Annotated in this window: 54 protein-coding genes (1 of these 54 only partly in view); 26 read left to right on the forward strand and 28 right to left on the reverse strand. The window is 71.0% G+C overall.

Annotated elements, in window-relative coordinates; all coding sequences use genetic code 11:
• Positions 1-127 precede the first annotated feature (127 nt).
• Both KF708C_RS07795 and KF708C_RS07800 read right to left on the reverse strand, forming a co-directional pair.
• Positions 128-790, reverse strand: coding sequence for a response regulator (locus KF708C_RS07795; protein WP_059411393.1), 663 nt, complete (start codon positions 788-790; stop codon positions 128-130).
• A 5-nt stretch (positions 791-795) separates the two neighbouring features.
• Positions 796-2,811: a type IV pili methyl-accepting chemotaxis transducer N-terminal domain-containing protein gene (locus KF708C_RS07800; protein WP_370552797.1), complete on the reverse strand. Its 2,016-nt coding sequence runs from the start codon at positions 2,809-2,811 to the stop codon at positions 796-798.
• A gap of 293 nt (positions 2,812-3,104) precedes the next feature.
• Between KF708C_RS07800 and KF708C_RS07805 the strand changes: the two genes are divergently transcribed.
• Positions 3,105-3,839: a Crp/Fnr family transcriptional regulator gene (locus KF708C_RS07805; protein WP_020206265.1), complete on the forward strand. Its 735-nt coding sequence runs from the start codon at positions 3,105-3,107 to the stop codon at positions 3,837-3,839.
• 42 nt (positions 3,840-3,881) lie between these two features.
• Here KF708C_RS07805 and fabI read toward each other — a convergent pair whose 3' ends face one another.
• Together fabI and KF708C_RS07815 are read right to left on the reverse strand one after the other, a co-directional pair.
• Complete coding sequence (fabI, locus tag KF708C_RS07810; RefSeq protein WP_059411394.1) at positions 3,882-4,664, reverse strand: enoyl-ACP reductase FabI; 783 nt, start codon at positions 4,662-4,664, stop codon at positions 3,882-3,884.
• A gap of 67 nt (positions 4,665-4,731) precedes the next feature.
• Entirely contained in the window at positions 4,732-5,931 is a 1,200-nt protein-coding gene (locus tag KF708C_RS07815; protein ID WP_020206263.1) for an NAD(P)H-dependent flavin oxidoreductase, read from the reverse strand.
• A gap of 332 nt (positions 5,932-6,263) precedes the next feature.
• On the opposite strand from KF708C_RS07815, the gene ubiU reads away from it, so the two are divergent.
• The 3 genes from ubiU to ubiT all read left to right on the forward strand — a co-directional run bounded on the left by ubiU (position 6,264) and on the right by ubiT (position 8,748).
• Positions 6,264-7,301, forward strand: a complete 1,038-nt coding sequence (ubiU, locus tag KF708C_RS07820) for a ubiquinone anaerobic biosynthesis protein UbiU (protein WP_020206262.1) — start codon at positions 6,264-6,266, stop codon at positions 7,299-7,301.
• 74 nt (positions 7,302-7,375) lie between these two features.
• Positions 7,376-8,296 carry a U32 family peptidase gene (locus KF708C_RS07825; protein ID WP_155888359.1) on the forward strand — a complete coding sequence of 307 codons (921 nt, stop codon included), beginning with the start codon at positions 7,376-7,378 and terminating at the stop codon, positions 8,294-8,296.
• On the forward strand, positions 8,293-8,748 hold the full coding sequence (gene ubiT, locus KF708C_RS07830) for a ubiquinone anaerobic biosynthesis accessory factor UbiT (protein WP_059411395.1): 456 nt from the start codon (positions 8,293-8,295) through the stop codon (positions 8,746-8,748). Before KF708C_RS07825 ends, ubiT begins: the two co-directional genes overlap by 4 nt.
• A 52-nt stretch (positions 8,749-8,800) precedes the next feature.
• Here ubiT and KF708C_RS07835 read toward each other — a convergent pair whose 3' ends face one another.
• From KF708C_RS07835 to norR, 10 genes are all read right to left on the reverse strand, one after another.
• Entirely contained in the window at positions 8,801-9,232 is a 432-nt protein-coding gene (locus tag KF708C_RS07835; RefSeq protein ID WP_059411396.1) for a putative zinc-binding protein, read from the reverse strand.
• Positions 9,233-9,273: 41 nt separating this feature from the next.
• Entirely contained in the window at positions 9,274-9,840 is a 567-nt protein-coding gene (mobB, locus tag KF708C_RS07840) for a molybdopterin-guanine dinucleotide biosynthesis protein B (protein WP_059411397.1), read from the reverse strand.
• A gap of 181 nt (positions 9,841-10,021) precedes the next feature.
• Complete coding sequence (locus KF708C_RS07845) at positions 10,022-10,765, reverse strand: peptidylprolyl isomerase (RefSeq protein WP_059411398.1); 744 nt, start codon at positions 10,763-10,765, stop codon at positions 10,022-10,024.
• A gap of 48 nt (positions 10,766-10,813) precedes the next feature.
• A complete protein-coding gene (narI, locus tag KF708C_RS07850) occupies positions 10,814-11,497 on the reverse strand; it encodes a respiratory nitrate reductase subunit gamma (protein ID WP_020206256.1) in 684 nt (227 codons plus the stop codon).
• 10 nt (positions 11,498-11,507) lie between these two features.
• Positions 11,508-12,176: a nitrate reductase molybdenum cofactor assembly chaperone gene (narJ, locus tag KF708C_RS07855; protein WP_020206255.1), complete on the reverse strand. Its 669-nt coding sequence runs from the start codon at positions 12,174-12,176 to the stop codon at positions 11,508-11,510.
• Positions 12,177-12,245: 69 nt separating this feature from the next.
• Positions 12,246-13,796, reverse strand: coding sequence for a nitrate reductase subunit beta (gene narH, locus KF708C_RS07860; RefSeq protein ID WP_059411399.1), 1,551 nt, complete (start codon positions 13,794-13,796; stop codon positions 12,246-12,248).
• Positions 13,793-17,533 (reverse strand): nitrate reductase subunit alpha, encoded by a 3,741-nt coding sequence (locus KF708C_RS07865; protein ID WP_059411400.1) that lies wholly within the window; start codon positions 17,531-17,533, stop codon positions 13,793-13,795. The genes narH and KF708C_RS07865 overlap by 4 nt, the downstream gene beginning before the upstream one ends.
• Before the next feature lie 182 nt (positions 17,534-17,715).
• The gene (locus tag KF708C_RS07870; RefSeq protein ID WP_020206252.1) at positions 17,716-19,110 is read right to left on the reverse strand and encodes a NarK family nitrate/nitrite MFS transporter; all 1,395 of its coding nucleotides are present in this window, start codon (positions 19,108-19,110) and stop codon (positions 17,716-17,718) included.
• Between the two features lie 67 nt (positions 19,111-19,177).
• The gene (locus KF708C_RS07875) at positions 19,178-20,488 is read right to left on the reverse strand and encodes an MFS transporter (protein ID WP_156173764.1); all 1,311 of its coding nucleotides are present in this window, start codon (positions 20,486-20,488) and stop codon (positions 19,178-19,180) included.
• A gap of 185 nt (positions 20,489-20,673) precedes the next feature.
• Positions 20,674-22,233, reverse strand: a complete 1,560-nt coding sequence (gene norR / locus KF708C_RS07880) for a nitric oxide reductase transcriptional regulator NorR (RefSeq protein WP_059411402.1) — start codon at positions 22,231-22,233, stop codon at positions 20,674-20,676.
• 149 nt (positions 22,234-22,382) lie between these two features.
• Between norR and ytfE the strand changes: the two genes are divergently transcribed.
• The 17 genes from ytfE to KF708C_RS07965 all read left to right on the forward strand — a co-directional run bounded on the left by ytfE (position 22,383) and on the right by KF708C_RS07965 (position 39,523).
• Entirely contained in the window at positions 22,383-23,063 is a 681-nt protein-coding gene (gene ytfE, locus KF708C_RS07885) for an iron-sulfur cluster repair protein YtfE (RefSeq protein ID WP_059411403.1), read from the forward strand.
• Positions 23,064-23,196: 133 nt separating this feature from the next.
• Positions 23,197-25,482 carry a nitric-oxide reductase large subunit gene (locus KF708C_RS07890; protein WP_020203207.1) on the forward strand — a complete coding sequence of 762 codons (2,286 nt, stop codon included), beginning with the start codon at positions 23,197-23,199 and terminating at the stop codon, positions 25,480-25,482.
• Between the two features lie 263 nt (positions 25,483-25,745).
• Positions 25,746-27,398, forward strand: coding sequence for a nitrite reductase (locus tag KF708C_RS07895; RefSeq protein WP_020203208.1), 1,653 nt, complete (start codon positions 25,746-25,748; stop codon positions 27,396-27,398).
• 24 nt (positions 27,399-27,422) lie between these two features.
• A complete protein-coding gene (locus KF708C_RS07900) occupies positions 27,423-27,728 on the forward strand; it encodes a c-type cytochrome (RefSeq protein WP_020203209.1) in 306 nt (101 codons plus the stop codon).
• A 41-nt stretch (positions 27,729-27,769) separates the two neighbouring features.
• Positions 27,770-28,093 (forward strand): c-type cytochrome, encoded by a 324-nt coding sequence (locus KF708C_RS07905; RefSeq protein WP_156173785.1) that lies wholly within the window; start codon positions 27,770-27,772, stop codon positions 28,091-28,093.
• Positions 28,033-29,274 (forward strand): cytochrome D1 domain-containing protein, encoded by a 1,242-nt coding sequence (locus tag KF708C_RS07910; protein WP_059411405.1) that lies wholly within the window; start codon positions 28,033-28,035, stop codon positions 29,272-29,274. Before KF708C_RS07905 ends, KF708C_RS07910 begins: the two co-directional genes overlap by 61 nt.
• Positions 29,275-29,287: 13 nt before the next feature.
• Positions 29,288-30,271, forward strand: a complete 984-nt coding sequence (ahbB, locus tag KF708C_RS07915; RefSeq protein WP_020203212.1) for a siroheme decarboxylase subunit beta — start codon at positions 29,288-29,290, stop codon at positions 30,269-30,271.
• Positions 30,268-30,765: an Lrp/AsnC family transcriptional regulator gene (locus KF708C_RS07920; protein WP_059411406.1), complete on the forward strand. Its 498-nt coding sequence runs from the start codon at positions 30,268-30,270 to the stop codon at positions 30,763-30,765. The genes ahbB (KF708C_RS07915) and KF708C_RS07920 overlap by 4 nt, the downstream gene beginning before the upstream one ends.
• A 99-nt stretch (positions 30,766-30,864) precedes the next feature.
• On the forward strand, positions 30,865-31,320 hold the full coding sequence (gene ahbB, locus KF708C_RS07925; protein ID WP_043366638.1) for a siroheme decarboxylase subunit beta: 456 nt from the start codon (positions 30,865-30,867) through the stop codon (positions 31,318-31,320).
• A gap of 2 nt (positions 31,321-31,322) precedes the next feature.
• Entirely contained in the window at positions 31,323-32,486 is a 1,164-nt protein-coding gene (gene nirJ, locus KF708C_RS07930) for a heme d1 biosynthesis radical SAM protein NirJ (protein WP_059411407.1), read from the forward strand.
• A gap of 77 nt (positions 32,487-32,563) precedes the next feature.
• On the forward strand, positions 32,564-34,036 hold the full coding sequence (locus KF708C_RS07935) for a nitrite reductase (protein WP_082079508.1): 1,473 nt from the start codon (positions 32,564-32,566) through the stop codon (positions 34,034-34,036).
• Between the two features lie 10 nt (positions 34,037-34,046).
• Entirely contained in the window at positions 34,047-34,814 is a 768-nt protein-coding gene (cobA, locus tag KF708C_RS07940) for a uroporphyrinogen-III C-methyltransferase (protein ID WP_020203217.1), read from the forward strand.
• Between the two features lie 55 nt (positions 34,815-34,869).
• Positions 34,870-36,909, forward strand: a complete 2,040-nt coding sequence (locus KF708C_RS07945) for a ribonucleoside triphosphate reductase (RefSeq protein ID WP_059411408.1) — start codon at positions 34,870-34,872, stop codon at positions 36,907-36,909.
• Between the two features lie 123 nt (positions 36,910-37,032).
• Positions 37,033-37,236, forward strand: a complete 204-nt coding sequence (nrdD, locus tag KF708C_RS07950) for an anaerobic ribonucleoside-triphosphate reductase (protein WP_059411409.1) — start codon at positions 37,033-37,035, stop codon at positions 37,234-37,236.
• Positions 37,220-37,921 (forward strand): anaerobic ribonucleoside-triphosphate reductase activating protein, encoded by a 702-nt coding sequence (locus KF708C_RS07955; protein ID WP_059411410.1) that lies wholly within the window; start codon positions 37,220-37,222, stop codon positions 37,919-37,921. Before nrdD ends, KF708C_RS07955 begins: the two co-directional genes overlap by 17 nt.
• 112 nt (positions 37,922-38,033) lie before the next feature.
• The gene (locus KF708C_RS07960) at positions 38,034-38,387 is read left to right on the forward strand and encodes a metal-sulfur cluster assembly factor (RefSeq protein WP_020203221.1); all 354 of its coding nucleotides are present in this window, start codon (positions 38,034-38,036) and stop codon (positions 38,385-38,387) included.
• Positions 38,381-39,523: a hypothetical protein gene (locus KF708C_RS07965; RefSeq protein WP_059411411.1), complete on the forward strand. Its 1,143-nt coding sequence runs from the start codon at positions 38,381-38,383 to the stop codon at positions 39,521-39,523. The genes KF708C_RS07960 and KF708C_RS07965 overlap by 7 nt, the downstream gene beginning before the upstream one ends.
• A gap of 210 nt (positions 39,524-39,733) precedes the next feature.
• On the opposite strand, the gene KF708C_RS07970 is transcribed toward KF708C_RS07965, so the two are convergent.
• Together KF708C_RS07970 and KF708C_RS07975 are read right to left on the reverse strand one after the other, a co-directional pair.
• The gene (locus KF708C_RS07970) at positions 39,734-40,414 is read right to left on the reverse strand and encodes a Crp/Fnr family transcriptional regulator (protein ID WP_020203223.1); all 681 of its coding nucleotides are present in this window, start codon (positions 40,412-40,414) and stop codon (positions 39,734-39,736) included.
• A gap of 236 nt (positions 40,415-40,650) precedes the next feature.
• Positions 40,651-41,202, reverse strand: a complete 552-nt coding sequence (locus tag KF708C_RS07975; protein ID WP_059411412.1) for a hemerythrin domain-containing protein — start codon at positions 41,200-41,202, stop codon at positions 40,651-40,653.
• 381 nt (positions 41,203-41,583) lie between these two features.
• Between KF708C_RS07975 and KF708C_RS07980 the strand changes: the two genes are divergently transcribed.
• From KF708C_RS07980 to KF708C_RS35545, 3 genes are all read left to right on the forward strand, one after another.
• Positions 41,584-42,918, forward strand: a complete 1,335-nt coding sequence (locus KF708C_RS07980; protein ID WP_059411413.1) for a hypothetical protein — start codon at positions 41,584-41,586, stop codon at positions 42,916-42,918.
• Positions 42,919-43,029: 111 nt separating this feature from the next.
• On the forward strand, positions 43,030-43,572 hold the full coding sequence (locus tag KF708C_RS07985; protein ID WP_029043665.1) for a flavin reductase family protein: 543 nt from the start codon (positions 43,030-43,032) through the stop codon (positions 43,570-43,572).
• A gap of 159 nt (positions 43,573-43,731) precedes the next feature.
• Complete coding sequence (locus KF708C_RS35545) at positions 43,732-44,655, forward strand: hypothetical protein (RefSeq protein ID WP_063922981.1); 924 nt, start codon at positions 43,732-43,734, stop codon at positions 44,653-44,655.
• Positions 44,656-44,675: 20 nt separating this feature from the next.
• Here the strand turns inward: KF708C_RS35545 and KF708C_RS07995 are convergent, their stop codons facing one another.
• From KF708C_RS07995 to KF708C_RS35550, 3 genes are all read right to left on the reverse strand, one after another.
• Positions 44,676-45,059, reverse strand: a complete 384-nt coding sequence (locus tag KF708C_RS07995; protein WP_029043667.1) for a type II toxin-antitoxin system PemK/MazF family toxin — start codon at positions 45,057-45,059, stop codon at positions 44,676-44,678.
• Positions 45,052-45,306, reverse strand: a complete 255-nt coding sequence (locus KF708C_RS08000) for a hypothetical protein (RefSeq protein ID WP_052165880.1) — start codon at positions 45,304-45,306, stop codon at positions 45,052-45,054. Before KF708C_RS08000 ends, KF708C_RS07995 begins: the two co-directional genes overlap by 8 nt.
• 96 nt (positions 45,307-45,402) lie before the next feature.
• A complete protein-coding gene (locus tag KF708C_RS35550; protein ID WP_156173765.1) occupies positions 45,403-45,681 on the reverse strand; it encodes a hypothetical protein in 279 nt (92 codons plus the stop codon).
• Between KF708C_RS35550 and KF708C_RS08005 the strand changes: the two genes are divergently transcribed.
• Positions 45,680-46,198, forward strand: a complete 519-nt coding sequence (locus KF708C_RS08005) for a hypothetical protein (RefSeq protein ID WP_059411837.1) — start codon at positions 45,680-45,682, stop codon at positions 46,196-46,198. The two genes, KF708C_RS35550 and KF708C_RS08005, sit on opposite strands and share 2 nt — an antisense overlap.
• Positions 46,199-46,362: 164 nt before the next feature.
• Here the strand turns inward: KF708C_RS08005 and KF708C_RS08010 are convergent, their stop codons facing one another.
• Positions 46,363-47,106 carry an SDR family oxidoreductase gene (locus KF708C_RS08010; RefSeq protein WP_020203231.1) on the reverse strand — a complete coding sequence of 248 codons (744 nt, stop codon included), beginning with the start codon at positions 47,104-47,106 and terminating at the stop codon, positions 46,363-46,365.
• A gap of 109 nt (positions 47,107-47,215) precedes the next feature.
• Between KF708C_RS08010 and KF708C_RS08015 the strand changes: the two genes are divergently transcribed.
• On the forward strand, positions 47,216-48,139 hold the full coding sequence (locus tag KF708C_RS08015) for a LysR family transcriptional regulator (protein ID WP_059411415.1): 924 nt from the start codon (positions 47,216-47,218) through the stop codon (positions 48,137-48,139).
• Between the two features lie 33 nt (positions 48,140-48,172).
• Here KF708C_RS08015 and KF708C_RS08020 read toward each other — a convergent pair whose 3' ends face one another.
• From KF708C_RS08020 to KF708C_RS08055, 8 genes are all read right to left on the reverse strand, one after another.
• A complete protein-coding gene (locus tag KF708C_RS08020; RefSeq protein WP_059411838.1) occupies positions 48,173-49,465 on the reverse strand; it encodes an NRAMP family divalent metal transporter in 1,293 nt (430 codons plus the stop codon).
• Positions 49,466-49,514: 49 nt separating this feature from the next.
• Positions 49,515-49,766 (reverse strand): DUF1488 domain-containing protein, encoded by a 252-nt coding sequence (locus KF708C_RS08025; protein WP_020203234.1) that lies wholly within the window; start codon positions 49,764-49,766, stop codon positions 49,515-49,517.
• Positions 49,767-49,934: 168 nt separating this feature from the next.
• Positions 49,935-50,663, reverse strand: coding sequence for an amino acid ABC transporter ATP-binding protein (locus tag KF708C_RS08030; RefSeq protein WP_020203235.1), 729 nt, complete (start codon positions 50,661-50,663; stop codon positions 49,935-49,937).
• Entirely contained in the window at positions 50,644-51,300 is a 657-nt protein-coding gene (locus KF708C_RS08035) for an amino acid ABC transporter permease (protein WP_020203236.1), read from the reverse strand. Before KF708C_RS08035 ends, KF708C_RS08030 begins: the two co-directional genes overlap by 20 nt.
• Positions 51,297-51,962: an amino acid ABC transporter permease gene (locus KF708C_RS08040; RefSeq protein ID WP_020203237.1), complete on the reverse strand. Its 666-nt coding sequence runs from the start codon at positions 51,960-51,962 to the stop codon at positions 51,297-51,299. The genes KF708C_RS08035 and KF708C_RS08040 overlap by 4 nt, the downstream gene beginning before the upstream one ends.
• A 113-nt stretch (positions 51,963-52,075) precedes the next feature.
• Positions 52,076-52,858 (reverse strand): transporter substrate-binding domain-containing protein, encoded by a 783-nt coding sequence (locus KF708C_RS08045; RefSeq protein WP_156173766.1) that lies wholly within the window; start codon positions 52,856-52,858, stop codon positions 52,076-52,078.
• Positions 52,859-52,918: 60 nt separating this feature from the next.
• Positions 52,919-53,674 carry a GntR family transcriptional regulator gene (locus KF708C_RS08050; protein ID WP_020203239.1) on the reverse strand — a complete coding sequence of 252 codons (756 nt, stop codon included), beginning with the start codon at positions 53,672-53,674 and terminating at the stop codon, positions 52,919-52,921.
• 182 nt (positions 53,675-53,856) lie between these two features.
• Positions 53,857-54,657, reverse strand: partial view of an efflux transporter outer membrane subunit gene (locus KF708C_RS08055; RefSeq protein WP_231586400.1) — the 3' portion only. It continues 699 nt past the right edge of the window; 801 of the gene's 1,500 nt are visible here — the last part of the coding sequence; its start codon lies off the right edge, out of view — the gene reads right to left on this strand; the stop codon is at positions 53,857-53,859.

Here is a 54,657-nt window from a genome sequence, read left to right on the forward strand (position 1 = left end):
CCTGCCGCGGGTGTCGGCAACCAGTCCCGAGGGCGCGGCGAGCACGTCCGGGATGACGGGCATCATCGAGCGGTAGCGATGGTCGCGCAGGTCGAAGATGGGGATGACGGTTTCGGTCATGGCCGGGTCAGCCGGGCGTGGTCAGCCCGCGCTCGACCGCGTAGACCGCGATCTGGACGCGGCTGGTCAGGTTGAGCTTCTTGAGGATGTTCTGCACGTGGATCTTGACCGTGCTTTCCGCCACGCCCAGCTCGCGCGCGATCTCCTTGTTGCTTTCGCCGCGCGCCAGGCCGCGCACGATCTCGTGCTCGCGCGAGGTCAGGCGGGCCTTGTCGCCGGCGCTGGCCGCCGCCGCGGGCTGCGGGGCGGGCGCGCGGAACTGCGCGACCAGCTTTTCCGTCATGCCGGGCGAGATCACCGCCTCGCCGGCCGCGGCGCGGCGGATGGCGCTGGTCAGGGTCTCCGCCTCGATGTTCTTGAGCAGGTAGCCCTGCGCGCCGCTGCGCAGCGCCGCGGCCAGCTCCTCGGCTTCCTCGGACACGGTGAGCATGACCACGGCGCAGCCGGGCAGGTCCTCCACCAGGAATTTCAGGGTTTCGAGCCCGGACAGGCCCGGCATGTTCAGGTCCAGCAGGATCACGTCGGGCCGGTGCTGCTTGGCCCGCTTGACGCCTTCCACGCCGTCGGCCGCTTCGTCGACGATCTCGAAATCGGTCTGGCGCGCGAGCAGCGCGCGCACGCCCGAGCGGAACAGGGTGTGGTCGTCTATCAGGAGGATGCGGATGGTCATGGTATTCACTCAAGAGGTTGGGCCGGGCCCTGGCGCGGCAGCACGAGCTCCACGCGCGTGCCGGTGCCCGGCGCGGCCACGATGCGCAGGCTGGCGGCCAGCCGCGCGGCGCGCTCGCGCATGATGTGCAGGCCCACGTGGGCCTGGTCGTCGCCGGCCGGCGTCATGGGGTCGAAGCCCTCGCCGTCGTCTTCCACCACCATGCTGAACGCGCGGCCGTTGCGCACGATCACGCTGGCGTGGGCGGCGCGCGCGTGCTTGCGGATATTGGAAAGGGCCTCCTGCAGGATGAACAGCACCTGCAACTGCTGCTCCGGCTGCAGGGGCGGCCCGCCCTGGGCGTCGTTGAACACCAGCGCCAGCTCGGTGCTGCTCTGGCGCCGGAAGCGCGCCACCGTGTCTTCCACCGCCTGCCGCAGCTCGCCGTGCCCGAGCTTGCTGCGGAAATTGAGCAGGAGCTCGCGCACGTCCTGGTAGCTTTCCTCGACGCCGCAGCGCAGCAGCGGCACCAGCGCGCGGGTCTCGTCCACGTCGCCGCGCGCGACCGCGTCCTGCAGCAGCTGCACCTGCAGGTTCAGGTAGTTCAGGCCCTGGGCGATGCTGTCGTGCAGGCCCTGCGCGACGAGGTTGCGCTCCTCCACCACGGCGAGCTGGCGCGCGGTCTCCGACAGGTGCAGGTGGTCGAGCGCCACGCCGATGTGCTGCCCGAACGTCTCCAGCAGGCGCACGTCGGAGGCGGGCAGCTGCAGCGGATGGCGGAAGTGGAGGGAGAACGTGCCGAGCACCGCGCGCTGGGTCTCGATGCGGAACACGGCCAGCCCCGGCAGGCCCTCGCCGGCGCAGCGAAAGCGCGTGCCGGGCGTGAACTGGCGGGCGGACAGCGCCGCGCCCTTGCCGAGGTCCTCGATCAGCACCACCGACTCGCTCGCGGCCTCGCCGCAGAAGCACGCATCCGCCTGCATGCAGTGCTCGGCCTCCTCGAGCTCCGCGGAGAGGCCGGCCGACACCAGTAGGTGGAGCTGGTTGTGCTCGGCGTCGATCATGCGCACGCTGCCGCCGTCGGCGTCGAACTGCTTCATCACGCGCTGCAGGAAACCGCGGCAGAGCGCCTCGGCGCCGTTCGGCATGTTGAGGAAGGCGGCCATGTCGTAGAGCGCGGTGAGGTCGCGGTTGTGCCGCGCCAGCTCCGCGGTCTTCTGCGACACGCGCGCCTCCAGGTCCTGGTACAGCCCCTGCAGTTCGGCGGCCATCCGGTTGAAGCCGCCGGCCAGCATGCCGAACTCGTCGCGCGTCTCCACCGGCAGGCGCAGCGAGAACTCGCGCGCGGCCATGCGCTGCAGGCCGTCCTGCAGGCGCAGCACCGGCAGGATGATCCAGATGTAGAGCAGGTAGATGACGGCCACCGTGCCCATGCACGCCATCGCCGCCAGCCCGGCCTGCGACAGCCGCAGCAGGGTGGTCTTGGTGGTGTTTTCCTGCTCGATCATGTTGACCAGCAGGTTGATCTGGTCGACGAAGGAGGACAGCGCGGGCAGGTAGGCGCTGGCCTGTCCCGGCGCGGCGCCGAGGTCGGCGAGGGCGTCGGGCTTGATGCGGCGGTTCCAGTCGAGCGTGACCCGCTCGAGCTGCGCGTGGATGGCCGGCGCGCTGGGCAGGAACAGCGGGCGCGCCGGGTCGCCGTGGTGCAGGCGCGCCAGGGTGTCGTCCATGCCGCCGATCTCGGCGTCGAGGCGATGGTTTTCGCCGGCGCGCGCCCTGGCCAGCTCGATGGCGACGCGGTTGGCGCGCATGCGCAGGCTGCCGGCGTCGTTGATGGCGGCACCCGCGCCTTCGAGCTGCCAGGACAGCCACAGCGTGCCGGAAATCATGGTCAGCACGATCAGCAGCGCGCCCAGCGAGAGCGAGACGATGCGCGTCGACAGGCGGTGGCGCAGGCCCGGCATGGCGGGCTCGCCGGACGGCGCGGGGATGGGCGGCTCCACGGCGGGAGCGAAGGAATCGGGGGGCGTGCGGTCTACCATGTGGCGGCCCCGGGCGGGTGGTTTGCGATATGGAATAGGGATGGGCGCAGTCGGGGCTAGTCGCATTTTGACGGCTGGAACGGGTGGCGATTTGCGCCAGATCAAGAACGCATGCGTGCGCGGTGATGGCTGTCCGACTTTGTGAAAATATCACACAGTGACATAAATTTTTCGTGCCCGGAGTGTGCCAGAATTCGGCCAGGAAGGCACGGGAGTGCGGTCCGCGTCCCATGCGAAGAGCGGCCGCCCGGCCGGCATCTGGCATCGCGCAAAGGCAATCCGGAGAGGAAACCATGCTGAATCAGTTCACCAGCCCGCTGCACTGGCACGGGCTCGGCGCTGCCGCCGGCGCAGACCACGCGCCCGAGGCCGCCCGCCTCGCGCGGCTGCCGCTGTTCCGCGGCCTCGAGCCGGCCCTGCTGGACGAGCTCGCGCTGGCCGCGCGCTCGTGCCGCCTGCCCAAGGGCGGCGTGCTGTTCGGGCGCGGCGAGCCGTGCAAGGGCCTGCATATCGTGGCGGAGGGCATGGTCAAGCTCGCCTTGCCGGTGATGCCCGGGCGCGAGAAGGCCATCGAGGTGTTCGGCCCCGGCGCGGTGTTCGGCGAGGCGGTGATGTTCCTCGACGCGCCCTATCTGGTGGAATGCCGGGCGCTGGCGCGCAGCGCCGTGATCCGCATCGACACCGCCGCCATGCAGCGCGCGATCGCGCGCGCGCCGGAGCTGTCGGCGCGCCTGCTCAGGAACCTGTCGGCGCGGCTGGTCACGCTGATGCGGGACATCGAGGGAGTGAGCCTGCGCTGCGCGCTGCAGCGGGTCGCGGAGTTCCTGCTGCAGCAGGCGGGCGAGAGCGGGCGGACCTGGCTGGCGTGCACGCAGCGCGTGATCGCGTCCAAGCTGGGGCTGTCGCCGGAGACGCTGTCGCGCGCGATGCGCACGCTGGCCGGCGAGCGGCTGCTGCGGCTCGAGCGCGGCAAGATCCACCTGCTGGACGTGGACGGGCTGCGCCTGCGTTCCCGCGCGGCGGGGTGACGCCTGCCGGTGGGGCGGCGCCGTTGGGCGCTCTGTGCGGCGCTATTCGCCCGGCGGGCAGGCCATTGCCTTGAAGCCCGCGTCGACGTAGGTCACCTGCCCGGTCATGCCGCTGGCGAGGTCCGACAGCAGGAAGGCCGCCACGTTGCCGACTTCGCCGATGTCCACGTTGCGGCGCAGGGCGGCGGTCCGCTCCACATATTCCAGGATCAGCCCGAAGTCCTTGATGCCGGCCGCGGCCAGCGTGCGGATCGGCCCCGCGGAGATGGCGTTGACGCGCGTGCCGCGCGCGCCGAGCGCGGCGGCGAGATAGCGCACGCTGGCTTCCAGCGACGCCTTTGCCGGCCCCATCACGTTGTAGTGCGGCATCGCGCGCTGCGCGCCGATGTACGACAGGGTCAGCAGCGAGGCCCGCGGCGACAGCAGCGGCAGCGCGGCCTTGGCCAGCGCGGGAAAGCTGTACGCGGAGATGTCGTGCGCGATGCGGAAGCTCTCGCGCGAGAGGCCGTCGAGGAAGCCGCCCGAGATCGCCTCGCGCGGGGCGAAGCCGATGGCGTGCACCAGGCCGTCCAGCGTGCCCCAGCGCGCGGCCAGCGCCGCCAGCATGCCGTCGATCGCGGCGTCGCTGGCGACGTCGCATTCGAACACCAGCTCGCTGCCGAACTCGCCGGCGATGTCCTGGATGCGCTGCCGGAATCGGTCGCCGGCGTAGGAAAAGGCCAGCTCGGCGCCTTCGCGCCGGCAGGCCGCGGCAATGCCGTAGGCGATCGAGCGGGGCGACAGCACGCCGGTGACGAGGATGCGCTTGTTGTCGAGGAATCCCATGATGCTCCTGGTGCGCGGGGCCGGCATGCGGTGCGCCGGCACCCGGATGGATGAACTGGCCGGGCCGCTACAGGGCCTGGCCGGCCGGCGCCGCCGGCATGGCGGGCGCGGCGGGCGCGGTAAAGCCGGCGGGCATTTCGCCGGTGAGCAGGTAGCGCATCAGCTCGCGCACCGGGCGGATGGCGTCGCCGAACGGCAGCGCGCCCCTGCCGCGGAAGAACAGGCCGCGCTCCACGTCGCCGCGCATGGCCTGGGCCAGCTTGAGGTCGATGCAGAACTGGCCGATGCGGCCGATGCCGTCGCGCAGGCCGCACGCCTGCAGGCAATCGAAGCCCTCCAGGCAGTCGCGCACCTTGGCGCGGGTGCGCAGCGCGGTTTCGCGCGACAGGTAGCGCTTGAGCCACGGCGTCAGCACGGCGCGCGCCGGCAGGCCCGCCACGCTGGTGAATTCGCACAACTGATCGGGGCGGGCGCCGGCCAGCACCGCCTTGAAGTCCGGGTGCGCGTCGCCTTCCTCGGTGACGGCGAAGGCTGTGCCCAGCTGCACCGCGGCGGCGCCCTCGCCGAGCCAGTGGCGTACCTTGGCGTGGCTGTTGATCCCGCCCGCGAGGATCAGCGGCACGCTGCCCCAGGCCAGGCCCAGCGTGGCGAACAGCTCGCGGCAGTCGGCCAGCACGCGCGCGAAGGAAAAGCGCGGCTCGCCGAGATCCTCGATGCGCGCGGCGCCCAGGTGGCCGCCGGCGTGGGCCGGATGCTCGACGACGATGGCGTCCGGCAGCCGGTTCTTCTTCATCCACTTACGCAGCACCAGGCCGATGCCGCGCGCGTCCGACAGGATGGGGATCAGCGCGATGTCCGGGCGGCTGGCCGCGAGTTCGGGCAGGTCGAGCGGCAGGCCCGCGCCCATCACGATGGCGTCGGCGCCGCTCTCGCAGGCCTGCCGGACCAGCGCGGCATGCGAGCCGACCGCCTTCATGACGTTGACCGCGATCGCGCCGCGCCCGCCCGCGAGCCGCCGCGCGCCCTGGATCTCGCGGTCGAGCGCGACCAGGTTGGCGGCCTCGATGCGGGACTTGTCGCGCGACCGGGCGGTGTCGGCCAGCAGGTCGGGATGATGGTGGCGCAGGTCGATGCTGGCGATGGTGCCCATGCCGTTCTGGCTCGCCACGGCACCGGCCAGCCGGTGCGCGGAGACGCCGATGCCCATGCCGCCCTGTACCACCGGGACCAGCCTGCGGCCCGCCAGCTTCAGCCAATGCTCTTGCATATCGCCCTCGGTAAGACTTCCCGCCCGCCGGCGGCGGTGCCGCGCGGCGCGGGAAGACACCAAGGGTTGCATGGACGCGCCGCCGGGTTTTTGCGCTGGATCAATTGGCGGGCCGCGCGCTACCAATGGCCTATGCCGCCTGGCGGATGGCCGTCAAGCCCGCGCGCGCGCCGCGGCACAGGCTCTTGCTCCCGGACAATTGGCCGGGCGCCGCATTTGGCTAGGATCATGGCTCACAGGCGCGCGCGGGGCCCTGACGACCATCGCGGGCCATCGCGGGCCTTCGCGGACCATCGCGCCCGCGCGCGCCGCGAACCTCATCGAGCAGATCCATGACACCAGACACACCAGGTACCTCAGGCCCGGGCCGCCGCCCGCAACTGGTCGCGCCCGCCGGCTCGCTGGCGGCGCTGCGCGCGGCCCTGCAGCACGGCGCCGACGCCGTCTACCTCGGCCTGCGCGACGCCACCAACGCGCGCAACTTCGGCGGGCTGAACTTCACCGAGGCCGACATCCGGGCCGGCGTGGCGGAGGCCCATGCGCGCGGCGCGGAAGTCCTGTTCGCCATCAACACCTTTGCCCAGATGGGCGCGGTGGCCAACTGGCACCGCGCCATCGACGCCGCCGCCGAACTCGGCGCGGACGCCGTCATCATGGCCGATCCCGGCCTCATGGGTTATGCCCGCGAGCGCCATCCGCAGCTGCGCCTGCACCTGTCGGTGCAGGGCTCGGCCACGCACGCCGACGCCATCGAGCTGATGCGCCGGCGCTTCGGCATCCACCGCGTGGTGCTGCCGCGCGTGCTGTCGCTGGCGCAGATCGGCAAGCTCGCGCGGCAGACCGACGCGGAGCTGGAGGTGTTCGGCTTCGGCAGCCTGTGCGTGATGGCCGAGGGCCGCTGCCTGCTGTCGTCCTACGCGACCGGCGACTCGCCCAACAACAAGGGGGTGTGCTCGCCCGCGCATGCGGTGCGCTGGGAGGAGCGCGAGGGCACCATGCACGCGCGGCTGTCGGGCATCCTGATCGACAGCTACGCGCCGGGCGAGCCCGCCGGCTACCCGACCCTGTGCAAGGGGCGCTTCGAGGTGGAGGGCGAGCGCGGCTACGTGCTGGAGGAGCCGACCAGCCTCAACGCGCTGTCGCTGCTGCCGGCGCTGATCGGCATGGGCATCGCCGCGATCAAGATCGAAGGCCGCCAGCGCAGCCCGCGCTACGTCGGCGACGTGGTCGGCGTGCTGCGCGCCGCCATCGACGCCGCCTGCGCCGATCCGGCGCGCTTCGCCGCGCGCCAGGAATGGCAGGGCGTGCTCGGCCGCCACGCCGAGGGCGACCAGGTGACGCAGGGCGCCTACGACCGGCCGTGGCGCTGATGCCGGCCGGGTTTCCCGCTCCGCGCCTCTTCTGTTTTTTTTCTGAACCTCTTTCTTCCGGAACCGGACTACCCATGAATCCATCGATGATCGAGCCCGCGGCGCCCAGCTTCGGCATCGCGCTCGGCCCGCTGCTGTACTACTGGCCGCGCTCCAAGGTCATGCAGTTCTATGCCGACGTCGCCGACACGGCGGTCGGGCGCGTCTACCTGGGCGAGACCGTCTGCACGCGCCGCCACGAGCTGCGCCACGCCCACTGGCTGGAGATCGCGCGGATGCTGCGCGACGCTGGCAAGGAGGTGGTGCTGTCGACGCCCGTGCTGGTCGAGTCCGACAGCGACATCGCCTGCATGCAGCGCGTCTGCGAGCAGGACGAATACCTGGTCGAGGCCAACGACCTGGGCGCGGTCAACCGCATGCAGGGGCGGCCCTTCGTCGGCGGCCCGCATCTGAACGCCTACCACGCGGACACGCTGGCGTGGCTGGGCGGGCTCGGCGCCGTGGCCTGCGTGCCGCCGCTGGAAATGGACCGCACCGCGCTGGCCGCGCTGGCGGCCGCGCGCCCGGCCGGCATGGGGCTGGAAGTGCTGGTGTGGGGGCGCATGCCGCTGGCGTTCTCGGCGCGCTGCTTCACCGCGCGCCATCACCGCCTGCGCAAGGACAACTGCGAGTTCCGCTGCCTGGACTACCCGGACGGGCTGGTGGCCTCGACCGGCGAGGGCCAGCCGTTCTTCACGCTCAACGGGGTGCAGATCCAGTCCGCCAGCTGCCTCGACCTGTGCGCCGAGGTGCCGGCGATGGCGGCGATGGGCATCGACTTCGTGCGCGTCAGCCCGCATGCCAGCGCCACGCTGGACGTGGTGGCGGCGCTGGCGGCGCTGCGCGCGGGCGAGGCTGCCGTGGCCGGCACCGGCCACTGGCCGGCGGGCGCCGCGCCCAGCAATGGCTACTGGGACGGCAAGGCCGGCATTACCTGGCAGGAGGCGCGCGCATGATCGCCCCGAAAGCCCTCCTGGCGCGCCTGCACCGCGCGCTGCCGGCGCCGGCGCAGTCCCTGCCCGCGGTGGCGGCGCTCGAACTCGCGCGGCGGCGCGGCTGGCTGCGGCCGCCGGCCGCGCTCGACGGCCACGGCTTCCTGCTGGCGGTGGATGATCTCGGCCTGCAGATACGGTTCCGCTGCGTGGACGGCCGCTTTGCCGCGGGCCCGTTCGACGGCAGCGCGCCGGCGCTGACCTTGCGCGCCAACGCCGCGGACTACCTGCGCCTGCTGGGCGGGGAGGCCGATACCGACACGCTGTTCTTCCAGCGGCGCCTGTCCATCGGCGGCGATACCGCGCTCGGGCTGGAGGTCAAGTATTGGCTCGACACGGTGGACCGGCCGGAATGGCTGGCCGGGCTGGCCCGACAGCTGGCGCCGGGCGCGGTGGCGTCGCAGCCGGGCCGCTGACGCGGGCCTTGCCGCGCGCCCCGCTGCGGGCGCGCGCGGCAGCCGGCGGTCGCTAGGCCGGGCGCTGCTCGCGCATCGCGCCGGCCTCGGCCGGCGGCGCGTCCGCGGGCGCCGCGAGCGACGACAACGCCGACGTCACCGCCTGCCACGCCGCGTCCGCTTCCGTTTCGGTGCATTCGCCGTGCTGGCGCTTGGTGGCGCCCAGGCGGTTGAGCACGAGGTGCCGGTCCGGCGCGACGCCGGCGCCGGCCAGGCAGGCTTTCACGCAGGCCAGCGGGCAGCCGTCCAGGGCCAGGATCGGGCGGCCCGAGCGCGCCACCCGGACCAGCGCGGCGACGCCGCCGCCGACCCCGCTGATGCAGGACATCTCGGCCTGCCCGCCGCGGTCGAGCCGGATGGCAAAGGTGTTGGCGAGCTGCGCCACGCTGGAGCAGCCCGAGCAGGCGTAGACGAGGGGCAGCGTGGCGGTGTCGGCGTTGGGCATGGGAAACCTCCGGACGGGATGGGCGGGACGGCGGACGGCGATCAGGACGCGGCCGCCGGCGGACCGTGCCGCGCGCCGTTCGCGGGCGAGGCATCGCGCGGCACCGCGGCGTCCAGGCCGCACAGCCCGAGGATGAAGCGCGCCACCTGGGCAGGCTGGCCGAGCGGCAGGCAGGGCAGGCCGGCGTCGAGCGGCGCGTCGCTGGCCACCGCGACGATGGACGGATCGCCGGGGTAGTACGGCGCGCGCCCGTGCGCGGGCCGGTAGACCTCCAGGCGCGGGATGTCCTCGCTGCGAAAGCCCTCCACCAGCGTCAGGTCGGCCGGCGCCAGCCGCGCCACCTGCTCGCGCAGGGTCGGCTCGGGCGCGCCGTCGAGCTCGCGCACGATGGCGAAGCGGAACGGCGAGGCCACCAGCACCTCGCCGGCGCCGGCCTGGCGAAAGCGCGCGCTGTCCTTGCCCGGCGGCTCCAGCTCGAGCGGATGGTGGCTGTGCTTGATGACGTTGACGGTCAGGCCGTGAAGGCGGAACCAGGCGAGCATGGCCGTGATCAGCGTGGTCTTGCCGCTGCCCGAGGTGCCTGCGATGCCGATGATGGCGGGTTGCATGACTGCGCTCCCATGCGTGGTGTCCGCGCGGACCGCCGCTGCCGCCCGCGCGCGTTGGTGATGGTCTGGACGTTGTTTCAAGATGAAGCGAAGCGGTCCTGGCTGGACGCGCGGCCGCGGACGGTACAACCAGTACTTGCCGTGCCGCGCAACGACGCCAGGATCCTTTTGAAACGACTTCTTACTGGACCAGCGGTGTCGCGGCGCCGCCGAGGTCGATGCCCTCGATATGCGCGCCGCCGATGAGCAGGCTGGCGTACTGCTTCCAGGCGCGGTCGCGCGCCGCCGCGGCGAGCGCGCGCGCGATCGGCTGCCGCACCGCGTCGAACGGCAGCTGCACGCCGTCGCAGCGCGCGATCACCCGCACCACGTGCAGGCCGTGGCGGGTCTCGACCAGCCGCGGCAGCACGCCGGGCTGGCGCGCGGCGAAGATGGCGCGCTCGAACTCGGGCACGGTCTCGCCGCGCGACACGCGGCCCAGGCCGCCGCCGGCGCCGCCGCTGGGGCAGTTGGAGCGCTCCCTGGCCAGCCCGGCGAACGCCGCCGGATCGGCCAGCGCCTGCGCCAGCGTGGCCGCGGCGGTCTCGCGCAGCGCGTCGAGCGGCACGCGCGGCGTGACCTGGAACAGGATGTGCGCGGCATCGACCCACTCGCCGTCGCGGAAGCGCTCGTGGTGGCTGTCGTAGTGGCGGCGGCAGCTGGCTTCGTCCGGCTCGGGCAGGCCGACCTCGCGCTCGAGCAGCGCCTGCGTCAGCGCCTCGTCGTCGCCGTGCAGCCCGAGCCGCTGCGCCTGCGCGCGCACCAGGTGGCGCAGCACCAGGGCGACCACCGCATGGCGGGCGGGCTCGCGCGTGCCGGCGTGCTGGGCCAGTTCGCGTTCGATGTCGGCGTCTTCCAGCTCGACGCCGTTGACCAGGATGGGCATGGTTTTCTCCTCTTGGGGCGGTGATCGGGGGGCGATGATCGGGGACGGTCAGCGGCTGCGCACCAGCTGCCAGGCGCGGCCCAGGTAGCCGACCGAGCCGAAGCCGCTCCACACGTGCACCAGCCGCGTGAACGGGAAGATGGCGAACAGCGAGATCCCCATGAACAGGTGGGCCTTGAACAGCAGCGGCGCGCCCGCGATGTAGCCGGCGGCGTCGCCGCGCAGGGTGACGATGTGCTGCGCCCAGGTCATCAGCAGCACCATCATGTGGCCGTCCATGTGGCGCGACGATTCGAAGATGGTGGACAGGCCCAGCAGCAGCGTCACGAGGATCCACAGCAGCAGCACCTTGTCGCCGGTGCGCGTGACCGCGGACACGCGCGCGTTGGTGAAGCGGCGGTGCAGCAGGATCAGCAGGCCGGACAGGCACATGGTGCCCATCACGCCGCCGGCGGCCATCGCCACGCCCTGCTTGAAGCCGTGCGAGACGCCCAGCGCGTCCCATACCGCCACCGGCGTGAGCAGGCCCACGAGGTGGCCGAAGAACAGCCCGATGATGCCGACGTGGAACAGGATGCTGCCGACGCGCAGGTTGCCCCGGTACAGCAGCTGCGAGCTGTCGCTCTTCCAGCCGTACTGTTCGCGCTCGAAGCGCGCCAGGCTGCCGAACAGGAACACGACCAGCGCGATGTAGGGGTAGATGCCGTAGAGGAACTGGTTGAGCAGGTTCATGGTCGTGGCCTCAGCGTGCGGTGGACAGCGGCGCGGTGCCGCGGGCGTAGAAATGCACGGGCTGGTCGCCCGCCGGGCGCGGCGCGAGCAGCGGCTCCACGCCGTCGGCGCCGGGGCCGAAGGTCTCCAGCGCTTCGTCCATGCTGCGCACCGGCGGCTCGGTGCGCGGCTGCGGCTGCACGTCGGTGAGCGTGCGCAGCACGGCGAACGCCGTGGCATACGGGCTTTCGTCGCGCGCCAGGCGCTCGCCGACCGCGGCGAGCACGTGGATGGCGTCGCCCAGCAACTGCTCGGCGTGGTCCTCCCTGCCGCCGGCGGCCAGCACGCCTAGGAACTCCACGAACAGCGGCACGTAGTCGGGCAGCTCCGCCGTCACCGGCTCGAAGCCCTCGCGGCGGTATTCGTCGAGCAGGTCGACCATTGCCTGGCCGCGGTCGCGGCTCTCGCCGTGCACGTGCTCGAACAGGTGCAGCGAGTGGGCCGGATTGCGGTCGAAGGTGGCGACGTAGTTCTCCTGCAGCTCGATCAGCGTGTTGGTCTTGAGCAGGTCGCACAGCGGCGCCAGCGTGGCTTGCGCCTGCGGCCATTCGGCCAGCGCGGCGTCGATCTCGGGCAGGGCGTCGAGCAGATCCTGCTCGGGGTAGCACAGCAGCGCGCTGAGGATGGGGTAGAGCGGCATGGGAAGGCTCCGGTTCGGTGGGGATGGCAAAAGGGTGCGCGGGGTCGGGTACCGGTTACAGGGCGCCGGTCACGTCGCCACGGCTTTCTTGCGCGATTTCGGCATGTCGGCGAACACCACGCTGCCTTGCGGCTTCTTGCCGAACAGCGAGCCGTCCGAGGTGCCGCCCGAGCAGCCGTTGCCGAAGGTGAAGCCGCAGCTGGCTTTGTCGTTGAAGCTGTCCTCCACCATCTCCTTGTGCGAGGACGGGATCACGAAGCGGTCCTCGTAGTTGGCGATCGCCATGATCTGGTACATGTCCTCCACCTGCGCCGGCGTGAGGCCGACCTGCTGCAGCACGGCCAGGTCCTGCGCGCCGTCGACCACTTCCGAGCGCTTGTAGGCGCGCATGGCCAGCATCCGCTCGAGCGCCTTGAGCACCGGCGCCACCTCGCCCGCGGTCAGCAGATTGGCCAGGTACTTGACCGGGATGCGCAGGCTCTTCACGTCCGGGATCACGCCGTCCATGCCCATGTGGCCCGCCGCGGCGGCGGACTGGATCGGCGACAGCGGCGGGATGTACCACACCATCGGCAGCGTGCGGTACTCGGGGTGCAGCGGGAAGGCCACCTTCCATTCGCACGCCATCTTGTACACGGGCGACTTGCACGCGGCGTCCAGCCAGCTCTGCGCGATGCCCTGGCGCAGCGCCTCGGCCTGGACCGCGGGGTCGTGCGGGTCGAGGAAGATGTCCAGTTGCGACTGGTAGAGATCCTGCGGGTTCTCCACCGCGGCGGCGTCCTGGATGCGGTCGGCGTCGTACAGCATCACGCCGAGGTAGCGGATGCGCCCGACGCAGGTCTCCGCGCACACCGTGGGCTGGCCGGCCTCGATGCGCGGATAGCAGAACAGGCATTTCTCGGCCTTGCCGCTCTGCCAGTTGTAGTAGATCTTCTTGTACGGGCAGCCGGAGATGCACATGCGCCAGCCGCGGCACTTGTCCTGGTCGACCAGCACGATGCCGTCGTCTTCGCGCTTGTAGATCGAGCCGGACGGGCACGAGGCCACGCAGGCCGGGTTCAGACAGTGCTCGCACAGGCGCGGCAGGTACATCATGAAGGTGTTCTCGAAGGTCGAGTACATCTCCTTCTGCACGTCGTCGAACAGCTTGTCCTTGCTGCGCGCGCCGAACTCGCCGCCGAGGTCGTCCTCCCAGTTCGGGCCCCATTCGATCTTTTCCATCTTCTTGCCGGTCAGCACCGAGACCGGGCGCGCGGTGGGCGGCGTCTGCACCAGCGGCGCCTTCTGCAGGTGCTCGTAGTCGTAGGTGAACGGCTCGTAGTATTCGTCGATCTGCGGCAGGTTGGGGTTGGTGAACAGCTTGGCCAGGATGCCGAGCCGGCTGCCCTGGCGCGGCTCGAGCTTGCCGGCGGCGTTGCGCGTCCAGCCGCCGAGCCACTTGTCCTGGTTCTCCCATTCCTTGGGATAGCCGATGCCGGGCTTGGTCTCGACGTTGTTGAACCATGCGTATTCCACGCCGTCGCGGCTGGTCCAGACGTTCTTGCAGGTAATCGAGCAGGTATGGCAGCCGATGCATTTGTCCAGGTTGAGGACCATGGCTACCTGGGCACGGATTTTCATTGCGCGGCTCCTTCCTTCGCTTGTTGTTCCACCAGCGGGCCTTCCAGCCAGTCGACCTTGTTCATCTTGCGCAGGATCACGAACTCGTCGCGGTTGCTGCCGACGGTGCCGTAGTAGTTGAAGCCGTAGGCCAGCTGCGCGTAGCCGCCGATCATGTGGGTGGGCTTGGTGACGGTGCGGGTCACGGAGTTGTGGATGCCGCCGCGCATGCCGCTGGTCTCGGCGCCGGGCACGTTCACGATCTTCTCCTGGGCGTGGTACATCAGGCACATGCCCTTGGGCACGCGCTGCGACACCACCACGCGCGCGGTCAGCGTGCCGTTGACGTTGAAGACTTCCACCCAGTCGTTGTCGCGGATGCCGCTGGCCTTGGCCTCGCTCTCCGAGATCCACACGTGCGGCCCGCCGCGCGACAGCGTCAGCATGCGCAGGTTGTCCGAGTAGGTGGAGTGGATGCCCCACTTCTGGTGCGGCGTGATCCAGTTCAGCACCAGCTCCGGGTTGCCGTTGGGCCGGGCGCCGAGCATCGGCGCGGTGGTCTTGGTGTCGATGGCCGGCTTGTAGACGCAGCTGCCTTCACCGAAGTCCAGCATCCAGCGGTGGTCCTGGTAGAACTGCTGGCGGCCGGTCAGGGTGCGCCAGGGGATCAGCTCGTGCACGTTGGTGTAGCCGGCGTTGTAGCTGACCTCTTCCGATTCCAGCCCGGACCAGGTGGGCGCGGAGATGATCTTGCGCGGCTGCACCTGCACGTCGCGGAAGCGGATCTTGTCGTGCTCGCGCCCGTTGGCCAGGTGCGCGTGCTCGCGCCCGGTGATGCGCGACAGCGCCTCCCACGCCTTCACCGCGACGTGCCCGTTGGTCTCCGGCGCGAAGGTCAGGATCATCTCGGCGGCGTCGATGGCGGTGTCCAGCCGCGGGCGGCCCTGGCTCACGCCGGGCTCGTCCACGGTCTTGCTGAGCGCGCCGATCTCGCCGACTTCGTGGCGGGTATCCCAGTTGATGCCCTTGCCGCCGTTGCCGAGCTTGTCGAGCAGCGGCCCGATCGAGGTGAACTTCTTGTAGATGTCGGCATAGTTGCGCTCGACCACCGTCATCGACGGCGCGGTCTTGCCGGGAATCAGCTCGCACTCGCCGCGCTTCCAGTCCTTCGGCTCGAACGGCTGGGCCAGCTCGCCCGGGGTGTCGTGCAGCAGCGGCGTGCACACCAGGTCGGTGCGGGTGCCCAGGTGGGCGCCGCCGATCTCGCTGAACTTCTTCGCGATGGCCTTGTAGATCTCCCAGTCCGTGCGGCTTTCCCACAGCGGCTGCACCGCCTCCGAGAGCGGATGAATGAACGGGTGCATGTCGCTGGTGTTGAGGTCGTCCTTCTCGTACCAGGTGGCGGTGGGCAGCACCACGTCGCCGTACAGGCAGGTGGTGCTCATGCGGAAGTCGAGCACGGTCAGCAGGTCGAGCTTGCCCTCGGCGGCCGGGCGCACCGTGACCTCGCTCGGCGTGATGGCGTCGGCCTCGTCGCCGAACAGCGCGTTCTGAGTGCCGAGCAGGTACTTGAGGAAATACTCGTGCCCCTTGCCCGAGCTGCCGAGGATGTTCGAGCGCCAGACGAACATGTTGCGCGGGAAGTTGGCCGGGTTGTCGGGGTCGTCGCAGGCGAACTGCAGGCCGCCGGACTTGAGCTGCGCCACGGTGTAGGCGACCGGGTCCTGGTCGGCGGCTTCGGCCGCGTCGGCGACGTCGAGCGGGTTGCTGCTCAACTGCGGCGCCGAGGGCAGCCAGCCCATGCGCTCCGAGCGGGCGTTGAGATCCAGCAGCGAGAGGTTCTGGTAGCGGGCCTTGTCGGCGGTCGGGGCGAGGATCTCGTCCACGGCGAGCTTCTCGTGGCGCCACTGGCTGGTGTGGCTGTAGAAGAACGAGGTGCCGTTCATCTGGCGCGGCGGGCGCGACCAGTCCAGGCCGAAGGCCAGCGGCGCCCAGCCGAACTGCGGGCGCAGCTTTTCCTGGCCCACGTAGTGCGCCCAGCCGCCGCCGCTCTTGCCCACGCAGCCGCACATCATCAGCAGGTTGATGATGCCGCGGTAGATCATGTCGTTGTGGTACCAGTGGTTGAGCGCGGCGCCGACGATCACCATGCTCTTGCCCTGGGTGCGGTCGGCGTTGTCGGCGAACTCGCGCGCGACCTGGATCACCAGGTGGCGCGGCACGGTGGTGTGCTTTTCCTGCCAGGCCGGCGTGTACGGCACGTCGTCGTCGAACGAGGTGGCCACGTTGTCGCCGCCGAGGCCCTGGTCCACGCCGTAGTTGGCCATCTGCAGGTCATAGACGGTGGCCACCAGCGCGCTGCTGCCGTCGGCCAGCGTGATGCGCCGGGCCGGCACGCGGCGCTTGAGCAGCGCGTCGTGCTCGGCGCCGAAATACGGGAAGCCGACCTCGGCCACCTCGTGCCCGGTGGCTATCAGCGAGAGCAGCGGGTCGAGCGCGCGGCCGCTGCCGCCGTCCTTCATCTCCAGGTTCCAGCGGCCCACCTTCTCGCCGCCGTTGTGCGCGGCCTCGCCCCAGCGGAAGCCGATGGTGCCGTTGGGCACGGCGAAGTCGCCGCTGGCGGCGTCGATCACCAGCGTCTTCCATTCCGGGTTGTTGGCCTCGCCGCGCGCGCCGGCCAGGTGGGAGGCGCGCAGGAAGTGGTCGGGCACCAGCGTGCCGCCGTTGTCGCGCAGCAGCACCAGCATCGGCATGTCGGTGTACTGCTTGAGGTAGTCGCGGAAGTAAGCGGAGCGGCCGTTCAGGTGGAATTCCTTGAGCACCACGTGGCCCATCGCCATCGCCAGCGCGGCGTCCGTGCCCTGCTTGGGGGCCAGCCAGATGTCGCCGAACTTGACCATCTCGCCGAAGTCGGACGACACCGCCACGGTCTTGGTGCCCTTGTAGCGGACCTCGGTGTAGAAGTGCGCGTCCGGGGTGCGCGTCTGCGGCACGTTGGAGCCCCACACCATCAGGTAGGTGGCGTTGTACCAGTCGGCCGATTCCGGCACGTCGGTCTGCTCGCCCCAGACCTGCGGGCTGGCCGGCGGCAGGTCGCAGTACCAGTCGTAGAACGACAGGCAGACCCCGCCCAGCAGGCTCAGGTAGCGCGCGCCGGCGGCGTAGGACACCATCGACATGGCGGGAATCGGCGAGAAGCCGACCACGCGGTCGGGGCCGAAGCGCTTGATGGTGAAGGCGTTGGCCGCGGCGATGATCTCGGTGGCGGTGTCCCAGTCGGCGCGCACGAAGCCGCCCTGGCCGCGCACGCTCTTGTAGCGCCGCGCCTTGACCGGGTCCTGGCTGATCGAGGCCCAGGCGGCCACCGGGTCGAGGGTCTTGCGGGCCTCGCGCCACATCTCCATCAGGCGCCCGCGGATCATCGGGTATTTCACGCGCTGCGCGGAATAGACGTACCAGCTGTACGAGGCGCCGCGCGGGCAGCCGCGCGGCTCGTGGTTGGGCAGGTCCGGGCGGGTGCGCGGATAGTCGGTCTGCTGCGTCTCCCAGGTGATCAGTCCGTTCTTGACGTACACCTTCCACGAGCACGAGCCGGTGCAGTTCACGCCGTGGGTGGAGCGCACGATCTTGTCGTGCTGCCAGCGGTTGCGGTATCCGTTCTCCCACCGGCGGTCTTCGTCCACCACGGCGCCGTGCCCGTCCGCGAAGGTGGACTTGACGCGCGACATGAATTTCAGTCGATCCAGGAAATGACTCATTGTTGTTCTCCGCGAGGGCTTTTGCTGACCGTTGGGGAAGCGGTCCAGGGATGTGCTCAGCTTATGGGCAGGGCGCGGCGCTGCCCATTCGCTGGTGGAGGAGTAGGGCGCGATGCGCTCGGGCTAGTCCGGCCGCCGCCGCCTAGTTCGGAAGAACTAGGCCGGCAGGGCGGGCGGGAGTGTCAGCAGGGCATCGGCGCGTTCTTGCGCGCGTAGTGCCACCACGTCACCAGCATGCAGCTCAGGTAGAACGCGACGAAGCAGTACAGCGCGGCGTCGGCCGAGCCGGTCAGCTCCAGCGAGGTGCCGAAGCTCTTGGGAATGAAGAAGCCGCCATAGGCGCCGATGGCGCCGGAAAAGCCCAGCACCGCGGCTGATTCCTTGCCGGCGTCCAGCAGTGCCTGCCGCTGCGCGGCCTCGTCCTTGCCGCGCGCGGCGCGCTGGCGCTCGGTCATGAAGATCACCGGGATCATGCGGAAGGTCGAGCCGTTGCCGACGCCGGTCAGCGCGAACAGCACCACGAACGCGGCCAGGAACAGGGGGAAGCTGCCGCCGGCGCCGCCCGCCCAGCCGTGCGGCAGCGCGGCCAGCACGCCGAGCACGGCGGCGATCATCGCCGCGAAGCACCACAGCGTGACCCGGGCCCCGCCGAGCTTGTCCGACACCCAGCCGCCGACCGGGCGCATCAGCGCGCCCACCAGCGGCCCGAGGAAGGCGTAGGCGGTGGGGTTGACGCCGGGGAACTGCGACTTGGTGAGCAGCGCGAAGCCGGCCGAGAAGCCGATGAACGAGCCGAAGGTGCCCACGTACAGCCAGCACATCAGCCAGTTGTGCTTGCGCTTGAAGATCACCGCCTGGTCGGCGAACGAGGCGCGCGCGTCGGCGATGTCGTTCATGCCGAACCAGGCCGCCAGCGTGGCCACCACGATGAACGGCACCCAGATGAAGCCGGCGTTCTGCAGCCACAGGCTCTTGCCGACCTCGCCGGCCTGGTAGGTCTGGGCGTCGCCGCCGAGCGCGCCGAACAGCCCCACCGAGACCACCAGCGGGGTGAGGAACTGCACCACCGACACGCCCAGGTTGCCGATGCCGGCATTGAGCCCGGTCGCCAGGCCCTTCTTGGCCTTGGGAAAGAAGAAGCTGATGTTGGACATCGACGAGCTGAAGTTGGCGCCGCCGAAGCCGCACAGCAGCGCCAGCACCAGCAGCGTGGGATAGCTCGTGGTGGGGTCGCGCAGCGCGAAGCCCATGCCCAGCGCCGGCACCAGCAGCGTGGCGGTGGAGATCGCCGTGAAGCGCCGGCCGCCGAAGATCGGCACCAGGAACGCATAGAAGATGCGCAGCGTGGCGCCCGACAGCGCGGGCAGCGCGGTGAGCCAGAACAGCTGGTTCTTGGTGAAGCGGAAGCCGGCGCGGTCGAGGTTGACCGCCACCACGCTCCACAGCATCCAGATGGCGAAGGCGAGCATCAGCGCGGCGATCGAGATGCACAGGTTGCGGTAGGCGATGCGCTCGCCCTGGGCGCGCCAGAAAGCGGTGCTTTCTGGCTCCCAGCGGGTTAATACGGAACTTGACATGACTGTCCTGTGGGTCGGAACGAAGAAGAGGAATGCGGAAGGCGGCGCGGGCGGGCCGCGGGCGCGCTCATGCCGAGGCCGGCTGCGCCGCGGGCACGCGCGCGGTGGTGGCGGTGGTGGTGGCGGCGGCCGCGTCGGGGCCGCCGCGCTGGCTGTAGTGCATCCACACCAGGCTCACGCAGACCGTGCCGTACAGCAGCATGAAACAACTGCTGCGCACGCCGCTGAGGTCCGCCAGCAGGCCGAACAGCACCGGCAGGATGAAGCCGCCCAGGCCGCCGGCCAGCCCCACCACGCCGGAGACGGCGCCGAGGTTGTGGCCGAAGTCGTTGGCGATGAACTTGAACACCGAGGCCTTGCCCACCGCCATCGCGATGCCGACGACGAACAGCAGCACCGTGAACGGCAGCGCCGACAGGCCGATGTGGAACGCCTGCGGGCCGCGCGCGGTGTGGATGATGAAGTCGGTCTGCGGATAGCTGAGCACGAAGAACGCCACCCAGCACACCCACATCACCCACCACGTGGTGCGGTGCGCGCCGTAGCGGTCGGAGATCCAGCCGCCGATGGCGCGCAGCACGCCGCCCGGCAGCGAGAAGCAGGCCGCCAGCAGCGCGGCGATCTTGATGTCGAAGCCGTATTCGCCGATGTAGTACTTGGTCATCCACAGCGACAGGCCGACATAGCCGCCGAACACCACCGAGTAGTACTGCGAATAGCGCCATACGCGCGGGTCGCGCAGCATGGCGAACTGCGCGCGCAGGCTGGCCGAGGACGGCACGCGGTGGGCGGGATCGCTGGACGAGAAGATCCAGAACAGTACCGCCGTGACCAGCATGGCGACCGCGTACACGCGCGGCACCACGGTCCAGCTCCCGCCGGCGGCGACGATCAGCGCCGGCGCCACGAACTTGGTCAGCGCCGAGCCGGAGTTGCCGGCGCCGAAGATGCCCATCGCCAGGCCCTGGCGCGAGCGCGGGAACCAGCGCGCCACGTAGGGCGTGCCCACCGAGAACGAGCCGCCGGCCAGGCCCACGAACAGGCCCAGCACCAGCAGCTGCGGCAGCGTGGTGGCATGCGAGATCATCCAGATCGGGATCACCGTGGCCAGCATCAGCACGAAGAAGACGATGCGCCCGCCGTAGCGGTCGGTCCAGATGCCCAGCGGCACGCGCACCAGCGAGCCGCTCAGCACGGGGGTGGCGGCCAGCAGGCCGAATTCGGTCTCGGACAGGCCGAGCTGCTGCTTGATGGGGATGCCCAGCACCGCGAACATCATCCAGATGGCGAAGCAGATGGTGAAGGCGAAGGTGCTGGACACCAGCACCGCATAGGCGCCGCGCGGCACGGGCTCGCGCGGGAGAGGCTGAGTGGGCATGACCATGCTCCTGTGTCGACAATGACGATCGGCTCCCAGCGTAGAGAGCGCGTGCACGGTTGACCATTCGCCGGCAGCACATGTGCGGGTGCCGGTGGAGCTAGTTCCAATGGGGAATGCGAGGCGGCGGCGGAGGCGGGGCGGCCGGGCCGCCGGCCCGGCTGGCGCCGGTCTTCAGCCGGGTTTCAGTCCGGTGCGTGGCCCGTCCCGCCGTCCGGCTTGATGCCGAGCCGGCGCGCGAGCTTGTGCAGGTTGCTGGCGTCCACGCCGAGGTGGCGGGCCGCCTGCGCCCAGTTGCCGCCCTGGGCGGCCAGCGCCTGCCCGATGCAGTGCCGCTGGCACTGGTCCACCGCTTCGCGCAGGGTGGCGGTCGGGGAGGGGGCCAGGGTGGGGGCGGCCGGTGGCGCGGCGGTGGCCGCGGCCGGCTCCAGCGCGTCGAGGTCGAGCAGTTCCGCCTCGAGCGTCACGATGTCGTTGCGGCTGGCGCCGCGGCTGACGGTCTTGAGCGCGGCGCGGCTGATGACGTGCTCCAGCTCGCGCACGTTGCCTGGCCACGGATAGCGGCGCAGCGCGGCCTCGGCGGCGCCGGACAGGCGCAGGCTGCGCAGGCCGAGCCGGGCGCGGTTGCGCTCCAGCATGCGGCCGGCCAGCAGCAGCACGTCGTTGCCGCGCTCGCGCAGCGGCGGGATCGGGATCGGGTAGACCGACAGGCGGTGATAGAGGTCGGCGCGGAACGAGCCGTCGCGCACGTGGTCGCGCAGGCTGCGGTTGGTGGCGGCGATGATGCGCACGTCGACGCGGCGGGGCCGGTCCGAGCCCAGGCGCTGGATCTCGCCGTTCTGCAGCGTGCGCAGCAGCTTGGCCTGGATCGAGAGCGGCAGCTCGCCCACCTCGTCGAGAAACAGCGTGCCGCCGTCGGCCGCCTCGAAGCGGCCGGGCCGGTCGCCCAGCGCGCCCGAGAACGCGCCCCTGGCGTGGCCGAACAGCTCGCTCTCGGCCAGCGACTCGGGCAGCGCGGCGCAGTTGACGTGGATCAGCGGCTGCGCGCGCCGGCGCGAGAGCCGGTGCAGCCGGTGCGCGAACAGCTCCTTGCCCACGCCGGTCTCGCCTAGCAGCAGCACCGGCAGTTCCGAGTCGGCCACCACCGTGAGCTCGTGCAGCAGGCGGGCGATGGCCTCGCTCTGGCCGATGATCTCGCCGTCGTCGCGGGCCGCGTCGCCGGGCGGGGCGTCGCCGCGCGTGAGCCGCAGCGCGCGGATCTCGGCTTCCAGCCGCGTGGTGCGGATCGCGGCCTCGACCACCACCGTCAGCCGCCGCAGGTCGGCTTGCGCCTCGTCGCCGAAGGTGCCGACCGTCAGCGCGTCGAGCGTCAGCACGCCCCACGGCTGGCCCTCCACGTGCAGGCTCGTTCCCATGCAGTCGTGCACCGGCAGCGGCTCGCCGACGCGCTCGTCGATCAGCCCGTCGTAGGGGTCGGGCAGCACGCTGTCGTGGTGGAAGCAGGTCACGCCGCGGCGGGCCAGGATGGCGGCCAGGCGCGGGTGCAGGCCCACCGCGAAGCGGCGCCCGAGGGCGTCGCGGACCAGCCCGTCGATGGCCACCGGCCGCAGCTGGTCTTCTTCGAGCTGCAGCAGCGCCACGGCGCCGCAGCGGAAATGGGCGCGCAGGCTGCCGACCAGCCGCTGCAGGCGCACGGCCTGGGGCAGGTCCGCGACCAGATCGGTGAGCAGGAGGTTTTCCATCATGGTCAATTCAACCCTCATGGGTTCTTATTACCGTTTCCGGATCGTGGTTAATCATACCGTCAAAAAACCAAGGCATTGATTTTATTGCATTAATTTTCCGGCACGGCTTTCGCTATGTGAGGGATGCACATCCCACACAGGAGGACATCATGAGCATGACCGATCAATCGCTGGGCGAGCTGGCCCGCCGGATTCCGGGCGCCACCCGGGTGTTCCACGACTACCAGCTCGATTTCTGCTGCGGCGGCAAGCAGAGCCTGGGCGAGGCCGCGCAGGCCGCGGGCCTCGACGCGCGCGCCATCGAGACGCGCCTGCTGTCGCTGCAGGCGCAGGCCCGGCGCGACGGCGCCGACTGGAGCGCCGCCGACGCGGTCGACCTGATCGCCCACATCATCGCGCGCTACCACGAGGTGCACCGCCAGCAGCTGCCCGAGCTGATCCGCCTGGCGCGCCGCGTGGAGCAGGTGCATGGCGACCGCGCCGACTGCCCGCGCGGCCTCGCGGATCATCTCGCCGTCATGCACCAGGAGCTGGAAAGCCACATGCAGAAGGAGGAGCAGATCCTGTTCCCGCTGCTGGCCCGCGCGCCGGGCCGGCTCGCCAGCGGCCCCATCGCGGTCATGCGCATGGAGCACGACGAGCACGGGCAGGCGCTGCAGCAGCTCGGCGCGCTGACCGACGACATCACGCTGCCGCGCGCCGCGTGCAATACGTGGCGGGCCCTGTACCTGGGGCTGCGCACGTTCCGCGAAGACCTGATGGAACACATCCATCTGGAGAACAACATCCTGTTCGACAACGCCGAGCAAGCCGCGCCGGCCCACGCCTGATCGCGCCGCCGGCGCGCGCGGGCACGCACGCGCAGCACGCACGGGACGCACGGGACGCACACAAGCAGCACAGACAAGCAGCACACACGAGCAGCGCGCGCGGCAAGCGCGCGGACAACCGCGAGACCCCATCATGGGACAGTACAAGAAACTCTGGTTCACCCTGATCGCCGTACTGGCGGTCACTTTTTCGCTGCTGGGCTATTACGGCACCGAGGTCTACCGCAAGGCGCCGCCGGTGCCGCAGCAGGTCGTCAGCGCCGACGGCAAGGCCCTGTTCAGCAAGGACGACATCCTCGACGGGCAGACCGCGTGGCAGTCGGTCGGCGGCATGCAGCTCGGCTCGATCTGGGGCCACGGCGCCTACCAGGCGCCGGACTGGACCGCCGACTGGCTGCACCGCGAGCTGACCGCGTGGCTCGACCTGGCCGCGCAGGATGGCTACGGCCGCGCCTACGCCGCGCTCGACGGGCCGACCCAGGCCGCGCTGCGCGAGCAGCTGCGCGCCGAGTACCGCGGCAACCGCGCCGACCCCGACAGCGGCGTGCTGACCGTCTCCGCGCGGCGCGCGCAGGCCATCGCCGCCACCGGTGCGTACTACGACAGCCTGTTCTCCGACGCGCCGGCGCTGCGCAAGAGCCGCGAGAGCTTCGCCATGAAGGAGAACACGCTGCCCAGCGCCGCGCGCCGCGCCAAGCTGACGCACTTCTTCTTCTGGACCGCGTGGGCCGCCGCCACCGAGCGCCCGGGCCTGAGCGCCACCTACACCAACAACTGGCCGCACGAGCCGCTGATCGGCAACCAGCCCACCAGCGAGAACATCATCTGGTCCATCGCCAGCGTGGTGGTGCTGCTGGCGGGCGTGGGCTTCCTGGTCTGGGCGTGGTCGTTCCTGCGCGGCCATGAAGAGGCGCCGCCGCCGGTGGCCGCGCGCGACCCGCTCACCACCTTCGCGCTCACGCCGTCGCAGCGCGCGCTGGGCAAGTACCTGTTCCTGGTGGTGGCGCTGTTCGTGTTCCAGGTGCTGATCGGCGGGCTGACGGCCCACTACACCGTGGAGGGGCAGAAGTTCTACGGGTTCGAATTGTCGAAGTGGTTCCCGTACACGCTGATGCGCACCTGGCACATCCAGAGCGCGCTGTTCTGGATCGCCACCGGCTTCCTCGCCGCGGGCCTGTTCCTGGCGCCGCTCATCAACGGCGGCAAGGACCCGAAATACCAGAAGCTCGGCGTGGACGTACTGTTCTGGGCGCTGGTGGTGGTGGTGGCCGGATCGTTTACCGGCAACTACCTGGCGATCGCGCAGATCATGCCGGAGAACCTCAACTTCTGGCTCGGGCACCAGGGCTACGAGTACGTCGACCTGGGTCGCCTGTGGCAGATCGGCAAGTTCGCCGGCATCCTGTTCTGGCTGGTGCTGATGCTGCGCGGCATCGCGCCGGCGCTGCGCGCGCGCGGCGGCGACAAGAACCTGCTGGCCCTACTCACGTCTTCGGTCGTGGCCATCGGCCTGTTCTACGGCGCGGGCCTGTTCTACGGCGAGCGCACCAACCTGTCGGTGATGGAGTACTGGCGCTGGTGGGTCGTGCATCTGTGGGTCGAGGGCTTCTTCGAGGTGTTCGCCACCACGGCGCTGGCCTTCATCTTCTCCACGCTCGGGCTGGTGTCGCGCCCGATGGCGACCGCGGCCAGCCTGGCATCGGCGTCGCTGTTCATGCTGGGCGGGCTGCCCGGCACCTTCCACCATCTCTACTTCGCCGGCACCACCACGCCGGTGATGGCGGTGGGCGCGAGCTTCAGCGCGCTCGAAGTGGTGCCGCTGATCGTGCTGGGCCATGAAGCGTGGGAGAACTGGCGCCTCAAGGAGCGCGCGCCGTGGATGGCCAACCTGAAATGGCCGCTGATGTGCTTCGTCGCGGTGGCGTTCTGGAACATGCTCGGCGCCGGCGTGTTCGGCTTCATGATCAACCCGCCGATCTCGCTGTACTACGTGCAGGGCCTCAACACCACGCCGGTGCATGCCCATGCCGCGCTGTTCGGCGTCTACGGCTTCCTCGCGCTGGGCTTCACGCTGCTGGTGCTGCGCTACGTGCGGCCCGCCCACGCGCTGAGCCCCGGCCTGATGAAGACCGCGTTCTGGGGGCTCAACGCGGGCCTGGTGCTGATGATCGGCACCAGCCTGCTGCCGATCGGCATCATCCAGTTCCATGCCAGCGCCAGCGAGGGCTTGTGGTACGCGCGCAGCGAGGCCTTCATGCAGCAGCCGATCCTGCAGACGCTGCGCTGGGTGCGCACCTTCGGCGACGTGGTGTTCATCGTCGGCGCGCTGGCGATGGCATTGCAGGTCGTGCTCGGCCTGGCCGGCAAGGCGCCGGCGCTGGGCGCGCCGGAAAGCAGCCTGGAGCCCGCGCCGCGCTGAGCGCATCGACCGCATCGCGCTAGCAGCATGGCAGCCGCCCGGGCATCCGCCCCGGCGGCTGCGGCGCGTTTACGCGCGCCACCGGCGCGGGGCATTCGATGCATGCGCACGCGCGCGCCGATCGTGCCCGCGGCTTGCCGACTGCTTGACAGCTATCAAGCGCGCGCCAGGATTTCTCCGACATGATGCGCGTAAGGTTCCTTGCCGCGCGCTATCGCGCAACCAGGACCCAGCGGTTTCCCCAACTCGCCGAAGAAGAGCATATGAAAGCGAAATCCTGGATGTTCCCCGCACTTGCGGCGCTGCCACTTTCCCTCTGGCTCGGGCTCACCCACGCGGACACGGCGGCATCGCCGCCGGCCGCCGCGGTCACGCTGACGCCGGCCGAATTCGACCAGGCGCGCCAGATCTACTTCGAACGTTGCGCCGGCTGCCACGGCGTGCTGCGCAAGGGCGCGACCGGCAAGCCGCTGACGCCGGACATCACGCGCGCGCGCGGCACCGAATACCTGAAGACCTTCATCAAGTACGGCAGCCCCGCGGGCATGCCCAACTGGGGCACCTCGGGCGACCTGTCGGATGCCGAGGTGGACCTGATGGCGCGCTACATTCAGCTGGACCCGCCCACGCCGCCCGAATTCTCGCTGGCCGACATCGAGAAAAGCCGCAAGGACGTGGTGCCGGTGGCGCGGCGCCCGACGCGCAAGATGAACGCCTACAACCTCGACAACCTGTTCTCCGTGACGCTGCGCGACGCGGGCGAGGTCGCGCTGATCGACGGCGACAGCAAGCAGATCATCACCATCGTCAAGACCGGCTATGCCGTGCACATCTCGCGCATGTCGGCCTCGGGCCGCTACCTGTACGTGATCGGGCGCGACGCCAAGGTCGACCTGATCGACCTGTGGCTGCCCAGGCCGGACATCGTCGCCGAGGTCAAGGTCGGGCTCGAGGCGCGCTCGGTGGAGACCTCCAAGTACAAGGGCTACGAGGACAAGTACGCGGTGGCCGGGACCTACTGGCCGCCGCAGTACGTGATCATGGAGGGCGACACGCTCAAGCCGCTCAAGGTGGTGTCGACGCGCGGCATGACGGTGGACAACGAATACCATCCCGAGCCGCGCGTGGCCTCGATCGTGGCCAGCCACTTCCATCCCGAGTTCGTGATCACGGCCAAGGAAACCGGCAAGATCATGATGGTCAACTACGCCGACCTGAACAACCTGAAGACCACCACCATCGACTCGGCCAAGTTCCTGCACGACGGCGGCTTCGATGCCAGCGGGCGCTACTTCATGGTGGCGGCCAACGCCTCCAACAAGATCGCCGTGGTCGACACCAAGGAGGACAAGCTGGCCGCGCTGGTCGACGTGGGCAAGACGCCCCACCCGGGGCGCGGCGCCAACTTCGTCCATCCGAAGTACGGCCCGGTGTGGGCCACCAGCCATCTCGGCGACGAGACCGTCAGCCTGCTCGGGACCGATCCGGTGGGCCACAAGGCGCAGGCGTGGAAGGTCGTGCAGACCGTGAAGGGGCAGGGCGGTGGCTCGCTGTTCATCAAGACGCATCCGAAGTCGCGCAACCTGTGGGTGGACACGCCGCTCAATCCCGATCCCAAGCTCAGCCAGTCGGTCGCGGTGTTCGACACCCGCAGGCTGGAGGACGGCTACAAGGTGCTGCCGATCGCGCAGTGGGCGCAGCTCAAGGGCGAAGGCGCCAAGCGCGTGGTGCAGGCCGAGTACAACCAGGCCGGCGACGAGGTCTGGTTCTCGGTGTGGGGCACCAAGGACGGCGAATCCGCGCTGGTGGTGGTCGACGACAAGACGCGCACGCTCAAGACCGTGATCAAGGACCCGCGCCTGATCACGCCGACCGGCAAGTTCAATGCCTTCAACACGCAGCACGATATCTACTGAGGCGCGCCGCGCCGGAGCCATCTCATGCATGCAAGCAACGTCATCGCCGCGGCGCTGGTCGCCGCCTTCCTGCCTGCGGCCGCGCACGCCAGCGCCGAGCTGGCCGCGAGCAAGGCCTGCCTGGCCTGCCACAGCACCGACAAGAAGCTGATCGGGCCCGCCTTCAAGGACGTGGCCGCGAAGTACAAGGGCAGCCCGGACGGCGAGAAGCAGATGGTCCGGTCGATCCTCGAGGGCAGCAGCGGCAAGTGGGGACCGATCCCGATGCCGGCCAACCGCGTGAGCGAGGCGGAAGCCGGCGCGCTCGCCAGATGGGTGCTGAGCCTGTAGGCCGGGCCGCGGCGGCGGCGCGCTCGCTGGCGCTGGCACTGATGCTGGCGCTGGCGTGCGCGGCGGCGGGTGTCGCCACCGCCGCTGATCCGGCGCCGGCGCGGCAGGCACAACTCGCGCGCTGGCTGCGCGACGACTGCGGCGCCTGCCACGGCATGACCCTGCGCGGCGGCCTGGGGCCGCCGCTCGGCGCGGCGGTGCTGGCCGGCAAGCCGCGCGACGCGCTGGTGGCGACCGTGCTGCAAGGCCGCCCCGGCACCGCGATGCCTCCCTGGCAACCCTTCATGACGCAAGACGAGGCAGCATGGCTGATCGAACGACTCCAGGCGGGCGCGCCGCCCGCCGTAGATTCCCCGGCCCGCTGAGGCTGGCCGCCGCGCTCGCGCTGGCCGCGGGCTTGTCCGGTTTGTCCGGCTGCATGGGCGGCATGGGCGAGACCACGCGCGGCACCGGCGACCTGGGCGTGGTGATCGAGCGCGCCGCCGGCCGCGTGCAGGTGGTGGAGACCACCGGCATGACGCGCCTGGCCACCGTGGCCGGGCTCGGCGACCTGTCGCACGCCAGCGTGGTGTTCTCGCGCGATGGGCGCTATGCCTATGTCTTCGGCCGCGATGGCGGCCTGTCGCGCGTGGACCTGCTGCGCGCGCGCGTGACGCATCGCGTGATGCAGGCCGGCAACAGCATCGGCGGCGCCATCCTGCAGGACGGCAGCGTGGTCGCGGCGCAGAACTACGCGCCCGGCGGCATCCGCCTGTTCGATGCCGCCACGCTGGAGCCGCTGGCCGACATCCCGGCGATCGGCCGCGACGGCCGCCGCTCCAAGGTGGTCGGCCTGGCCGACCTGCCCGGGCGCCGCCTGGCCGCCAGCCTGTTCGAGTCCGGCGAGATCTGGATCATCGACGCCGCCGATCCGCGGCATCCGCGCATCACCCGGCTCGACGCTGGCCGCGAGCCCTACGACGGGCTGGTCACGCCCGATGGCCGCTGGTACGTCGCCGGCCTGTTCGGCGAGGACGGGCTCGCGCTGGTGGATTTGTGGCAGGACCCGCCGGCGTCGCGCAAGGTGCTGGCGGGCTACGGCCGCGGCGAAACGCGCCTGCCCGTCTACAAGATGCCGCACCTGCGCGGCTGGGCGATGGCGCAGGGCGAGGCCTGGCTGCCGGCGGTGGGCCGCCACGAAGTGCTGGTGGCCGACGCCGCGCGCGGCTGGCGGGAGAGCGGCCGCGTCGCGCTGGCCGGCCAGCCGGTCTTCGTGATGGCGCGGCCGGACGGGCGGCAGGTCTGGGTCAATTTCGCCTTTCCCGACAACGACACGGTGCAGGTGATCGACACCGCCACGCGCCAGGTGGTGCGCACCCTCAAGCCGTGCCGGGGCGTGCTGCACATGGAGTTCACGCCCAAGGGCGAGGCGGTATGGCTGTCATGCCGCGACGAAGACCGCGTCGAGGTCTACGACACCGCGAGCTTCGCCCGCCTCGCCACGCTGCCGGCCGACAACCCGAGCGGCATTTTCTTCACCGTGCGCGCGCAGCGCTTCGGCATGTAGACCCATACCGACCATGTACGACGAACGCCGACTCTATGATGACATCCAGCGCGATTTCCCGCTGCAGCCGCGGCCCTTCCAGTGCGTGGCCCAGGCGCACGGCCTAAGCGAGCAGGCCGTGCTCGGCCTGCTGGCGCGCGACCTGGGCGCCGGGCGCGTGAGCCGCATCGGCGCGGTCTTCGCGCCCAACACCATCGGCGTGAGCACGCTCGCCGCGCTGAAGGTGGAGCCCGCCTGGCTGGACCGCGTGGCCGCGCGCGTCAGCGCCAATGCCGCCGTCAGCCACAACTACGCGCGCCACGGGCACGCCTACAACCTGTGGTTCGTCGCCGGGGCGCGGCACCGCGCCACGCTCGACGCGGCGCTGGCGGCGATCGCCGCCGAAACCGGCCAGCGGCCGCTGGACCTGCCGCTCGAGCGCGAATACCACATCGACCTGGGTTTCCCGCTGCGCGGCGCGGCCGCCCGGCCGGCATGGCCGGCCGTCAGGATGCCTTCCCGGCAACAACTGAACGACGACGACTGGCGCCTGGTGGCGGCGCTGGAAGCGGGCCTGCCGCTGACGCCGCGCCCCTATCACGCGCTGGCGCGGCAATGTGGCCTGCCGCTGGACCGCGTGCTGACGCGGTTGTCGCAGTGGCATGCCTGCGGCGTCATCCGCCGCTTCGGCGCCATCCTCCATCACCGGCGCTTCGGCTACGACAGCAACGCGATGTGCGTGTGGGACGTGCCGGACGGCCGCGTCGACGCGCTGGGCCAGCGCCTGGCGCGGCTCGGCGTGGTCAGCTTGTGCTACCGCCGCCCGCGGCGGCCGCCGCACTGGCCCTACAACCTGTTCGTCATGGTTCACGCGCGCAGCGAGGACGAGCTGCATGCCGCGCTGGCGCTGTTCGACCAGCAGTGCGGGCTGGCCGCCGCGCCGCGCGCGGTGCTGCTCGGCAGCCAGTGCTACAAGCAGCGCGGCACGCGCTACGCCGGCGCGCCGGCAAGCCCATGAGCGCCGCCCGAACCCGGTCCATCGAGACCGCACTGGACGCGCCGGCGGCGCTGGACGCGCTCGACCGCCGCATCGTCAACGCCCTGCAGGGCGGCTTTCCGCTCACGCCGCGTCCGTATGCCGACGCCGCCGCCGCGCTCGGCACCGACGAGGCCACGCTGCTGGCGCGCCTGCGGGCGATGCTGGCGCGCGGCGTGCTGACCCGCTTCGGCCCGCTGTACCAGATCGAGCGGGCCGGCGGGCGCTTCGTGCTGTGCGCGTGCCACGCGCCGGCCGCGCGCCTGGAAGCCGTGATCGCGGCCATCAACGCGCACCCGGAGGTGGCCCATCACTACGCGCGCACCCATCACTTCAACCTGTGGTTCGTGCTGGCGGTCGCGCACCCCGGCGCGGTGGCGCACACGCTCGCGCGCATCGCAGCCAGCGCCGGGGTGGAGGTGCTGGCGTTTCCCAAGGAGCGGGAGTTCCACGTCCATCTCCATTTGCAGGCATAGACATTCATGTACCCCAAGCTTTCCACTTCGTCGCCGGATCCGGCGCCTGCCGCGGATGCGGCGGATGCCGCCTGGCCCGACGCCACCGACCGCGCGCTGATGCGCGCCACGCAGGCCGGGCTGCCGCTGGTGGCCGCGCCCTATGCGGCGCTGGGCGCCGCGCTCGGCATCGGCGAGCAGGAGGTCATCGCGCGCTTCGCGGCGATGCAGGCGCGCGGCCTGATGCGCCGGCTGGGCGCGGTCCCCAACCACTATGCGCTGGGCTGGCGCGCCAACGGCATGACGGTGTGGGACGTGGCCGACGAGCACGTCGAGGCGCTCGGCCGGATGGTCGGCGCGCTGCCGTTCGTCAGCCACTGCTACCAGCGCCCGCGGCGGCTGCCGCGCTGGCCCTACAACCTGTTCGCCATGATCCACGCCCGCACGCGCGAGCAGGCCATGCCGCTGGTGGCGCAGATCGGCGCGCTGCTGGGCGACGCCTGCCGGGAGCGCGACGTGCTGTGGTCGACCCGCATCCTCAAGAAAACCGGGCTGCGCCTGCCGCCAGGAGACTGAACATGTTCCGCCTGTCCCGATTCATGGAAGCCCTGCGCGACGGCGGTCCGGTGCCGGCCCCGCGCCCGCCCGCCGGCCCGGTGGTGATCTGGAACCTGGTGCGGCGCTGCAACCTCAACTGCAGGCACTGCTACTCGACCTCGGCCGATACCGACTTCAAGGGCGAGCTGACCACGGCGGAGGCCCTCGCCGTGCTGGCGCAACTGCGGCAGGCGCGCGTGCCGGCGCTGATCCTGTCGGGCGGCGAGCCGCTGCTGCGGCCCGATCTGTACCCGCTGGCGCGGCGCGCGCGGGCGCTGGGTTTTCATCTGTCGCTGTCGTCCAACGGCACCTTGCTCGATCGCGCGCACGCGGCGCGGCTGGCCGATGCGGGCTTCGGCTACGTGGGCGTGAGCCTGGACGGGCTCGAAGCCACCCACGATCGCTTCCGGCGCAGCGACGGCGCCTTCGCGCGGGCGCTGGCGGGGCTGCGCGCGGCGCGCGCGGCCGGCCTGCGCGTGGGCGTGCGCATGACGCTGACCGAGGCCAACGCGGCGGAACTGCCCGCGCTGGTGGCGCTGACGGAGGCCGAGGGCATCGACAAGTTCTACCTGTCCCACTTCAACTACGCGGGCCGCGCGCGCGGCCACCAGCGCGACAACGCCCGCCATGCCCACACCCGCGCCGCGCTGGACTGGCTGTTCGCGCATGTGTGGGAGCGCGCGCGGCAGGGCCGCGCGGGCGATTTCGTCACCGGCAACAACGATGCCGACGGCGTCTACCTGCTGCACTGGATCGCGCGGCGCCAGCCCGCCCGCGTGGCCGACATGCGGCAGCGCCTGGTGGACTGGGGCGGCAACGCCACCGGCGTGAACGTGGCCAACATCGACAATCTCGGCAACGTCCACCCCGACACCATGTGGTGGACGGTGACGCTGGGCAACGTGCGCGAGCGCCCGTTCGGCGCGATCTGGGCCGACCGCAGCCATCCGCTGATGGCCGGGCTGGCCGCCCGGCCGCGCCCGCTGCAGGGCCGCTGCGCGGTCTGCGCGCAGCGCGCCATCTGCAACGGCAACACCCGCGCGCGCGCCCATGCCGTGAGCGCGAACGCCTGGGCCGAGGACCCGGGCTGCTACCTGACCGAGGCGGAGATCATGGCGCCGCTGGCCGCGGAGGTGCCGGCATGAACGCCGCCATGCGGTTGCCGCGCTGGCGGGCGCTGGCCGCCGTGCTGTCTGCCTTGCTGCTGGGCGTGCTGTCTGCCATGCCCCGTGCCGCCGTGGCGGCGGCGCAGGAAACGCCGGTGCCGCTGGATGCCGCCGCGTTCTACGGCCAGCACTGCGCGGCCTGCCACGGCGCCGCGCGCCTGGGCGGCATGGGCCCGGCGCTGCTGCCGGAGAGCCTGGAGCGCCTGCGGCCGCAGGAACTGGCGGCGGTATTGCGCGACGGCCGCCCCGCGACCCAGATGGCGGGTTTCGCCGGCCAGCTCGACGCCGCCGGCATCGACGCGCTGGCCGCGTGGCTGCGCGCCGCGCCGGCGGCGGCGCCGGACTGGAGCGCGGCCGACATGGCGGCCTCGCGCATCGTCTATCACCCCGCCGGCAGCCTGCCCGCGCGCCCCGTGTTCAGCGCCGACCCGGCCAACCTGTTCCTGGTGGTGGAGGCCGGCAGCCATCACGTCAGCGTGCTCGACGGCGACAAGCTCGAGCGCATCTACCGCTTTCGCAGCCGCTTCGCGCTGCACGGCGGCCCCAAGTTCAGCCACGACGGGCGTTACGTGTTCCTCGCCAGCCGCGACGGCTGGGTCAGCAAGTTCGACCTGTGGAACCTGACGCTCGCCGCCGAGATCCGGGTCGGGCTCAACACCCGCAACCTCGCCGTCAGCGACGACGGCAAATGGGTGCTGGCCGGCAACACGCTGCCGCAGACGCTGGTGCTGCTGCATGCCGAGGACCTGGCGCCCGCGCGTGTGTACGACGTGCGCGGCGCCGACGGCACGGCCTCGCGCGTGTCGGCGGTGTACGACGCCGCGCCGCGCGCGAGCTTCATCGTCGCCCTGCGCGACATCCCGGAGGTGTGGGAGATCCCGTATGGCGCCGCGCCGCCGCGCGGCGATTTCACGCCGCGCGTGATCGCGCTCGACGAAGTGCTCGACGACTTCTTCTTCGACCAGCGCTACCTGCACATACTGGGCGCCTCGCGCAACGGGCATGGCCAGGTGATCGACCTGGCGCAGGGGCGCAAGGTGGCCGACCTGGCCCTGAGCGGCATGCCGCACCTGGGCAGCGGCATCACGTGGGTGCGCCGCGGGCGCGAGGTGATGGCCTCGCCCAACCTGAAGCAGGGCCGCATCAGCGTGATCGACATGCAGAGCTGGCAGACCGTCGCCGAGATCGCCACCAACGGGCCGGGCTTCTTCCTGCGCAGCCACGAGAACACGCCGTATGCCTGGACCGACGCCATGATGAGCCCGCGTCGCGACACGCTGCAGGTGATCGACAAGGACAGCCTGCGGGTGGTGGCCAGCGTCACGCCCAGCCCGGGCCGCACCGCCGCCCACGTGGAGTTCACGCGGGACGGCCGCTACGCGCTGGTGAGCGTGATGGAGCAGGACGGCGCCATCGTGGCCTACGACGCGGCCACGCTGCGCGAGGTCGCGCGCATGCCGATGGACAAGCCGGTCGGCAAGTACAACGTCTTCAACAAGACCACCCGCTCGTCGGGGACCAGTCATTGAGGAGCATGAGATGGACAGGCAACTGAAGCCGGGCAAGGTATGGCTGGTGGGCGCGGGACCCGGCGATCCGGAACTGGCCACGGTCAAGGCCGCGCGGGTGCTCGGCCAGGTCCAGGTATGGCTGATGGACGACCTGGTGTCGCCCGGCATGCGCCGCTACGCCGCGCCGGACACGCGCATCATATCGGTGGGCAAGCGCGGCGGGCGCTGCTCGGCGAGCCAGGCCAGCATCCAGGCGCTGACGCTGGCGCACGCGCTGGCCGGCCGCGACGTGGCCCGCGTCAAGGGCGGCGATCCGCTGCTGTTCGGGCGCGGCGGCGAAGAGGCCGAATTCCTGCGCGCGCACGGCATCGCGGTGGAGGTGGTCAACGGCGTCAGCAGCGGCATGGCCGCCGCGCAGGCGCTGGGCATCGCGCTGACGCATCGCGCCCACTGCCACGGCGTGACCTTCGTCACCGCGCACACCAGCGGCGACGGGCGGCCCGACTGGCGCGCGCTGGCCGCCGGCGGCACCACGCTGGTCATCTACATGGGCATGGGGCGGCTGTGCGCGATCCGCGACGCCCTGCTGGCCGCGGGCATGCGGCCCGGCATGCCCGCGGCCGTGGTCATGCACGCCAGCAACCCGGGCGAGCGCCGCTGGGCCGGCACGCTGGCCACGCTTGCCGAAGCGCTCGCGGCGGGGCTGGCCAGCCCGGCGGTGGTCCTGATCGGCGGCGTGGCGGCGCAGGCGCTCCCGGACATGCCATACGCTTGCCCGCGGTCAATCAACATATAGTGTTTCACCGGTACGCTGTGGCCCATATCTAGTATGAATGTTGCCGGGAGAAGAGATGGAGCACCGTACCGAAGAAGCTGCCGTAGCCGCCGCGGGCGTGCCCGGCGAGGTCGTCAAGCGCAACGGCGAAAGAGCCGCCTTCGCCGTCGAGCGGATCCGGTCCGCGCTGCGCCGCGCCGGCGCCGCGGCCGGCGAGTTCGGCGACGCGCAGGCGGGCAGCCTCGCCGCGCAGGTATGCCGGGTGCTGGCGCACCGCTGCCAGGGCCGGGCGCCGGACGTCGAGCAGATCCAGGACGTGGCCGAGCAGGTGCTGATCGCCGCCGACTACTGCGACACCGCGCGCGCGTTCATCGCCTATCGCGGCCGGCACGCCAGGCTGCGCGAGGACCGCAAGACCCTGGTCGACGTGGCGGCTTCGATCAACGAATACCTGAGCAAGGCCGACTGGCGCGTGAACGCCAATGCCAACCAGGGTTATTCGCTGGGCGGGCTGATCCTCAACGTGGCCGGCAAGGTCACGGCCAACTACTGGCTGTCCCACGTCTACGCGCCGGAGATCGGCGAGGCCCACCGCAACGGCGACATCCACATCCACGATCTCGACATGCTGAGCGGCTACTGCGCCGGCTGGTCGCTGCGCACGCTGCTGCACGAGGGGTTCAACGGCGTGCCGGGCAAGGTGGAGGCGGGGCCGCCCAACCACATGTCGTCGGCGGTGGGGCAGATCGTCAATTTCCTCGGCACGCTGCAGAACGAGTGGGCCGGCGCGCAGGCGTTCTCGTCGTTCGACACCTACATGGCGCCCTTCGTGCGCAAGGACGCCATGTCCTACGCCGAGGTGCGGCAGTGCGTCCAGGAGCTGATCTACAACCTCAACGTGCCTTCGCGCTGGGGCACGCAGACGCCGTTCACCAACCTCACCTTCGACTGGACCTGCCCGGATGACCTGCGCGAGCAGGTGCCGGTCATCGGCGGGCGCGAGATGCCGTTCGCCTATGGCGAGCTGCAGCAGGAGATGGACCTCATCAACCGCGCCTACATCGAGGTGATGACGGCGGGCGACGCCAAGGGCAGGGTGTTCACCTTCCCGATCCCGACCTACAACATCACGCGCGACTTTCCGTGGGAATCGGAGAACGCCGCGCGGCTGTTCGAGATGACGGCCAGGTACGGGCTGCCGTATTTCCAGAACTTCATCAACTCGGAGCTGGAGCCGAACATGGTGCGCTCCATGTGCTGCCGCCTGCAGCTCGACCTGCGCGAGCTGCTCAAGCGCGGCAACGGCCTGTTCGGCAGTGCCGAGCAGACCGGCAGCGTCGGCGTGGTGACGGTCAACTGCGCGCGCCTGGGCCACCTGCACGCCGGCGACGAAGCGGCGCTGCTGCGCGCGCTGGACCGCTTGCTCGAACTGGGCAAGCAGAGCCTGGAGAACAAGCGCAAGCGGATCCAGCAACTGATGGACCAGGGCCTGTTCCCCTACACCAGGCGCTACCTCGGCACCCTGCGCAATCATTTCTCGACGCTGGGCGTGAACGGCATCAACGAGATGATCCGCAACTTCACCGCGGACCGGCACGACATCACCTCGGCGTGGGGCGAGGCCTTCGCGCTGCGCCTGCTCGACCACGTGCGCGAGCGCATCGTGGCCTTCCAGCAGGAAACCGGCCATCTCTACAACCTCGAGGCCACGCCGGCCGAAGGCGCGACCTACCGCTTCGCGCGCGAGGACCGCAAGCGCTGGCCCGGCATCCTCCAGGCCGGCAGCGCGGCGCAGCCCTACTACACCAATTCGTCGCAGCTGCCGGTCGGCTGGACCGACGACCCGTTCGAGGCGCTGGCGCGGCAGCAGCCCCTGCAGTCGCGCTACACCGGCGGCACCGTGCTGCACCTGTACATGGGCGAGCGCCTGTCCAGCGGCGCGGCCTGCCGCGAGCTGGTGCGGCGCGCGCTGACGCGCTTCCGCCTGCCGTACATCACGGTGACGCCGACGTTCTCGATCTGCCCCACGCACGGCTACCTTGCCGGCGAGCATCCGTTCTGCCCGCGCTGCGACGAAGAGATCCTCGCGCGCAAGCGGGACGCGCTTGCCGCCTAGCCGCCTAGCCGCCTAGCCGGCTGGCCGCACGGCCGGGGGCATGGACGCCGCAATGATGGCGGCATCCCCCCGCGTTTTTTCCCGACCTTTCCCCCAACCTTTTTTCAACCCGGAGCACGCATCATGACCGACCACGCACGACAATCCGCCACCTCCCTTTCCACCCCGCCGGCCAACGTTGCGCTGCGCGACGAGGAGCGCCAGCCCTGCGAGGTCTGGACCCGGGTGATGGGCTACCACCGGCCGGTGGCCAGCTTCAACGCCGGCAAGCAGGGCGAGCACCGCGAGCGCAGGTTCTTCGCGGAGCCCCATGCGGTTGCCGCCTGACACCGCCGCCGCCACTGCCGCCGCCGCGTTGCGCGTCGGCGGCATGACGGCGCTGACGACCATCGACTTCCCGGGCCGCCTGTCCGCCGTGGTGTTCTGCCAGGGCTGCCCGTGGCGCTGCGGCTATTGCCACAACCCGGCGCTGCTCGATGCCGGCGCGTCCGCCGGCATGGCGTGGGCGCAGGTGCTGGGCTTCCTGGAGGCCCGGCGCGGCCTGCTCGACGGCGTGGTGTTTTCCGGCGGCGAGCCGACCTTGCAGGCGGCGCTGCCGGGCGCCATCGCGGCGGTGCGGGCGCGCGGCTTCGAGGCCGCGCTGCACACCGCCGGCATGTATCCCGGGCGCCTGGCGGCGGTGCTGCCGGCGCTCGACTGGGTCGGCCTCGACATCAAGGCGCCCGAGCACCGCTACGACGCCATCACGCGGGTGCCCGGCAGCGGCGGGCGGGCCTGGGAATCGCTGCGCCGCTGGCTGGCCAGCGGCGTGGCGGGCGAGTGCCGCACCACCTGGCACCACGGCCTGTTCGACGTCGCCGAGCTGCACGCGCTGGCCGCACGGCTGGCCGCGCTCGGCGTGACGCACTGGGCGTTGCAGGCGTGCCGCGGCGGCGCGGGCGCGGCGCTGGGCCGCGGCGACGTCGACCGGCTGGCGGCGCGCTTCAGCCATTTCACGCTGCGCGAGGCGTGAAGCGCGGCGCGCGCTTGCGCCATGTCAACCGATGCGCGGGTACGGGCCAGGCGGAGGACGTGGCCGTACTACGATGAAAGCGTGCATCACAGTAATCCGGGAGGAGGCAGGCATGCCGTTGGAACAAGCATGGAATGCGACAGGCGGTTTTGACTACCAGGGCCCGCAGGAATGGCTCGCGCCCATCACGGAGGCGCTGCGCCGCGTGGTGGACCCCGAGCTGGCGCTGAATATCCTCGACGTGGGCCTGGTCTACGCGGTGGCGGTCTCGGAGGGCGTGGTGAAGGTCACGATGACCATGACCTCGGCCGCGTGCCCGGTGGCGGACATGATTCTGGACGACGTGCAGTTCGAGCTCGAAGACACCATGCCGCTGGGCTATGCGATCGAGCTGGAACTGTGCTGGGAGCCGGCATGGTCGCCCGAGCGCATGAGCGCGGCGGCCAGGCGCGTGATGGGATGGTGAGGGCGCCGCCGCGCCGCGCGCGCGAACGCCGGCGCGGCGCGTGGCCGCGCGTCGCGGTGCTGGCGCCGGCCGTCCTCGCCTTGCTCGCGGGCCTGCTCGGCGGCCTGCTGCGCGCCGGCGTGGCGCTGCCCGGCGCCGGCGCCGCCGGGCTGCCGTGGCAGGCGTTCGCGTTCCACGGCGCGCTGATGACCGGCGGCTTCTTCGGCACGGTCATCGGCATCGAGCGGGCGGTGGCGCTGGGCCGGCGCGCGGCCTTCGCCGCGCCGCTGGCGTCGGGGCTGGGCGCGCTGCTGCTGGTGGCGGGGTTTCCCGCGGCCGGCGCGTGGCTCATGGCCGGCGGCGCGCTGGCGTTCGTCGGCGTCAGCGTGGCCGTGCTGCGGCGCCAGCCGGCCGCGCACACCGCCTTGCTGCTGGCGGCCGCGCTGGCGTGGCTGGCCGGCACCGCGGCGCTGGCCTCGGGGCGCGCGCTGGCCTCGGTCAACGCCTGGTGCTTCCTGTTCCTGGTGGTCACGGTTGCCGCCGAGCGGCTCGAGATGACGCGCCTGATGCGCCGGCGGCGCGGCGCGCAGGGCGCCTTGCTCGCCATTCTGGCCGCGCTCGCGCTGGGCGCCGCCGGCTCGGCGCTGGACGGGCGCGCGGGCACGCTGGGCGGCTGCGTCTATGGCGTGGCGCTGGCCTGCCTCGCCATCTGGCTGGCGGTGTTCGACATCGCGCGCCGCACGGTGCGCAGCCACGGACTGAGCCGCTACATGGCGGTCTGCCTGCTGCTCGGCTACGGCTGGCTGCTGGTGGCCGGGGCGGCATGGGCCGCCACCGCGGCCGGGCTGCCGTGGCGCGACGCGGCGCTCCACGCGCTGGGGCTGGGGTTCATCGTCAGCATGGTGATGGCGCATGCGCCGGTCATCCTGCCGGCCATCACGCGCATCCGGCTGGCGTTCGGCAACGGCTTCTACGCGCCGCTGGCGGTGCTGCACCTGTCCCTGGCCGCGCGGCTGGCCTTCGGGCACCGGCTGCCGGCGGTCAAGGCCGCGGCGGCGCTCGGCAACGTGGCGGCCATGCTGCTGTTCATTGCCGTCACGGCCGCCGCGGCGCGCGCGTGGCGGACCCGCGCGGCGGCGCTTGCGCGGCGGTCCTGAAAAAAAAGAGCCTGCCCGCGATGCCTAGGACATCATCGGGCAGGCTTCCAGCAGTACCACTACATCGAGGCCGCCGGGCAAGCCCCCGCACCCCGGCAACCTCACCATGATCTTGCCGCGTGCCCGCGCCGGCCGCCTTGTCGGCGGACAAGCCGATGGCAGGTGGCGCGGCTGACTCGCGCCGCCCGCGCCCAACTCGCGCTGCTCCGCTTAACCCGCGGCGAACCGCAGCTGCAGCGCCTGCACGTCGTGGATCACGACCTCGGGGCCGGCCACGCTGATGAGGGCGGCTTCGCTGAGGCGCTGCAGCGCGCGCGAGAGCGTGGCCGGCGACAGCCCCAGCTTGGAGGCGATCAGGTTCTTGTTGACGGCGAAGCGGGTCAGGTTGCCCTCGCGCGGGCGGTTCAGCAGGTAGCCGATCACGCGCTGCTGCGCGTTCTGCAGGTTGACCGTCTCGATGTCCTGCACCAGCGAATGCAGGCGCATCGACAGGCCGGCGAGCATGCGGCGCGCGAAGGACGGGTCGCGGTCGATGGCGGCGAAGATGTCCTTCTTGCCGAGCAGGATGAGCAGCGTGTCTTCCAGCGCCTGGGCATCCACGAGGTAGGGCCGGTCAAGGAACATGACGGCCTCGCCGAAGGCCTGGCCGGGGCCGAAGAACTCCACGACCTTCTCGGGGTTGCCGTGCAGCGACGGCAGCGCGAGCTTGATCTGGCCGACCGCGACGACGTAGAGGCCCGGCGCCGCGTCGCCGCGCCGGAACACGTGGCCATGCCTGGGGACCCTGACCTCGCGGCAGGAACCGGCCAGCTCGCTCAACTGGCCGGCATCGAGGTTGCGGAAAAGCGGCAGGCTGCCCAGCAGCCCGTCGAGATTGAGTTTGTGGCGCATGCTTTGTCTCGGTGACGGTGGTGGCACCGGTCGGTCTGTCGGCGCGGGCCGTCATGGCGGGGCACGCGGCAGCGGCACAGGGCGTGCGCGGCGACCGGCTCGCAGCGCATAGGATTCCACGCGGCGGCCCGCCGGATTTTGTGGTGGGTCAAGTTGCATCGCCCCGGCGCGCAGGCCGCGGCCGGATGTGACGTGGCGCGCGCGTGCCGCCTGTGCCGCCTGTGCCGCGTGCGGCGCTAGCGCGCGCCTCTTCGCCGCGCCATGCGCCGGCCGATCTCGGCGAGCCGGTCATGCGGCAGCTTGTCGGCGGCGGGATAGATTTCGCGCTCCTCGCGCAAGGCATGCGCGGGATAGCCGGTGGCGAACGGGTCGAGCTCCGGCGGGGCGGCCTGCGCGGTCCCTTGCGAGACCGCTTCCAGCCACGGCTGCACGGCGCGCCACAATGCGCCGAGATGCCCGTGCTCGGCGGCGATCTCGCCGATGCGGGCGTCGAGCGCGGCGTCGCCCAGTTCCCGCAGCGCCGGAAACAGGTCTTCCTCCTCGTCCATGTGGTGCAGCGGCGCGGCGACCTGGAAATAGCGCAACGCGCCGGCGGCCGCGCTGCGCGCCTCCTCGTCCGCGCCGTGCTGCGCCACGTGCCGGGCCAGCCTGGGGCACAGGCCGGCGAAGCGCCGCACCTTGTCGTGGCAGGCCAGCAGCAGTTCGATCGGCGACTCGAAGCCGGGCAGGCTGGCGGTGGTGGAAAGCATGGTGGAGTCCCGGTTGAGGCAGGCGGCCGTGGTTTGCATCTGGTCTGCGTGGAGTATGGCCGAAAGTATGGCCGAAAGCGGAACCCGCCGGTTGAGATGGAGCAAGCAGGCGCGGGAATGCGGCGGGCCGGCTGCCGCAGGCACAATCCGCAGGCGCGGTCCTTCACCGCGATCAAGCCGGCGCCGCGGCCCGGCGGCTAGCATGCGTGCGGCGGGATGGACGGCGCGGGGCCGTCCGCGCCTTGCTGGTTTGCCTGTTCGCTGGTTTGCCTGTTCGCCTGCCCCGCGCCTTGCTTCCCGCTTCGGGCGGGGGACTGATCCGATGCCGAAACCGCCGCTTTGCCCGCCATGCTTTTTCTTGTGTCCCGCCGTGTTCGGCCACACCCCGGGCCACACCCCGGGCCGGTTCCCGGAGCACCCATGAAGCCCGCGCGCCTGAGATACGAGAACGCGCCGCGGCCCGCCGTGGTCCTCGGCTGCCTGCTGCCGGCACCGTGGCTTGGCGCCGCCGCGGGACTGCTGCTGGCATTCGGTCCGCCGGACGGGCTGCCGTCGCGGTTCGCGCCGGTCGCGCTGGCGGTGGTGCATCTGCTCGCGCTGGGCATGCTGGCGCCCGTCATGGTGGGCGCGCTGTTCCAGATGATGCCGGTGATCGCCGGGGTGCGGGTGCCCGGCACCGCCGCGCTGGCGCCGCTGGCCGCGCTGCTGGGCGGGGGCGCCGCGCTGGGGCTGGCCAGCGGGTTCGTGGCCGGCTGGCTGCCCGGTTTCCGCGCGGCGATCCTGCTCGGGGCGCCGTTCCTGGGCCTGGTCGGGCTGGCCTTGCTGCGGGCCGGCGCGCGCGTGGCCGCGGCGGATGCCACCACGCGCACGCTGGCGCGCGCGGGCGCGCCGCTGATCGTGACCGTGGCCACCGGCGCGGCGCTGGCCGGCGTGCTCGGCGGGCAGTGGCAACTGCCGCTGCGGCCGCTGCTGCAACTGCACGTCGCCTGGGGCCTGGTGGGCTGGCTGGCCGCGCTGGTCGCCGGCGTCGCCGCCACGGTGGTGCCGATGTTCTGGCAGGCGCCGCGGCTGCCCGCCGTGGTGGCGTCCTTCCTGCCGTGGGGAATCTGGCTGCTGTTGCTGGGCTACAGCGGGGTGGCGGTCGACCTGCCGGCGCTGGCGGAGGTGGGCGCGCTGCCGCTCCTGCTGCTGCTGGCGCTGCTGGCCCTGCTCGGGCTGCGCGGCATGCTGCGGGCGCGGCGCCGGCATGATCCCGGCTGGCGGCTCTGGGTCGCGGCCTGCCTGAGCGCGCTCGCGGCGGCGGCGCTGGCGATGGCGGCCCCGCTGTTGCACGGGGTGGCCGCGCTGCCCTGGTGGATCGGCACGGCGGTGCTGGTCGGATGCGGGGTGCTGCCGGTCACGGCCATGACGGGCAAGATCGTGCCGTTCGTGATCTGGCTGCACTTGCGCCGCGGCCTGCCGCTGCCGGCGCGGGTGCCGGCCATGCAGGCGATCATTGCGCCCGCGCGGCAGCATTGGCAGGCCCGCCTGCTGCTGCTCGCCTATGTCCTGCTGCTGGCGCTGCCGCTGGCGCCGCGCTGGCTGGCCCTGGCCGGCGGCATGGCGTTCGCGCTCGCCAACGCCTGGCTCGGGCTGCAACTGCTGTGCGCGGTGCGGGTGTTTCGCCGCGTGACGGCCGCGGGCGGGCTGCCGCCCCGGCACGCGGCCGGGTATGGCTGGCACGATGGGCATGACGGGCATGACCAAAGAGGTTGACGCAGGGCAAGCCGGGCCGGGCGCGATTGCGTAGCATGAGTCAGTGGCCGGCGGGTGCGCTTGCCTGCGCCCGCCGCGCCGTGCATTGCCAATCATCGCGAGGTGCCTTCGATGCGTCAAATGGAAATGAGCAAGGTCTTTACCCTGATGGAGTCCGGCCCGGTCGTCCTGGTGACGACCCATGATGGGCAGAAGGACAACATCATGACCATCTCGTGGACGATGGTGATGGACTTCACGCCGGTGTTCGCGCTGACCACGGGCGCGTGGAACTACTCCTACGCGGCGCTGCGCAAGCACGAGGAATGCGTCATCGCCATTCCGACGGTGGACATGCTGGACACGGTGGTCGGCATCGGCACGTGCTCCGGCGCGGACACGGACAAGTTCGCCCGGTTCAGGCTCACGCCGGTGCCCGGCAAGGTCGTTAAGGCGCCGCTGATCCGGGAGTGCTTCGCCAACATCGAGTGCAAGGTCATCGACATCGTGAAGAAGCACGACATCGTCGTGCTGGAGGCCGTTGCCGCGTGGATCGATCCCGAGCGCAAGGAGCAGCGCATGGTCCACGCCGTCGGCGACGGCACGTTCATCGTCGACGGGCGCAAGTTCGACCGGCGGGAGATGATGGCCTCCAAGCTGCCGCCGGGCGTGTAGCGCACCCGCGCAAGCGCAGGCGGATGCGCATTGCGCCGCCGCGGCGCCGGCGAAAGTGCATGCTCCCGCGCCCCGTTCGCCATGCCCTTGCACACCCCCGTGGCCATCGACTACGTTGATTCTCTGAGGCCGGCGTGGCCGCTTTGATGGGGACCAACGATGAACAGGGTCATAGGACACCTGGCCGCGCTCGTTGCCTTGGGCCTGTGTGCCGCCGGCGGAGCACGGGCAGCCGACGCCGGCTGCGGGCCCGCGCCGGCCGAGGGATCGGTGCGCTGCGACGATCCCGGCAGCGGGATGCGCTGCTCGCTGGTGACGGGCGAGCGCCCGCGCAACCAGCGCCCGTGGTGCGGCAACGCAGCGCTGACGAGCCGCTATGAGCGCATCCACGCCGAGCAGCAGCGGCTGCTGCGCGCCGGCGCGATCCGCGATGCGGACGTCGATGCGTGGCGCGCCCGGCGCGATGCCTGCGAATCTGCATCATGCCTCGAGAGCCTGTATCACGAATGGTGGCGCTGGCGCGATGCGGGACGCTTCCGTTCCGTGCCGCCATCCGTGCCGCCATCCGCGCGATCGTCCGTATCGCCTTCCGCATCCTCTTCCGCATCGCCTTTCGCGGCGCTTCCCGTGCCGCCTTCGGCGCAGCCCGCCGCCAGCGTCGTGGCGCGCGTTCCGCCAAAGCCGGCGCCTGTGCCTGCACCTGCGGTGGCGGAAAGGGCATCTCCGGCGCCATTGCCCGCGATGCGGGACAGCGCGCGGCCGGCCGGACCGGCGCTGGCGCCGGCGCAGGCCGGCGCGCCGGATGTCCTGGATGTTTCGGACACCTCGGATGCATCGCCGGCCGGCACCGCCGCGGCGCCTGCCGCATCCCCGCCGGATTCGGGCGTCCCGGTTTCGCCGGCCTTGCTGGGCGGCGTCGCCGCGTTCGGCATGGGCGCGGTCTATGCGTGGCAGCGCCGGCGCGGCCGGGGCGCGGCACCGGGCCACGGACGGCGCCGGGCCATCTCCGCGGTCATGGCGATCTTCTATGGCCTGCTGATCGTCAACGCCTTGCTGCTGCCGTTCACGCTGGGCTGGAGCTGACCGTTGCCGCCCGGCCGGCGCTAGCGCCCGGTGAGCAGCAGCAGCGCTTCTTCCACGCGCTTGAGGTGCGCTTCGCTGACCCGCCCGATCGGCGCGTTGCCGACGAAGCGGTGGTTCGACACGGCGCGGACCTGATCGACCAGCAGGTCGGTTTCCCGGGGCGGCTCGCCCGGCTTGGCGAACTTGCCCGCGCGCACGCGCAGCGGAAAGCCGTCGCCGCCGGCGTCCTCGTAGATGTCGGTGGTGCCGGGCAGGACGATGGTGGTCGGGTGGCCGGCCTGGTTCAGGATGTCGGTCTGGATGACGAGGGCCGGGCGCCCCGCCTTGCCCGGTTCCTCCTTGTGGGTCTGCGGGGACAGGTCGATCACCCAGACCTCCCCGCGCCGGTGTTGTGGCCTAGGCAAGCCCGTCCTCCAGGCTGTCGTCCATGGATTCGTTTTCCGCCAGCGAGCGGGCCGACAACCGGCGCGACAGGAAGGCCATGCGCTCGGCCATCGCGCGCTCGTTTTTCTCGCGCACGGCCTCGCGGACGTAGTCCGAGCTGGACATGCCGGCGCGGCGGGCAAATTCACGTGTCTGCATGGCGAACTCCTGCGTCGTGCGGAAGGAAAGGGTGGTCTGGGCGGGCTGAGCGGAGGCGGCCAGGGTCATCGCGGTCACTTGGCATGGTTACTCGGATAGACGCCATTGTATTCCTTTTTTACGTGCGATTTTGTATTACCGATGGTATTACAACAGGATGTGTTGTCACTGGGGGACGGGAAGGGCTTCCGGCGAATCCGTCGCGCATTTGTCGCCCATCCGCCGCTCATCCGCCCCGCATCGGCCTCGTATCCGCCCGCCGCCGGAAACCCCGGCGCGATGGCGGTGTGTTCGATTGTGGCTTGCCGCCGGCGCAAGGCAATGCGGCGAATTCTCAAAATTCGGCGCGACGGCGGCGCCGCGCATGGAATATTCCGCCGGGCTGGCGTGTTTACCGATCAGGCCCGGCGCACGCATCCGCGCCGACACTGGGGGAATGGTCATGGCATATCGCTTACCTGGATGGCTGGGCATGGGCGCGGCGGCGGCCGCGCTGTGCGCCTGCGCATCGCTCGAACCCGCGCAGACCGCGCAGAAGCTGATCGGCAGCCCGGAGAGCACCGTGCGCCAGGCGTTCGGCGCGCCCACGGAAACCTATCGGCTCGACGGCGGCACCAGCCGCTGGATCTACTCGAAGCAGCCGCTCGGGCATGAGGTCTACGCGGCGGATTTCGACGCCGGCGGGAACCTGGCGAGCTTTCGCCAGATGCTGACCGAGAAGGAGATCTACGAAGCCCGGCCCGGCGTCTGGACCAAGCAGGACGTGGCGCAGCGTTTCGGCCTGCCGCGCGAGCCGGTGCAGTATTACCCGCTCATGAAGCGCGAGGCGTGGTCGTACCGGCTCTATGCGAGCGGCTACCAGCCGGCCCACTTCAGCGCCTACTTCGATGACCGCGGCGTGCTCGACCGCACCATGATCATCATCGATGCGCTCGGCGGCGACCGCGGCCGCAGCAAGTGACGCGGGCTGCCGGCCTCGCCCGCGCCCGCGCGCCGGCGCGAGGGGCCGGGGGCGGGCCGCGAAGCGAGGACTTCGGGCGCCCGATCCCTCCCGTTCAAAGGGAGGGCGAGACGACGCACGGCATGAGATGACATGCCGCGCGCGCGGCGCGCGGCCGCGACCGTTCAGGCGTTGAAGCCGCCGTCGATGGTCAGGCTGGCGCCGGTCACGAAGCCGGCTTCGGGGCTGGCCACGTAGGCCACCATGCCGGCGATCTCGTCGGTGCTGGCGTGGCGCTGCAGCGCCATCAGGCCATGCATCAGGTTGGCGAAGTCGCCGGTCTCCGGGTTCATGTCGGTGTTGGTCGGGCCGGGCTGCACGTTGTTGACCGTGATGCCGCGCGGACCGAGGTCGCGCGCCATGCCCTGCACGAGGCCCTGCAGCGCGGACTTGCTCATGGCGTAGGCGCTGCCGCCGGCGAACGGCATGCGCTCGGCGTTGCAGCTGCCGATGTTGATGATGCGCCCGCCGTTGCCCATGTGCGGCAGCACGGCCTTGGCGGCGACGAACACCGCGCGCACGTTCACGTTGAGCGTCTCGTCGAAGTCTTCCAGCGAGAAGCTGTCCACCGGCCCCATGCGCAGCACGCCGGCGTTGTTGACGAGGATGTCGATCTTGCCCAGGCGGTGCGCCACCGCGTTGATGGCGCCGTCGAGCGAGGCGGGGTCGGCCACGTCGGCCTTGACCGCGATGGCGCTGCCGCCCGCGGCTTCGATGCTGGCGGCCAGCTCGTTGGCGCCGGCCGCGGAGCTGTGATAGGTGAAGGCGACGGTGGCGCCGTCGCGCGCCAGCCGGCGCACGACCGCCGCGCCGATGCCGCGCGCGCCGCCGGTGACGAAGGCGACCTTGCCGGAGAGGGATGCAGACATGATGAGGTTCCTGGGTGAGTGGAGGTGAGCGAAGTATGGTCACTGGACATCGGCTCCGGTAGACCGTAATCTGGATCATCTGCTTCAACCATTGGTATAAGCTGGCCGCATGGAAGCGCTCAACCTGCTCGAATCCTTCATCCAGAGCGCCGAGACCGGCAGCTTCTCCGCCGCCGCGCGCCGGCTCGGCGTGACGCCCGCCGCGGTCAGCAAGAACGTGGCGCGGCTGGAGGCCAGCCTGGGCCTGCGCCTGTTCCAGCGCAGCACGCGCAGCCTGACGCTGACCGCCGGCGGCGAGCAGTTCCTGCACCGGGTGGGAGACCCCTACGGCGCGCTGCGCGACGCCTTCGCCAGCGTCTCGCAGGACGGCGGCAAGCCCGCCGGCGTGCTCAAGGTGAGCGTGGCGGTGGCGTTCGGCACCGAATACCTGGTGCCGCTGCTGGCGGAGTTCCTGGCGCGCTATCCCGCCATCGTGCCGGACTGGCATTTCGACAACCGCCCGGTGGACCTGATCGGCGGCGGCTTCGATGCGGCCATCGGCGGCGGCATCGAACTGACCGAGGGCCTGGTGGCGCGCGAGCTGGCGACCACCTACATGGTGGTGGTGGCGGCGCCCGCCTACATGGCCGGGCGCGGCATGCCGGCGCACCCGGCCGCGCTGGCCGGGCTCGACGCGATCGAGCGCCGCTCCATCGTCACCGGCCGCGTGCGCGCCTGGACGCTGCGCAACCAGGTCGGCGAGGAAGCGCCGGCCGCGGGCCGCACGCGCGTGATCTTCGACGACCCCGAGGCGATGGCCCACGCCGCCATGCTGGGGCTCGGCGTGGCCGTGCTGCCGATGCAGCATGCCGCGCGCTGGCTGGAGAGCGGGGCGCTGGTGCGGCTGCTGCCGGGCTGGTACGCCGAGCACGGGCCGGTGTCGCTGTACTACCCGAACAAGAAGCTGCTGCCGCCCAAGACGCGGGCGTTCGTGGCGTTCGTGGTCGAGGCGTTCCGCAGGAAGCGGCTGGCCGCGCGTTTCGACGGCCGCTGAGGGTTTGCGGTTCAGTCCACCCGCCCGCCAGCGCTACGCGCGCATGGTCACGAACATGGCGCCCACGGCCGCCGCCATCATCAGCGTGGCCAGCCAGCCCAGCACCTTCAGCCGCCGGCTGATGACGAACGGGCCCATGATGTCGGCGCGCGCGGCCATCAGCATCATCAGGGCCATGATGGGCACGGAGACCACGCCGTTGATCACCGCGCTCCAGTAGAGCGCCTTGATCGGGTCGATCTCGGTGAAGCCCAGGCCGATGCCGACCAGGGTGGAGACGGCGATGATGCCGTAGAAGCGCTTGGCCTGCATCGGCGCGCGCTCCAGGCTGTTGCGCCAGCGGAAGGCGCCCGCCGCGGCGTAGGCGGACGAGCCGCCCAGCACCGGAATCGCCAGCAGGCCGGTGCCGATGATGCCGGCGCTGAACAGCACGAAGGCGAAGTCCCCGGCGATCGGGCGCAGCGCCGTGGCGGCCTGCGCCGAGGTCTGGATGTCGGTCACGCCATGCAGGTTGAGCGTGACGGCCGTGGTCAGGATGATGAAGAAGGCCACCAGGTTGGAGAAGCCCATGCCGATGCCGGTGTCGATCTTGATGCGCCGCAGGTTGGCGTCGGCCTGCGCGGGCGCGTGGATCAGCGGCCTGGCGCGCTCGTCGGCCAACTGGTCCTCCACTTCCTGCGAGGCCTGCCAGAAGAACAGGTAGGGGCTGATGGTGGTGCCGAAGACGGCCACCACGGTGGTGACGTACTCGGGCTTCCACGACATGCGCGGCGCCAGCATCTTCGCCAGCACCTGGGACCACGGGATCTGCACCACGAAGGCGGTGGCCACGTATGCCAGCAGCGCGAGCGTGAGCCATTTCAGGATGCGGACGTAGCGCCGGTAGGGAATGAAGACCTGCAGCAGCAGCGAGATCACGCCGAACACCACGGCGTAGAGCTGCGCCGGGCCGCCGGCGATGAGCCGGAGCGCCTCGCCCATCGCCGACACGTCCGCGCCGATGTTGATGGTGTTGGCCACCATCACCAGCCCGACCACGCTGTACAGCAGCCACGCCGGATAGTGCCGCCGGATGTTGGTGGCCAGCCCGTGGCCGCTCACCCGCCCGATGCGCGCGCTGACCACCTGGATGCCGACCATCAGCGGATAGGTGAAGAGCACGGTCCACAGCATGTTGAAGCCGAACTGCGCGCCCGCCTGCGAATAGGTGGCGATGCCGCTCGGGTCGTCGTCGGCGGCGCCCGTGATCAGTCCCGGGCCGAGCTTCCTGAGCCAGTATCCGGCCGTATTGCCGGCGGGTTCCGTCTGCGTGGCGGTGGTTTCCATGTCCGGCACCATCGTCTGCCCTTCGTGGCCTGGCGGCATGGCTGCTGTGTCAGGAAAGCAGGTACATGTTCTGGCGGCTGGCCGCGTAGCGGGTCCTGGCCAGCTCCAGGATCTGCTCGCGGTGCCGGTCGAAGGCGGCCAGCACCTCGGGCTCGGCCGGGCCCATCGCCGGGTCGAGATGGGCGAGCACGGCATCGTTGACGAGGAACGTGACTTCGCGCGCGTTGTCGTAGCCCCAGAACCACACGCAGTGCTTGGCCGCGTCGTAGCTGCGGCTCGGGTTGGGAAAGCTGAGTGCCATGTTGCGCCTCGGTTGGCCGGACACCTGTTCCGGCCGGTGCCTGCCGGCGGCGCGCGGACGTTCCGTGCGGGCCGGTGCGCAAAAGCGGATGATGGGCGTCTCGTCGATCGGTATGGGCCCGGATTGAGCCACGCCCCAATCATACGCTGGCCGGATGCCGATGCCGTGTCAGGCCGCCATCCCCAGGAACTGCTGCAGTTCCGGCGTGGCCGGCTTCGTGAACAGGTCTTCGGGCGCGCCCACCTCGTGCACGCGGCCCTGGTGCATGAACACCACGCGGTTGCACACCTCGCGCGCGAAGCGCATCTCGTGCGTGACCATCAGCAGCGTCATGCCTTCGCTGGCCAGCTGGCGCACCACGTTCAAGACCTCCATCACCAGTTCCGGGTCCAGCGCCGAGGTGATCTCGTCGCACAGCAGCGCGCGGGGCTGCATCGCCAGCGCGCGCGCGATGGCCACGCGCTGCTGCTGGCCGCCGGAGAGCTGGTCGGGATAGCTGTCGAATTTCTCCGCCAGCGCCACCTTGGCCAGGCATTCGCGCGCGCGGGTGCGGGCCTCGGCCTCGCTCACGCCGGCGGCCACGGTGGGCGCGAGCATGACGTTGCGCCCGGCGCTCAGGTGCGGGAACAGGTTGAACTGCTGGAAGATCATGCCGACCTTGCGGCGCAGCGCGCGCAGCTCCAGCTCGGTGCTGCCGAGCTTGGCGCCGGCCACCGTGATGTTGCCTTCGTCGATGCTTTCCAGGCCGTTGATGCAGCGTAGCAGCGTGCTCTTGCCCGAGCCGCTCTTGCCGATGATGGCGACCACCTCGCCGGCTTCGATCTTGAGGTCGATGCCCTTGAGCACTTCGTTGGCGCCGAAGCGCTTCTTGACGTTTTCAATGGCGATGAGCGACATTGAGCTTCCTTTCCAGGTGGCGGCTGTAGCGGGACAGGGGCCAGCACAGCGCGAAATAGATCAGCGCGACCAGCGCGTAGACGGTGAAGGGGCTGAAGGTGGCGTTGGTGATCACGGTGCCGGCCTTGGACAGCTCGACGAAGCCGATGATCGACGCCAGCGCGGTGCCCTTGATGATCTGCACGACAAAGCCCACGGTGGGCGCGATGGCGATGCGCAGCGCCTGCGGCAGGATCACGTGGCGCATCTGCTGCACGTGGCCCAGCGACAGGCAGCCCGCGGCTTCCCACTGCCCCCTGGGGATGGCCTCCACGCAGCCGCGCCAGATCTCGGCCAGGTAGGCGCCCGACCACAGCGACAGCGCCAGGCCGGCGGCCAGCCACGCGGGAATCTCCACGCCGAACAGCGCCAGCCCGAAGAAGGCCAGGAACAACTGCATCAGCAGCGGCGTGCCCTGGAAGATTTCGATGAAGGCCCAGGCCGCGCGCCGCGCCGCCGCGCGCCGGCTGATGCGCATGAACAGCACCACGAGGCCGGTGGCGGCGCCGCCGATAAAGGCCACCAGCGACAGCACCACGGTCCAGCGCGCGGCCAGCAGCAGGTTGCGCAGGATGTCCCACGTCGAGAAATCGGTCATCGGGCTCTCCGGAACAGCAGGCCGCCGATGCCGCGCAGCGCCTGGCGCAGGCCGATGGCGAGCAGCAGGTAGATGCCGGTGGTCAGCAGGTAGACCTCGAACGCGCGGAAGTTGCGGCCCTGCACGAAATTGGCGGCGAAGGTCAGGTCTTCGGCGGCGATCTGCGAGCACACCGCCGAGCCCAGCATGACGATTACCACCTGGCTGGACAGCGCCGGCCAGATCTTGCGCAGCGCCGGCAGCAGCACCACGTGGCGGAACACCTGGAACGGCGCCAGCGCCAGGCTGGCGCCCGCTTCGAACTGGCCGCGCGGCACCGCGGCGATGCCGGCGCGCACGATCTCCGCGCTGTAGGCGCCGAGGTTGATGACCATCGCCAGGATGGCGGCGGTCATCTCGCCCAGGTGCACGCCCGCGCTGGGCAGGCCGAAGAAGATGAAGAACAGCTGGATCAGGAACGGCGTATTGCGGATCAGCTCCACGTAGCCGCCGGCGACGGCGGCCAGCCAGGCCGGCCCCTGCGTGCGCGCCCAGGCGCAGGCGATGCCCAGGGCCACCCCGAGCACGCCGCCCACGGCGGTGAGTTCGGCGGTGACGGCGATGCCGTGCGCGAACACGCCGGCATAGTCGAAGGCCGAGAGAAAGTCGAATTGATAGGACATGCGGTGCCGTAGGTGGGCGCCCGGCGAGCGCGGGCGTGACCGGCCGCCCCGGTGCGTCCGGGGCGGCGGGACTTCAGGACTTCAGAGCATCAAGGCATCGAGGCATCGAGGCATCAGAGCGTGGAGGGCAGCGGCATGCCGAGCCACTTCACGGTCAGCGCGTTGAGCTCGCCGTCCTTCTTGACCTCGGCCAGGATGGCGTTGACCTTGGCCTGCAGCTTGGGCTCGCCCTTGTTCAGGCCGATGAAGCACGGCGAGTTCTTGATGAGGAATTTCGGCTCCGGCTTCTTGGGCGGGTTCCTGGCCAGGATGGCCGCGGCCACCACGTTGCCCGTGGCCACCAGCTGCACCTGGCCCGAGAGGAAGGCGCTGATGGTGCCGTTGTTGTCCTCGTAGCGCTTGATGGTGGCGGTGGGCGGAGCGATCTTGCTCAGTTCCAGGTCCTCCACCGCGCCGCGCGTCACGCCCACGGTCTTGCCGGCCAGCTCGGCCGCGCTGGTGACTTTCTGGTCGGCCGGGCCGAACACGCCGTTGTAGAAGGGCGCATAGGCCTCGCTGAAGTCGATGGCCTTCTCGCGCTCGGGGTTCTTGCCCATGCTGGAGATCACCAGGTCCACCTTCTTTGTCTGCAGGTAGGGCACGCGGTTGGTGCTCGTCACCGGCACCAGTTCCAGCTTGACGCCCATCTTCCTGGCGATCAGCGCGGCCACGTCGATGTCCAGGCCTTGCGGCTTCATGTCGGCGCTGACCGAGCCGAACGGCGGGAAGTCCTGCGGCACCGCAACCTTGAGCACGCCGGCCTTGACCACATCGTCGAGCGCTTCGGCGCTGGCGGCGTGCATGGTGAAGGCGAGCGCGGTGGCGCCGAGGCCGAGGAGGAGTCTGGAGAGCTTCATTGGGGGTCCTTGCTAGCTTGCCGTTTGGGTTGGGGTGAAGGGGAGACGGGTCCGGGGCGCTCAGTTGCCGCGCCCGAGCGGGCGCAATGCCTGGCGCAGCGGGTCGGGGCGGTCGTCGGGCGTGGCCGCGCTCAGGCCGGCTTCGACGTCGCCGAGATGGGCGTCCATCAGCGCGATGGCCTGCTCGGTGTCGCCGCGCGCCAGCGCCGCCACGATCTGCGCATGGTCGGCGCACGAGGCGTGGGCCTGGTGGCTGGACTGGTAGCGCATGGCGATCAGCGTGGTGCGCGCGGTCAGGTCGCGCAGCGTGTCGGCCAGCAGCACGTTGCCCGCGCATTCGCCCAGGCACACGTGGAAGTCGCCCAGCAGGTAGCTGCGCAGCGCGGCGTCGTCGGCCGCCAGCGCGCGCTCTTCCTGCGCCACGTGTTCCTGCAGCCGGCCGATGGCCTGGGCGGTGAGCGGCGGCGCGTAGCGCAGCAGCCCGAGTTCGATGGCGCGCCGCGCGGCAAAGGCCTGGCGGGCTTCCTGGCGCGACGGCTCGATCACGAACCAGCCGCGCCGCGACGACACCGTGACGATGCCGCGCGCGGCCAGCCGCGTGAGCGCCTCGCGCACCAGCGTGCGGCTCACGCCGAACAGCCCGGCCAGCGCCTGCTCGCCCAGGCGCGTGCCGGGGGCCAGGCGCTGGGCCAGGATCGATTGCGTGATGCGCTCGGCGATCTCGGCCGAGGACGCGGCGCGGCCGTCGTCAGCGCCGGCTTGCAGTGCCGGCGGCAGGGCGGCGTTGTCGGAAAGGTCGGGCGTGGGCAAAGTCATGCCACGCTGTAACGCAATAGGTATGCCAACCTGATATACAAGCAGCGCGCACAGGTTTTGTACGCAAAAATGGCATCGGCGTCATGCGGACGTGCACCAGTTGGGCGCCGGCGGCGCCGCGCGCCGGGCCGCGTGCACGCCGATGGTGCGGGCCGCCAGCCCGGCGTGGCGGCCCGGCGGGCTTACCAGCCGCCTCCCAGCGCCCGGAACGTCGCCACCGCCGCGCGCGCGTTGTCGGCATGCACGCGCGCCTGCTGGTCGCGCGCGGCCAGCAGCTGGCGCTCTTCGTCCAGCACTTCGAACAGGCTCACGGCGCCGCCCTTGTAGGCGTCCTCGGAGGCGCCGCGCGCGCGTTCGTGGGCGTCGATCTCGGTGTTCAGCTCCTTGCCCTGCGCTTCGAGCTCGGTGAGGGTGACGACGGCGTTCTCCACGTCCTCGGTGGCGCGCAGCATGGCCTTGCGGTAGTTGGCCAGCGCCTCGGCATTGGCGCCGCGCGCCTGCGCGACTTCGGCATCGACCCGGCCAAAGTCGAACAGGCGCCAGCGCAGGCCGGCCACGCCGACCGGCTGGAACGAGCCGGCCGAGAACAACTTGCCGGTGCTGAAGCTCTCGAAGCCGAGCAGCGCGGACAGCGACAGCTTGGGGTAGTACTCGGCGGTGGCCGCGCCGATGCGCGCGTTGCTGGCGGCCAGCCGGCGCTCGGCGGCGATCACATCGGGGCGGCGGCGCAGCAGGTCGGCCGGGCCCTGGGCCACGGAGATGGCGGGCACGGCGAGGCTGGGCTTGGCCGCCGGCCGGGCCAGTTCGGCGGCGTAGGTGCCGGGCTGCGCACCCATCAGCACGTCGAGCCGGTTCAACTGGGTCTGCAGCTCGATGCGCAGCGGCGGGATGGTGACGCGCGCCTGCGCCACCAGCGCCTCGGCCTGCGCGACTTCGCGGCTGGACGACAGGCCGTCGTCGAGGCGCAGCTTCACGAGGTCGAG

This window comes from Cupriavidus basilensis (assembly GCF_000876015.1).
In the GTDB taxonomy this organism is placed as follows: Bacteria; Pseudomonadota; Gammaproteobacteria; order Burkholderiales; family Burkholderiaceae; genus Cupriavidus; species Cupriavidus basilensis_B.

What these genes read in the sequence shown, in the direction of transcription:
- KF708C_RS07795 (WP_059411393.1), bottom strand. Translation starts at nt 790, where the DNA reads ATGACCATCCGCATCCTCCTGATAGACGACCACACCCTGTTCCGCTCG.
- KF708C_RS07800 (WP_370552797.1), bottom strand. Translation starts at nt 2,811, where the DNA reads ATGGTAGACCGCACGCCCCCCGATTCCTTCGCTCCCGCCGTGGAGCCG.
- KF708C_RS07805 (WP_020206265.1), top strand. Translation starts at nt 3,105, where the DNA reads ATGCTGAATCAGTTCACCAGCCCGCTGCACTGGCACGGGCTCGGCGCT.
- fabI (WP_059411394.1), bottom strand. Translation starts at nt 4,664, where the DNA reads ATGGGATTCCTCGACAACAAGCGCATCCTCGTCACCGGCGTGCTGTCG.
- KF708C_RS07815 (WP_020206263.1), bottom strand. Translation starts at nt 5,931, where the DNA reads ATGCAAGAGCATTGGCTGAAGCTGGCGGGCCGCAGGCTGGTCCCGGTG.
- ubiU (WP_020206262.1), top strand. Translation starts at nt 6,264, where the DNA reads ATGACACCAGACACACCAGGTACCTCAGGCCCGGGCCGCCGCCCGCAA.
- KF708C_RS07825 (WP_155888359.1), top strand. Translation starts at nt 7,376, where the DNA reads ATGAATCCATCGATGATCGAGCCCGCGGCGCCCAGCTTCGGCATCGCG.
- ubiT (WP_059411395.1), top strand. Translation starts at nt 8,293, where the DNA reads ATGATCGCCCCGAAAGCCCTCCTGGCGCGCCTGCACCGCGCGCTGCCG.
- KF708C_RS07835 (WP_059411396.1), bottom strand. Translation starts at nt 9,232, where the DNA reads ATGCCCAACGCCGACACCGCCACGCTGCCCCTCGTCTACGCCTGCTCG.
- mobB (WP_059411397.1), bottom strand. Translation starts at nt 9,840, where the DNA reads ATGCAACCCGCCATCATCGGCATCGCAGGCACCTCGGGCAGCGGCAAG.
- KF708C_RS07845 (WP_059411398.1), bottom strand. Translation starts at nt 10,765, where the DNA reads ATGCCCATCCTGGTCAACGGCGTCGAGCTGGAAGACGCCGACATCGAA.
- narI (WP_020206256.1), bottom strand. Translation starts at nt 11,497, where the DNA reads ATGAACCTGCTCAACCAGTTCCTCTACGGCATCTACCCCTACATCGCG.
- narJ (WP_020206255.1), bottom strand. Translation starts at nt 12,176, where the DNA reads ATGCCGCTCTACCCCATCCTCAGCGCGCTGCTGTGCTACCCCGAGCAG.
- narH (WP_059411399.1), bottom strand. Translation starts at nt 13,796, where the DNA reads ATGAAAATCCGTGCCCAGGTAGCCATGGTCCTCAACCTGGACAAATGC.
- KF708C_RS07865 (WP_059411400.1), bottom strand. Translation starts at nt 17,533, where the DNA reads ATGAGTCATTTCCTGGATCGACTGAAATTCATGTCGCGCGTCAAGTCC.
- KF708C_RS07870 (WP_020206252.1), bottom strand. Translation starts at nt 19,110, where the DNA reads ATGTCAAGTTCCGTATTAACCCGCTGGGAGCCAGAAAGCACCGCTTTC.
- KF708C_RS07875 (WP_156173764.1), bottom strand. Translation starts at nt 20,488, where the DNA reads ATGCCCACTCAGCCTCTCCCGCGCGAGCCCGTGCCGCGCGGCGCCTAT.
- norR (WP_059411402.1), bottom strand. Translation starts at nt 22,233, where the DNA reads ATGATGGAAAACCTCCTGCTCACCGATCTGGTCGCGGACCTGCCCCAG.
- ytfE (WP_059411403.1), top strand. Translation starts at nt 22,383, where the DNA reads ATGAGCATGACCGATCAATCGCTGGGCGAGCTGGCCCGCCGGATTCCG.
- KF708C_RS07890 (WP_020203207.1), top strand. Translation starts at nt 23,197, where the DNA reads ATGGGACAGTACAAGAAACTCTGGTTCACCCTGATCGCCGTACTGGCG.
- KF708C_RS07895 (WP_020203208.1), top strand. Translation starts at nt 25,746, where the DNA reads ATGAAAGCGAAATCCTGGATGTTCCCCGCACTTGCGGCGCTGCCACTT.
- KF708C_RS07900 (WP_020203209.1), top strand. Translation starts at nt 27,423, where the DNA reads ATGCATGCAAGCAACGTCATCGCCGCGGCGCTGGTCGCCGCCTTCCTG.
- KF708C_RS07905 (WP_156173785.1), top strand. Translation starts at nt 27,770, where the DNA reads ATGCTGGCGCTGGCGTGCGCGGCGGCGGGTGTCGCCACCGCCGCTGAT.
- KF708C_RS07910 (WP_059411405.1), top strand. Translation starts at nt 28,033, where the DNA reads ATGGCTGATCGAACGACTCCAGGCGGGCGCGCCGCCCGCCGTAGATTC.
- ahbB (WP_020203212.1), top strand. Translation starts at nt 29,288, where the DNA reads ATGTACGACGAACGCCGACTCTATGATGACATCCAGCGCGATTTCCCG.
- KF708C_RS07920 (WP_059411406.1), top strand. Translation starts at nt 30,268, where the DNA reads ATGAGCGCCGCCCGAACCCGGTCCATCGAGACCGCACTGGACGCGCCG.
- ahbB (WP_043366638.1), top strand. Translation starts at nt 30,865, where the DNA reads ATGCGCGCCACGCAGGCCGGGCTGCCGCTGGTGGCCGCGCCCTATGCG.
- nirJ (WP_059411407.1), top strand. Translation starts at nt 31,323, where the DNA reads ATGTTCCGCCTGTCCCGATTCATGGAAGCCCTGCGCGACGGCGGTCCG.
- KF708C_RS07935 (WP_082079508.1), top strand. Translation starts at nt 32,564, where the DNA reads ATGCCCCGTGCCGCCGTGGCGGCGGCGCAGGAAACGCCGGTGCCGCTG.
- cobA (WP_020203217.1), top strand. Translation starts at nt 34,047, where the DNA reads ATGGACAGGCAACTGAAGCCGGGCAAGGTATGGCTGGTGGGCGCGGGA.
- KF708C_RS07945 (WP_059411408.1), top strand. Translation starts at nt 34,870, where the DNA reads ATGGAGCACCGTACCGAAGAAGCTGCCGTAGCCGCCGCGGGCGTGCCC.
- nrdD (WP_059411409.1), top strand. Translation starts at nt 37,033, where the DNA reads ATGACCGACCACGCACGACAATCCGCCACCTCCCTTTCCACCCCGCCG.
- KF708C_RS07955 (WP_059411410.1), top strand. Translation starts at nt 37,220, where the DNA reads ATGCGGTTGCCGCCTGACACCGCCGCCGCCACTGCCGCCGCCGCGTTG.
- KF708C_RS07960 (WP_020203221.1), top strand. Translation starts at nt 38,034, where the DNA reads ATGCCGTTGGAACAAGCATGGAATGCGACAGGCGGTTTTGACTACCAG.
- KF708C_RS07965 (WP_059411411.1), top strand. Translation starts at nt 38,381, where the DNA reads ATGGTGAGGGCGCCGCCGCGCCGCGCGCGCGAACGCCGGCGCGGCGCG.
- KF708C_RS07970 (WP_020203223.1), bottom strand. Translation starts at nt 40,414, where the DNA reads ATGCGCCACAAACTCAATCTCGACGGGCTGCTGGGCAGCCTGCCGCTT.
- KF708C_RS07975 (WP_059411412.1), bottom strand. Translation starts at nt 41,202, where the DNA reads ATGCAAACCACGGCCGCCTGCCTCAACCGGGACTCCACCATGCTTTCC.
- KF708C_RS07980 (WP_059411413.1), top strand. Translation starts at nt 41,584, where the DNA reads ATGAAGCCCGCGCGCCTGAGATACGAGAACGCGCCGCGGCCCGCCGTG.
- KF708C_RS07985 (WP_029043665.1), top strand. Translation starts at nt 43,030, where the DNA reads ATGCGTCAAATGGAAATGAGCAAGGTCTTTACCCTGATGGAGTCCGGC.
- KF708C_RS35545 (WP_063922981.1), top strand. Translation starts at nt 43,732, where the DNA reads ATGAACAGGGTCATAGGACACCTGGCCGCGCTCGTTGCCTTGGGCCTG.
- KF708C_RS08000 (WP_052165880.1), bottom strand. Translation starts at nt 45,306, where the DNA reads ATGACCCTGGCCGCCTCCGCTCAGCCCGCCCAGACCACCCTTTCCTTC.
- KF708C_RS08005 (WP_059411837.1), top strand. Translation starts at nt 45,680, where the DNA reads ATGGCATATCGCTTACCTGGATGGCTGGGCATGGGCGCGGCGGCGGCC.
- KF708C_RS35550 (WP_156173765.1), bottom strand. Translation starts at nt 45,681, where the DNA reads ATGACCATTCCCCCAGTGTCGGCGCGGATGCGTGCGCCGGGCCTGATC.
- KF708C_RS08010 (WP_020203231.1), bottom strand. Translation starts at nt 47,106, where the DNA reads ATGTCTGCATCCCTCTCCGGCAAGGTCGCCTTCGTCACCGGCGGCGCG.
- KF708C_RS08015 (WP_059411415.1), top strand. Translation starts at nt 47,216, where the DNA reads ATGGAAGCGCTCAACCTGCTCGAATCCTTCATCCAGAGCGCCGAGACC.
- KF708C_RS08020 (WP_059411838.1), bottom strand. Translation starts at nt 49,465, where the DNA reads ATGGAAACCACCGCCACGCAGACGGAACCCGCCGGCAATACGGCCGGA.
- KF708C_RS08025 (WP_020203234.1), bottom strand. Translation starts at nt 49,766, where the DNA reads ATGGCACTCAGCTTTCCCAACCCGAGCCGCAGCTACGACGCGGCCAAG.
- KF708C_RS08030 (WP_020203235.1), bottom strand. Translation starts at nt 50,663, where the DNA reads ATGTCGCTCATCGCCATTGAAAACGTCAAGAAGCGCTTCGGCGCCAAC.
- KF708C_RS08035 (WP_020203236.1), bottom strand. Translation starts at nt 51,300, where the DNA reads ATGACCGATTTCTCGACGTGGGACATCCTGCGCAACCTGCTGCTGGCC.
- KF708C_RS08040 (WP_020203237.1), bottom strand. Translation starts at nt 51,962, where the DNA reads ATGTCCTATCAATTCGACTTTCTCTCGGCCTTCGACTATGCCGGCGTG.
- KF708C_RS08045 (WP_156173766.1), bottom strand. Translation starts at nt 52,858, where the DNA reads ATGAAGCTCTCCAGACTCCTCCTCGGCCTCGGCGCCACCGCGCTCGCC.
- KF708C_RS08050 (WP_020203239.1), bottom strand. Translation starts at nt 53,674, where the DNA reads ATGACTTTGCCCACGCCCGACCTTTCCGACAACGCCGCCCTGCCGCCG.